The 43,315-nt window shown below is 60.2% G+C and carries 37 protein-coding genes and 6 pseudogenes (1 of these 43 cut by a window edge); 13 read left to right on the top strand and 30 right to left on the bottom strand.

Annotated features, from left to right (window positions below; genetic code table 11):
- From KHO33_RS29490 to KHO33_RS29540, 11 genes and pseudogenes are all read right to left on the bottom strand, one after another.
- Window positions 1-540: the start of an anaerobic sulfatase maturase gene (locus KHO33_RS29490; RefSeq protein ID WP_236074714.1), read on the bottom strand. 735 nt of this gene lie to the left of the window's left edge; 540 of the gene's 1,275 nt are visible here — the first part of the coding sequence; its start codon is at window positions 538-540; the stop codon falls past the left edge of the window.
- A gap of 207 nt (window positions 541-747) precedes the next feature.
- Window positions 748-1,437, bottom strand: a complete 690-nt coding sequence (locus tag KHO33_RS29495; protein WP_200567244.1) for a TetR/AcrR family transcriptional regulator — start codon at window positions 1,435-1,437, stop codon at window positions 748-750.
- Window positions 1,438-1,682: 245 nt separating this feature from the next.
- On the bottom strand, window positions 1,683-2,807 hold the full coding sequence (locus KHO33_RS29500; protein ID WP_200567245.1) for a porin: 1,125 nt from the start codon (window positions 2,805-2,807) through the stop codon (window positions 1,683-1,685).
- 89 nt (window positions 2,808-2,896) lie between these two features.
- A complete protein-coding gene (locus tag KHO33_RS29505) occupies window positions 2,897-4,525 on the bottom strand; it encodes a 3-(methylthio)propionyl-CoA ligase (protein WP_200567206.1) in 1,629 nt (542 codons plus the stop codon).
- A gap of 910 nt (window positions 4,526-5,435) precedes the next feature.
- Window positions 5,436-5,909, bottom strand: a complete 474-nt coding sequence (locus tag KHO33_RS29510) for a 2,4'-dihydroxyacetophenone dioxygenase family protein (RefSeq protein ID WP_200567207.1) — start codon at window positions 5,907-5,909, stop codon at window positions 5,436-5,438.
- A 383-nt stretch (window positions 5,910-6,292) separates the two neighbouring features.
- Window positions 6,293-7,876 (bottom strand): annotated as a pseudogene (locus tag KHO33_RS29515) (PHP domain-containing protein); the annotation flags it as partial.
- Window positions 7,877-7,882: 6 nt separating this feature from the next.
- Window positions 7,883-9,259 (bottom strand): Y-family DNA polymerase, encoded by a 1,377-nt coding sequence (locus KHO33_RS29520; protein ID WP_200567208.1) that lies wholly within the window; start codon window positions 9,257-9,259, stop codon window positions 7,883-7,885.
- Between the two features lie 425 nt (window positions 9,260-9,684).
- Entirely contained in the window at window positions 9,685-11,112 is a 1,428-nt protein-coding gene (locus KHO33_RS29525; RefSeq protein WP_200567209.1) for a hypothetical protein, read from the bottom strand.
- Entirely contained in the window at window positions 11,093-11,920 is an 828-nt protein-coding gene (locus tag KHO33_RS29530; RefSeq protein ID WP_234480770.1) for an ATP-binding protein, read from the bottom strand. The genes KHO33_RS29525 and KHO33_RS29530 overlap by 20 nt, the downstream gene beginning before the upstream one ends.
- Before the next feature lie 122 nt (window positions 11,921-12,042).
- Window positions 12,043-13,983 (bottom strand): integrase, encoded by a 1,941-nt coding sequence (locus tag KHO33_RS29535; RefSeq protein ID WP_200567210.1) that lies wholly within the window; start codon window positions 13,981-13,983, stop codon window positions 12,043-12,045.
- On the bottom strand, window positions 13,980-14,642 hold the full coding sequence (locus tag KHO33_RS29540) for a hypothetical protein (protein WP_234480771.1): 663 nt from the start codon (window positions 14,640-14,642) through the stop codon (window positions 13,980-13,982). Before KHO33_RS29540 ends, KHO33_RS29535 begins: the two co-directional genes overlap by 4 nt.
- A gap of 154 nt (window positions 14,643-14,796) precedes the next feature.
- Between KHO33_RS29540 and KHO33_RS29545 the strand changes: the two are divergent.
- From KHO33_RS29545 to KHO33_RS29555, 3 genes and pseudogenes are all read left to right on the top strand, one after another.
- Window positions 14,797-14,991, top strand: a pseudogene (locus KHO33_RS29545) (tyrosine-type recombinase/integrase); the annotation flags it as partial.
- Between the two features lie 169 nt (window positions 14,992-15,160).
- Window positions 15,161-15,715: a patatin-like phospholipase family protein gene (locus KHO33_RS29550; RefSeq protein WP_234480772.1), complete on the top strand. Its 555-nt coding sequence runs from the start codon at window positions 15,161-15,163 to the stop codon at window positions 15,713-15,715.
- Window positions 15,716-15,921: 206 nt separating this feature from the next.
- Window positions 15,922-16,329: a hypothetical protein gene (locus tag KHO33_RS29555; protein WP_200567211.1), complete on the top strand. Its 408-nt coding sequence runs from the start codon at window positions 15,922-15,924 to the stop codon at window positions 16,327-16,329.
- 181 nt (window positions 16,330-16,510) lie between these two features.
- Here KHO33_RS29555 and KHO33_RS29560 read toward each other — a convergent pair whose 3' ends face one another.
- From KHO33_RS29560 to KHO33_RS29580, 5 genes are all read right to left on the bottom strand, one after another.
- A complete protein-coding gene (locus KHO33_RS29560; RefSeq protein ID WP_200567212.1) occupies window positions 16,511-18,253 on the bottom strand; it encodes a hypothetical protein in 1,743 nt (580 codons plus the stop codon).
- Between the two features lie 725 nt (window positions 18,254-18,978).
- Window positions 18,979-19,827, bottom strand: coding sequence for a hypothetical protein (locus KHO33_RS29565; protein ID WP_200567213.1), 849 nt, complete (start codon window positions 19,825-19,827; stop codon window positions 18,979-18,981).
- A complete protein-coding gene (locus KHO33_RS29570) occupies window positions 19,824-20,438 on the bottom strand; it encodes a hypothetical protein (RefSeq protein WP_200567214.1) in 615 nt (204 codons plus the stop codon). Before KHO33_RS29570 ends, KHO33_RS29565 begins: the two co-directional genes overlap by 4 nt.
- Window positions 20,439-21,296: 858 nt before the next feature.
- On the bottom strand, window positions 21,297-21,614 hold the full coding sequence (locus tag KHO33_RS29575) for a hypothetical protein (RefSeq protein ID WP_200567215.1): 318 nt from the start codon (window positions 21,612-21,614) through the stop codon (window positions 21,297-21,299).
- Between the two features lie 166 nt (window positions 21,615-21,780).
- Complete coding sequence (locus KHO33_RS29580) at window positions 21,781-21,939, bottom strand: hypothetical protein (protein WP_200567216.1); 159 nt, start codon at window positions 21,937-21,939, stop codon at window positions 21,781-21,783.
- A 168-nt stretch (window positions 21,940-22,107) separates the two neighbouring features.
- Here KHO33_RS29580 and KHO33_RS29585 point away from each other — a divergent pair.
- Window positions 22,108-22,335 (top strand): annotated as a pseudogene (locus KHO33_RS29585) (hypothetical protein); the annotation flags it as partial.
- Between the two features lie 319 nt (window positions 22,336-22,654).
- Here the strand turns inward: KHO33_RS29585 and cysM are convergent.
- Both cysM and KHO33_RS29595 read right to left on the bottom strand, forming a co-directional pair.
- Window positions 22,655-23,557, bottom strand: a complete 903-nt coding sequence (gene cysM, locus KHO33_RS29590) for a cysteine synthase CysM (protein ID WP_200567217.1) — start codon at window positions 23,555-23,557, stop codon at window positions 22,655-22,657.
- Window positions 23,558-23,629: 72 nt separating this feature from the next.
- Window positions 23,630-24,112, bottom strand: a complete 483-nt coding sequence (locus tag KHO33_RS29595; RefSeq protein WP_200567218.1) for a universal stress protein — start codon at window positions 24,110-24,112, stop codon at window positions 23,630-23,632.
- A 357-nt stretch (window positions 24,113-24,469) separates the two neighbouring features.
- On the opposite strand from KHO33_RS29595, the gene KHO33_RS29600 reads away from it, so the two are divergent.
- Window positions 24,470-25,525 (top strand): NAD(P)H-dependent flavin oxidoreductase, encoded by a 1,056-nt coding sequence (locus KHO33_RS29600; protein WP_200567219.1) that lies wholly within the window; start codon window positions 24,470-24,472, stop codon window positions 25,523-25,525.
- A gap of 384 nt (window positions 25,526-25,909) precedes the next feature.
- On the opposite strand, the gene KHO33_RS29605 is transcribed toward KHO33_RS29600, so the two are convergent.
- From KHO33_RS29605 to KHO33_RS29630, 6 genes and pseudogenes are all read right to left on the bottom strand, one after another.
- The gene (locus tag KHO33_RS29605; RefSeq protein WP_200567220.1) at window positions 25,910-26,626 is read right to left on the bottom strand and encodes an RNA polymerase sigma factor; all 717 of its coding nucleotides are present in this window, start codon (window positions 26,624-26,626) and stop codon (window positions 25,910-25,912) included.
- 39 nt (window positions 26,627-26,665) lie between these two features.
- Entirely contained in the window at window positions 26,666-27,043 is a 378-nt protein-coding gene (locus KHO33_RS29610; protein WP_321207343.1) for a cupredoxin domain-containing protein, read from the bottom strand.
- A complete protein-coding gene (locus KHO33_RS29615; protein WP_200567222.1) occupies window positions 27,036-27,569 on the bottom strand; it encodes a DUF4142 domain-containing protein in 534 nt (177 codons plus the stop codon). Before KHO33_RS29615 ends, KHO33_RS29610 begins: the two co-directional genes overlap by 8 nt.
- 313 nt (window positions 27,570-27,882) lie before the next feature.
- Window positions 27,883-29,673 carry a chloride channel protein gene (locus KHO33_RS29620; protein ID WP_200567223.1) on the bottom strand — a complete coding sequence of 597 codons (1,791 nt, stop codon included), beginning with the start codon at window positions 29,671-29,673 and terminating at the stop codon, window positions 27,883-27,885.
- Between the two features lie 6 nt (window positions 29,674-29,679).
- Window positions 29,680-30,093 carry a MarR family winged helix-turn-helix transcriptional regulator gene (locus tag KHO33_RS29625; RefSeq protein WP_200567224.1) on the bottom strand — a complete coding sequence of 138 codons (414 nt, stop codon included), beginning with the start codon at window positions 30,091-30,093 and terminating at the stop codon, window positions 29,680-29,682.
- Between the two features lie 90 nt (window positions 30,094-30,183).
- A pseudogene (locus tag KHO33_RS29630) lies at window positions 30,184-31,345 on the bottom strand (HPP family protein).
- Between the two features lie 524 nt (window positions 31,346-31,869).
- On the opposite strand from KHO33_RS29630, the gene KHO33_RS29635 reads away from it, so the two are divergent.
- The 4 genes and pseudogenes from KHO33_RS29635 (at window position 31,870) to KHO33_RS29650 (ending at window position 35,307) form a co-directional block, all read left to right on the top strand.
- A complete protein-coding gene (locus KHO33_RS29635) occupies window positions 31,870-32,187 on the top strand; it encodes a DUF1840 domain-containing protein (protein ID WP_200567225.1) in 318 nt (105 codons plus the stop codon).
- Window positions 32,188-32,251: 64 nt separating this feature from the next.
- Entirely contained in the window at window positions 32,252-32,641 is a 390-nt protein-coding gene (locus KHO33_RS29640) for a hypothetical protein (protein ID WP_200567226.1), read from the top strand.
- A gap of 196 nt (window positions 32,642-32,837) precedes the next feature.
- Window positions 32,838-33,888: pseudogene (locus KHO33_RS29645) on the top strand (IS630 family transposase).
- Between the two features lie 72 nt (window positions 33,889-33,960).
- Window positions 33,961-35,307 (top strand): IS4 family transposase, encoded by a 1,347-nt coding sequence (locus KHO33_RS29650; RefSeq protein ID WP_200567227.1) that lies wholly within the window; start codon window positions 33,961-33,963, stop codon window positions 35,305-35,307.
- Window positions 35,308-35,402: 95 nt separating this feature from the next.
- On the opposite strand, the gene KHO33_RS29655 is transcribed toward KHO33_RS29650, so the two are convergent.
- The 3 genes from KHO33_RS29655 to KHO33_RS29665 all read right to left on the bottom strand — a co-directional run bounded on the left by KHO33_RS29655 (window position 35,403) and on the right by KHO33_RS29665 (window position 36,326).
- Window positions 35,403-35,564 carry a hypothetical protein gene (locus KHO33_RS29655; RefSeq protein ID WP_200567228.1) on the bottom strand — a complete coding sequence of 54 codons (162 nt, stop codon included), beginning with the start codon at window positions 35,562-35,564 and terminating at the stop codon, window positions 35,403-35,405.
- Between the two features lie 71 nt (window positions 35,565-35,635).
- The gene (locus KHO33_RS29660) at window positions 35,636-36,070 is read right to left on the bottom strand and encodes a universal stress protein (RefSeq protein ID WP_200567229.1); all 435 of its coding nucleotides are present in this window, start codon (window positions 36,068-36,070) and stop codon (window positions 35,636-35,638) included.
- A 70-nt stretch (window positions 36,071-36,140) separates the two neighbouring features.
- Entirely contained in the window at window positions 36,141-36,326 is a 186-nt protein-coding gene (locus tag KHO33_RS29665) for a hypothetical protein (protein WP_200567230.1), read from the bottom strand.
- Window positions 36,327-36,825: 499 nt separating this feature from the next.
- On the opposite strand from KHO33_RS29665, the gene KHO33_RS29670 reads away from it, so the two are divergent.
- From KHO33_RS29670 to acs, 3 genes are all read left to right on the top strand, one after another.
- The gene (locus KHO33_RS29670; protein WP_200567231.1) at window positions 36,826-36,966 is read left to right on the top strand and encodes a hypothetical protein; all 141 of its coding nucleotides are present in this window, start codon (window positions 36,826-36,828) and stop codon (window positions 36,964-36,966) included.
- Window positions 36,967-38,025: 1,059 nt separating this feature from the next.
- A complete protein-coding gene (locus KHO33_RS29675; protein ID WP_200567232.1) occupies window positions 38,026-38,607 on the top strand; it encodes an acetate uptake transporter in 582 nt (193 codons plus the stop codon).
- Window positions 38,608-38,692: 85 nt separating this feature from the next.
- Window positions 38,693-40,633 (top strand): acetate--CoA ligase, encoded by a 1,941-nt coding sequence (gene acs / locus KHO33_RS29680; protein ID WP_200567250.1) that lies wholly within the window; start codon window positions 38,693-38,695, stop codon window positions 40,631-40,633.
- A 183-nt stretch (window positions 40,634-40,816) separates the two neighbouring features.
- Here acs and KHO33_RS43020 read toward each other — a convergent pair.
- From KHO33_RS43020 to KHO33_RS29695, 3 genes and pseudogenes are all read right to left on the bottom strand, one after another.
- Window positions 40,817-40,975: pseudogene (locus tag KHO33_RS43020) on the bottom strand (hypothetical protein); the annotation flags it as partial.
- Between the two features lie 17 nt (window positions 40,976-40,992).
- Window positions 40,993-41,685 (bottom strand): SLAC1 family transporter, encoded by a 693-nt coding sequence (locus tag KHO33_RS42660; protein WP_267915698.1) that lies wholly within the window; start codon window positions 41,683-41,685, stop codon window positions 40,993-40,995.
- A gap of 35 nt (window positions 41,686-41,720) precedes the next feature.
- On the bottom strand, window positions 41,721-42,032 hold the full coding sequence (locus KHO33_RS29695) for a high-potential iron-sulfur protein (RefSeq protein WP_200567234.1): 312 nt from the start codon (window positions 42,030-42,032) through the stop codon (window positions 41,721-41,723).
- A gap of 588 nt (window positions 42,033-42,620) precedes the next feature.
- Between KHO33_RS29695 and KHO33_RS42270 the strand changes: the two genes are divergently transcribed.
- Entirely contained in the window at window positions 42,621-43,031 is a 411-nt protein-coding gene (locus tag KHO33_RS42270) for a hypothetical protein (RefSeq protein ID WP_234480775.1), read from the top strand.
- Window positions 43,032-43,315 lie beyond the last annotated feature (284 nt).

The following is a 43,315-nucleotide window of genomic DNA, read 5'->3' on the forward strand; positions in this document are numbered from 1 at the left end:
ATACCTGGCCGTCTCCTTCGCGACCGTCACGAGGATATTGACGGGAACGTTGTACCGCCGGAGCAGGTGCAGTCCGCGGACGACGTCGTCGAAGCTGGAGCGCCCCTGTTTGTCGGGCCGGTACAGATCGTGCACTTCGCGGGGGCCATCAAGACTGAGTCCTACCGTAAAGTTTTCGCGGCGCAGGAATTCGCACCACGCTTCGTCCAGGAGCGTTCCGTTGGTCTGCAACGTATTCCGGATTGTCTTGTCGCCAGCATATTCGCGCTGCAACGTCACAGCACGCTCAAAGAATTCGAGACCCATCAGCAGCGGTTCACCACCTTGCCACGTGAACTCGACCTCTGGGGTGTGCTGTGCTGCTATATAGCGCGCGACATACGCGCGCAGCACCTCGTCGGACATGCGGAAGCGCTGACGATCGGGGTAGAACTGCTCTTTCTCCAGATAGAAGCAGTAAGAGCAGTCGAGGTTGCACAGCGGCCCGACCGGCTTTGCCATCAGGTGCATGCCCTGCGACTGCGTGGAAGTATCCGACATCGAAATTCTCCTTGTCGCCTTCACAGGTGACGGTGTTGATGATCGGGCACGTGATCTATCGCGCGCCCGATGGGTTCAGGGCAGAGAATGCACATGCACGTCGTTAATCTGACGGTCGAACGCAAATGTGTCAAACGTAATCCCAGTTGATACAGCACCGCCATGCAGAAAGCGGGGCGAAGTAGCGCATGATCGAATCATGCGGTGTCAGATGGCATTGCGGCGATCTGGACGAACGCGGCTCTGCAAAACGTCTGAATCTGCCTGGCACCCGTTTACAGTGGCGTCACGCCCGAACACGGCCCGCCCCAGGAACGCCGCCATGACTGATTCCGCCAGTCCGGTCGGGACGCTTTCCGGATCGATCATATTGAAAAGATGCAACCCGTCGCGCAACCCCATCAAGCCGATTGCAAGCGCTTCAGCGGGTAACGGCAGCGGCGTACCGGCCCGCACCGAAAATTCACGGATATGGTCTGTCAACTGTTCGAGTTTTTCGCGCTGGAAGGCGTTGTGACGCGCCTGGAACTGCGGATCGCGCGCGGCGAGCAGCCTGGCTTCGATCCATAGCAGAGCGAATCTGTTGTCGCGGCGCAGACGGCTGAAATGGCGCAGTGCCCGCTCCGCACCATTCCCGCACGCGCTGGCGATATGGAGGATCCCTTGCAGGTCTGTCTGCATCGCTTCATGCTCCCGGCGGAGCAACTCGAAAAGCAGCTCTGTTTTACTGCAGAAGTTCGAGTAGAACGCACCACGCGTGTAGCCGGCGGCTTCCGTGACGTTTTCCACGCTCGTCGCGTTAAATCCTTTCTTCAGGAAAACCGTTTGCGCTGCATCGAGCAGGCGCTGCCGCGTCAGGTTTTTGCTCTGCTCCCGGGTGATCCGTATGCGTTTCATCGTGTCGTGCAGGTGATCGTGTTTCTGTTTGACGTAGCCCATGACCGTGGGATCAGGCCACGTTTTTTATCGTCCAGTCCAGCGGGATGGGCGTTATCGGCGGGCTAGCCAGGGTCAGTTCATCTGCATGGGGAGCGCCCGCGTGTATTGCACGAAGAGCAGACGGCAAGGCCAACTCTTCGTGCCATATCGCTCATCGGGAACGCGCTGCCGCGTCCCCGGCCCGGACGGTGCCTGTGCTGGTATCAGAACAGGTGCCGCATGCCGATATTCACGGCCGTGGTTGATTCGCCCGGTGCCACAGGCGTGCCGTACGTGATCATCTGGGTCATATTCCCCTTATTGTTCACGTGACCCACCTGCGCATAAAGCGTCGTCGCTTTGGACAGACTGTATTCGGCGCCGGCCGCGACCTCCGTGGATTTGTTGGCCGAGTTGTTCCGGTCTTTCAGATAGTAGATGCCGGTCGTGACCTGAAAGTCTGGCGCGAAGCGATAGCCGACACCACCCGTATAGAGATCGAGATTGACCTGGTTCGAATGTGCAGGATTCCTGCCGTTGGAATAGGATGCGGACACGGAAAAATCATGAATTGTGTACAGTGCGCCAAGGTAGGCAAACCGGTTGTTGTTCAGACCGGTGGCGACCGTCGTCGGACCGGGATTGGTGTCATGGCCGTTGTAATAGACTGCGGACAGCCGCAGTCCGTAGTTCGAATACTTGAGCACGGCAGATTCACGTGTGCCGCCCTGGAAGCTGCCAGGCACGCCTCCCGGCGCGTATTCGAGCGCGGCAGATACGCCAGCGAACGCCGGCGAGTTGTAGACGATCGCATTGCTGTCGTACAGGGCGCCGATCGGTCCGTTGGTGTTGAGGCCGTTCCAGCCCGCTGCCTGATTCATGCCAATCCACGCGGTCAGGATGCTGCCGAAGTAATGTCCTCCACGAACGTCGGTGTCCGCCATCGCCAGAGCCATCGGTGCAAACTGCCGGCCCGCCGTCACGGTGCCGAAAGGTCCGGACAGACCAACAACGGAAGCGATGTTAAAGATCGCATTGGTGCCTGTCGTATCGCTCAGACCGAACCCGCCGTTACTGCTCTTGAATGCGCCCTGCAGGCGGAAGATGGCGGCATAACCTCCGCCCAGATCCTCAGTTCCCTTCAGGCCCCAGAAGCTTGAGTAGATGCCACCGTCCTTGAAGGCATAGACCTTGCCGAGATTAGGTGCTTTCGGGTTGAACGACGCGGCCGATGTGCTTTGATACAACAGCCCCGAATCAATTGCGCCAAACAACGTCACCGAGGACTGCGCGTGCACAACGCCCGTAAAGGCCAGCAGCGCGGCAGCGCCTGTCAGTTTCAGTTTCATTCTGTCTCCTCCCTTTGATGGTGCCTGTCGGACCAGGTCCGCAGGCTCTTGTCCGGCGACAATGACTCCAGGTGCGGCGCCGGTTGTTTTCATGCAGCAAGGAAATGGTCCAGGAACTGCTCCCGCAACCTGTTCTTCAACACTTTCCCGGTCGCGCCGAGCGGCACTGCATCGATAAATACGACCGCGTCCGGCTTCCACCACCTGGCAAGCTTGCCGTCCAGGAACGCCAGCAGTTCGTCGGCCGTGACCGTGTAACCGGCTCGCTTAACAACCAGGAGCAGCGGGCGTTCGCCCCACTTGTGGTGCCTGGCGGCGATGCACACGGCACTGGCCACCCCCGGGTGCTGGCTGGCGACATTCTCGATGCCGAGCGAACTGATCCACTCGCCTCCCGACTTGATGACATCCTTCGCGCGATCGGTGATCTGCATGAAGCCGTCCGGGTCGATCCTGGCAATGTCCCCTGTCGGGAACCAGCCGTCGCGGTGAGGGCGGGCGTCGGCGGACCGGAAATAGGCATCTGCGACCCACGGACCGCGTACGAGGAGCTCGCCGGTCGACACGCCATCCCACGGCAATTCGCTGCCGTGGTCATCGACGATCCTCATGTCGATGCCGTAGACGGACCGTCCCTGCGTCGCCTGCAGCGCCCGGCGCTCAGTGGACGACATCGTGACGTGATGAGACTTCAATGAGCAGACCGTGCCCAACGGACTCAACTCGGTCATGCCCCAGGCATGGAGCACATCGACGCCGTAAGCTTCCTCGAACTCCGCAATCATGGCCGGTGGGCATGGGGCACCACCGATCACGGTCCGCGTCATGGTCGAAAAACCGTGCCCGCGCTGCTTCATATGGGCGAGCAGCCCCTGCCAGACTGTCGGCACGCCGGCCGAGAATGTCACGCCTTCCGTCTCGATCAGTTCGTGCAGGGCACCGCCATTCAGCCAGGGCCCGGGAAACACCAGCTTTGCGCCAACCATACAGGCGATATACGGCAAGCCCCAGGCGTTGACATGGAACATCGGCACGACCGGAAGGATCGCATCGCGTGCTGAACAGTTTAGCGAGTCAGGCAACGCGGCTGCGAGCGTATGCAGAACGGTCGAGCGATGGCTATAGAGCACGCCTTTCGGATTGCCCGTTGTGCCGGATGTGTAGCAGAGCGACGCCGCCGTGTTTTCGTCAAGGCATGGCCACTCGAAACCGTCGCCATGCGTATCGATCAGATCCTCATAGCACAGCACGGTCGCTGGCAGCGCGTGGGTTGCCGGCATGTGCGCACGGTCCGTCATCACCACGTAGACCTTCGGGCTCGCAACCCGTGCCGCGACCGCCTCCACGACGGGCAGCAGATCCAGATCGAGGAACAGGACCTGATCCTCCGCGTGCTCGATCATGTAAACCAGCTGATCGGGATGCAGTCGCGGGTTGAGCGTATGCAACACTGCGCCCGACCCCGACACGGCGTAGTACAGCTCCATGTGCCGATAGCCATTCCACGCCAGCGTCCCCACCCGGTCACCTGGAACGACACCAAGTGCAACCAGTGCATTCGCCATGCGTCGTGCGCGTTGCGCAAGGTCACGAAAACGATAGCGGTGGATATCCCCTTCGACGCGCCTTGAGACAATTTCCTGATTACCGTGATGTCGCCCGGCGTGCGCAAGCAACGACGAGACAAGCAGCGGCTGCTGCATCATCAAACCGTTCATCCAGCTCTCCCCACCCTTTGGACTACGTTATAGGTTGTAATTCAGATGCACATTCCAAATCGATCAGCGTATACATATACGATACGTACTCCTGATTTAATCACCTGCCGCCCGGTACGATTTCATGAATTCACTTTCGCTCAATTCAACCCGTCAATATCCGCCATTCCCTGACGTACTGGTCCAGGGGTCGTCCCCGCCATACGAACATGCGAACGCAGTTGTGTAGATTTAATGCTGTCGCCCTGACGTCGTGGGTCATTACTTCGTTGAATCATCCATTGCTCGTGTCCCTCATAACGTAACCGCCACCTGATATGCCGGTTGGCGGCGCTGCCTTGATGCTTGCAGCAAAAACACTCCTGGCTGGCCTGTTCGCTGCCATACGCCCAGTAGACGACCCTGTCACACGACATTCGCGCAGGCACGTATCGTCGGGCGAGCGGTCCCTGGTGGGAATACTCGCCACCCCCCGTCATCGTGCTGGAAGAAAAAGAGTACAACCGGGCCCTCCGGTCGCGGCGCCTCCACACGCACATAGCGCCTGCGCTCAGGGCGCGTTTGAGTGAACCGCGTTACACGGATCGGCCTTGCGATAGTTGGCCCGAGCCATTTCTCAACCAGAAAACGCAAGGATCTTTCTGTGAGGTACATCCACGTCTCCTTCGACTTCGTTTCCATGAGCTTAGCGAAACAACGGTGGCTACCAGCGTACCGTCCCCCTGCAAATTTCGAACTCAATACGCCAGGTATCCCGTTGCTTTAACGCAGATCCGGGTTGTCCTGTCGCCGGTCACGCGGCTCCAGAACCGGGATGCCGGGAATATCCGTGGGGATATGCACGCGGCAATTGGCCCCGGGCTGGAACCTGCCCCCTTTGCTGTCAGCAAGGTGCTAAGACCGGGCGCAATCAGCCGCCAAATGCCGTCAGATCCTTTGGCACGATACGGTGCTTTTCGCAGTACGCCAGATAGCGATCCATGCCAGTTTTCCAGTTCTCCATTGCAATGACCTGGTCCTGGTCATCCAGGTACAGCAGATCGCCCTGGACAATGTTAAAGGCGATGATCTCCTCGTCTCCCGACACTGCCTGTGGCGTGTGGCTCGACCCTGCAGTTTCGAATACAACGCTGCCCGGACCCGCGACCCAGTCGTGCTCCGCATATTTCCACCGCCCCTTGAGCGTGTACACGATCACTGTTCCGGTGTGGTGGTGCTTCGGCATCTGCGCGCCAGCAGGTGCCTTCAGAAGCGTAATAGTTTCGCCGCGCGTAGGGTCCAGCTTGAAGTACTTCACCAGGACGTCCGTTGAGTACGGTGCGAACGGCATCCACGGAACGGATGAGTCATCAATGCATTCGGTTGCCACTTTTTCGTAAAACATCCTGTCGTCTCCTGATCACGGTTGTCAGCGCAGCGTGCCAGACACCGTTGTTCGTATGACGATGTCTGTAGCGCTTGCGTAACCAGATGATCGGACGTCAATAACCGGAAGGCGTTAACATAATGAGACAATTGATTGATAGTTTGGGACAGTCGGCAGGTTTGGAGATTACATACGTGCCGCTTGCGTTGAAGTGGCGCGGATGCTCCGGCCGATTGACCACTTGAAAGGCACGTAGAGCGCCGTGCCCAAGGGGCAGAAACTCCAGGCGAAGGCCTACGCTGGCAACGCCGACGGGATGATTCCGTTAAAAAACATGGTCCAGGGACTGATGCCGGCGCCGGCATTGGTAGCCTCCGAGGCGATCATGGCATCTGGACGCTGATCGAGCGGTCGACCATCGCGGCGTTCTCGATCGGCACCAGCCTCGACAGCTTGCCGCGGCTGATCACGAAGCCGCCGCTGTGCTGCGATAGATGTCGCGGAAAACCCACCAGCAGTGCGGCGAACGTCGCCCACTGTACGATCAGTGGCGACCCGGGATCGAGCCCAGCTTCGGCGAAGCGGTTCAGCAGATCGCCGCTCGAATCGAACCACTGATGGGCCTTCGCCACGCGATCAACGATCGCCGGATCCACGCCGAGTGCCTTGCCCGACTCGCGCAGCGCGCTGCGCGGGCGGTATGTTGTCACCGCAGCCGTCAGCGCGGCGCGATCGCGCCCGTACTTGCGGTAGATGTACTGGACGACTTCCTCGCGGCGCTGGTGCTCGAAGTCCACATCGATATCAGGCGGCTCGCCGCGCTCTTTCGAGATGAACCGCTCGAACAGCATCGAGGAGCGTGCGGGATCCACTTCGGTCACCCCCAGGGCGAAGCAGACGGCCGAGTTGGCCGCCGACCCGCGCCCCTGGCAAAGGATGCCCTCGCTGCGCGCGAACTGGACGATGTCGTGGACCGTCAGAAAGTACGGCTCGTAGCGCAGATCTCCGATCAGCGCGAGCTCGTGTTCGATCTGCTGCTGTACCTGATGCGGGATGCCCGCTGGCCAGCGGCGATGCGCACCAATGTAGGTCTCCTGCCGCAGGTAGCTCGCCGGCGTATGGCCGGCCGGCACCAGCTCGTCGGGATACTCATAGCGCAGCTCGTCGAGTGAAAACGTGCACAGGCGAGCGATTCGCAGCGTCTCCTCGAGCGTGCGCTGCGAATACAGGTTGGCGAGCCGCAGACGCGATCGCAGGTGCTGTTCAGCGTTGGGCGCGAGATCATAGCCGCATTCGGCGACCGGTCTGCCGACCCGGATCGCCGTCAGCACGTCCTGCAGCGGTTTGCGCGAACGCACGTGCATGACGGGCGCGCCGGTCGCGACGACAGGAACGCCGTGACGCGCCGCGACGTGTTCGACGGTGCCGCGGTGAATATCGTCCATTGCACGCGCGTGCAATGTCAGTGCAACCCATGCGCGATCGCCGAAGGTCTGGACGAACCACTCGACCTGCGTATCCAGTCGCTCTTCATCGGCGGGGTAGTCCGGTGACAGGATCGCGACGCAGTCCGGCAGTCCCCGCAGGTGTCCAGAGGGCTTCTCCGGGTGCGCAAGATCCAGGGGAGCAATCCGGTAGCTGCCCTTGTGTGCGCGCATGCGGCCGAGCGTGATCAGCTCGGACAGGTTGCCATAGCCTTCGCGCGTCATCGCCAGTGCGGTGAATGACAGGGCCGGCGAGCCGTCGGCACTGGTCAGGTGGAAGTGCGACCCGACGATGAACGGCAGCCCGGCCTTCTTCGCCTCGACGTGCGCGCGCACGACGCCGGCCAGCGAGCATTCGTCCGTGACGGCCAGCGCGGCATAGCCCAGCTGCGCCGCACGTGCAGCGAGATCTTCGGCGTGGGATGCGCCGTGCAGAAAGGAGAAGTTGGACGCGCACTGAAGCTCCGCATAGTCGGGCAGTGCGCCGTAGGTCGGCGCCATGGACGATCACCCGAACAGGCCGTGCAGGAACCAGCGCGGCTCGCGATCGTCGCGCGCGCCCGTGCGTTCACGGAACACCCAGTAGTGCACCGCATCGCCGGATTCGGCGACAAAGTAATCCCGCGTCACCAGGTGTCCGTCCTGCCAGCCGCCCTCGATACGTTCGGCCGGCGACACCATACGCAGCGGGGTGCCGTAGAACGGACGGTGGCCGCGCATGATGAGCTGCACCGGACTGTCGAGCAGCCAAGTCGGCCGCGGAAGGCTGGCCGGTGGCGGCAGGGACCTGACGGTCTCACCGATGGGTATCCAGCGCGCGGCGACCTCGGGGCGGTGGTCGGCGACGGGCGCCGCCCGGGTGACATTCTGGGCGCCGAGCCGGGCGACGAGCAGTTCCATCAGTCGCGCATGATCCTGTGGCGAACCGCCGGGCTCAGGAAACAGCGACTCGCTGGGTGCGTCCGCTTCGCGCACGTCCTTCGCGTCGAGACGAACGGCGATGACCGGCGCGGCCAGCTCGACGCGGCCCAGCCGTTCTTTCAGAAGACGCACGAGGTGGTCCTCGCGCGACGTCGGTTCCGCGAGGGCAACTTCGATTGCCGTCGGCGGCACCGCCGCGCGGCCGCGTTCATGCTCGAGCTCAAGTACAAACCGCGCGATCGCCAGCTGTCGCGCCGACAGCCAGCCGGTCATCTGCAGGATCAGCCGCCGCGCCGCGAACAGCACGGCTTCCGCATGCTCGATCCGGTCGGGCAGCTCGAGCCGCGCACTGAAGGCGGGAGGCATCTCGAGCCATTCATACACTTCCGGTGCCGCGCCCGTCGCGCGATCGAGCGCATCCAGCAGCGCCGTGCCGCAGCGCTTCCTGAGGCCTGCACGGGGTAGTCGCCGGACGTCGTCGACCGTTTCGCATCCCAGTCCGTCGAACCATTCGGCGTAGGGGCGCGCAGGCGGCAGGGCAGGTAACGGCACGCGACGCAGCGTACGGTTGACGGAGCGCAACGTGAGCGCGATGCCAGCCGATGACCGGGCGAAGAGCCACGCGGCCTGCCCCGTAGGGGCAACGGCAAGTGTCGCGGTCACGCCGAACGCGATCACCGTTTCGCGCGCGAGTCGGCGCAGCGGGCGAATGCCGCCAAAGAGCCGCAGGCTTGCCGAGACGTCGGCCAGCACGACCGATTCCTCCGCCAGCACCACGTGGGGGGTGAAATGCAGCAGGGCGAACGCCACGCCGCGAACCAGCTCCGCTTCACGGGTGAGATCACGCTCCCGGATGACCGCGTCGGGCGCGAGCGTCAGCACGCCACCGCGGCGCATGCCGGCCACGATCCCGGCCGAATGCGCCGCGCGGTCGAGCGCGACAACGCGGTCCTTCTCCAGCACGACGAATCCGGCCTCATGGCGTGGCGTCGACCAGCGCGGGAGAAACGACTCGAGGGCGAGGTGCGGCAGACGTCCGCCGAAGTAAAGTTAAGACAATTTGCGAAGTAAAACTAGGACTTTGCCGGAATTTGATTGATTTGCCGTATACGTGGCGATCTATTTTCCATATAAATCAACGAATTGCCGCTGTTGGCGAAGCAAAGATGAGACTATTTCGGCCTTGTGACCGACATTTGGAAGGAAACGAGAGAGGAAACGGCTGAGACTGACTCGTTTTCAGGGTAGCCACTTAGGCGTCTCGATGCAGATGGCAAGATAATAATTGTTATCTTGTCAGCACGTATCTGAAATCCGGATTCAGCTACACCATTACCTTCCGGTGGGGATCTCGTGCCGGTTGCTCCGCGATCGAGCGATTGAGAGATTCATGTCGCGGTTTGACGTGGCGCGACAAACGAACCGAAGTGCTCGGGTACATCGAACCAGAAAGTGCGCGTGGGTAAAAGCATCGGCGAGAGAACATAGCGGCCGTTTTCCTGCATGCCGGATGCGATCGTACACCAGGCGTTCCAGGTCTGCCGAAGTGCATGGGTAAAGTGCCGAATGAGCCAATCGTTGCGATCGCCGGGACCTGGGGGCGGCAAGCAGACAGGCATGAACGCCAGCCATTCGAACAGACCGAACGGCGGAAAGGTTTTCGGACACCGCGTGAGCGTCTGCACACTGAAGCGCCGTTCCCATGACATGCGCCAACCGAGCAAAGCAACCGATATCATGGGAGCCGTTCCGTCGATCAGGAACAGGCCATAGTCGGGCAGGCAGATCATGGCGTTGGCATCGAGTTGCACCGGCCCGATCGAACGTGTCAGGCGCCGGGCATGATTTCGGCGTGTGTTTCGGTAAATGGCGTTCAGTGCAATGCATGAGGGGTCAACGTGTGGCCAGTTGCGCGACCAGGCACAGCGGCCTTCCTTGAGTGCGGAAGTGCGTCGTAATCGCGGTCGATCTTCCGAAGAGGGTGCTGGCGCAGGTTCAAGGCGCGGTATGAAAGGTGGGCGGCGCAGGTATTTTGGCAATTCGCCGATGAAGGCGAGGCGTTGCCGAATCTTCGAAAGCTCTCGGATCGCCTCATCGGAAAGATATTGTCCCGAGTCAGCGTCGCGCTGCTGCCGTTTCTGGATGTTGAGCTGGCATGCGTGCCAGGAGAAATAGACTTGCCAGCGCCGCAGGCGATCAAGCTCCTCTGTGCACAAGGCTGGATGTCGCAAGCGATGTAGCGCGGTTGCCAGCAGCGATATGCCGCATGCCGGACAAGCGTAAGGGTGTCGAATCAATGCGGCATCTAGGCGATAGGCCATCGGCTGTCCACATTGGCTGCAGCCGTCGTGCAGTGCGCATCCATGAATGGGGCAGTGTTCAAACGTCGTGAACTGAAAAAGCGTGGCATGAAATCCTGCGGCAGCGCATATTGGACAGTATCGCAACGATGAGCTTGCCGCATCGAGCATGGTTTCGTGTCGGTTCACGACGCAGAATGCGTCTTCCAGTTCATGTGACTCGACATGCAACGTTCCGGCCAGAGCCCCGATGTCGAACGCATCGGCGCCCCGCAGATCAATGCCCGCGTTGGCGGTGGTAGCTGAGAGGATCGCCAGGGCCTCGCTGAGTTGCTGCCAGTTCAGGCAGTTCAACATCTGGAATTTCGAAATGCGCGACCATGCAGATTCGAGCTTGCAGGTCCAGGCTGGGCGTGTTGTATAAGTTGGCGGTGGAAGAACGACGCCAGCCTGGTTGCGCTGCCACGGCAATGACCACGTGCTCGGCTGGAGGCCGTTACTTTCTGGCACGTGCATAGCCGGACTCGTCAACGCCATCGTCCCAGATCGTTTTGGAAAAGGCGAAGTTCGCGCAGTCATGTTGCGCGTGCTCGCGCATGATGTGCTGGACTGTGCGGGCGAAGAATTCCATGGGTATCTCGAGCTCCCCCACCAGCTGCGCACGTTTGTGAGCGTCGTCAAAGGCGTCCCACAGCGCGTTGCCTTCCCGGGCCAGGCGCAAACCGGCTTCGTAGGCACGGGGAAAGAAAAACCGCGTGTGGTTCCAGCCGGAGTTCTCGAGATATTCGCCTTGATCGTATCCCTGCAGGCAAGCTGAACACTCCTGGGCCGAGCGTACGCCGTGAAATGGCAATTCTTCGGTCATGAAGCGGGCGACGATCTGTTCTTCGCCATCGCGCTGAAAGATGCTTTTCTTGGATCGCAATGAAGGTTGCCCAACAAACACGGTCACGGCGCACACGCCCTCGAGCTCGAGTTCATCGTGAATGTCGCGCAGCCACTCGAATTCGGAATAGGTCAGGTGCTGGGCTTCGTCGAGAAAAACGAGGATGACATTGCTGTGCGCCTGATCGGCGATTTCGAGCAGGCGTTGCGTGAGCCGCTGCCGCAACTGCGTTGGATCGCGGCCGGAACTGGCCTTGTGGCGCGCCATGGTGAGCAAGGCGCTGAAGAAGGCTGTCTCCGTGGGAATGCGCTTATGCTGGCAACGCATGCGCAGGATCGGCAAGGAGGGGCGTTGCGAAGCGAGGAGCGACTCCAGAAACAAGGTTGCATAGGTTTTGCCGACGCGTGATCGGGCATACACCGTTGCTCCGGTGCGCAAGGTCAGACAGCGTAGCAGCAACGTGTAGAATTCCGCGATCGATGGCGTCGGAATGCGGTACTTGCATAGCACGACCGGATGCTGGTCGATCGGCAGAGGGCGCAACGAGTCGGTCGCCATGGTCAACGAAAGATCTGTCCTTTCCCGAGCTCGAGCAGACTCACTGCGGGGATGTCATCCGGTTTGAGCGGTGCCGCAGGGCTCGCGGCAGCATGATTCGTGTCGCGTTGCTCGATCGCGCGAGCGGCTTCTGCGACGCGAAGCGACACACGCTTGCGTTTCGAGCGGGACTTGCGTTGTTGATATTTGAGGTAGACCTCGACCGGATCGGACGACTCGTCGTACTGGATTTCCCCGAGGCGTTTCAGTCGCAGGATCTCCTGCCGAAGCCGCAGCGAATGAGGCGTCTGGTCCCAGGGTCTGGCTGCCCGGAGTGGGCCGATTTCTTCGCCGTTTTCAAGGAAGGCGCTCACGACACGCATGTCATCAGGATCGAAATAGACGCGTAGCGGTTTGCCGATCTGGCGGGAGGCTTCGCCGAGTACGCTGCTGGAATAACGCACGCCGTACAGATTGATATAAGGGCGCACGCCACGGCGCAGGTTGCCGCAGACGGCGGCATGATGGACCGGCTGAAGCAGCATCAGGTTTTGCCGATAGGGCTGGGCAAGCGTGCGCCATACCAGTCCTTTTTGCGCAAAATGCTGCATCGCCTCGATGGGCGAACGTCCTCCCAGACCGTCATGAGGGGCGCCGTTGTAATTGGCAAAGCTGACCTCGAGCAATTCGGCAAGCTCCTCGCTGCTCACGAGCAGGCTGAGGTCGCCATCCGGGTCCGACAAGCTCCGCCGCACATCCTGGGCGCTGGTGCCGGTGGTGCCGGGTAGCCGGTGCGACAGCGTGCCGCCGATCGTACCGAAGAATCGTTCGATATATGGCCGCTCGTTGGGCTCCGCATATGGCCCCGCGTCGATGTGGCTGCCGATCATGTCGCACACGGCGGCGAGCGTCTCGCCGGCGAGGTGACAGCGCGCATTGTCATAGCGCAACCAGTCCCACGTCGCGTACTCGGTCTGACGAACAGCATCGCTGACGAATTCTGCGCGCGTCTCGTATCGCAGACCGGCGATGGAAAAGGAGGCTCGCTTGCGACGAGGCTGCAGCGCATTTTGTATCGCCTTGATGACGTCGTGCCGGTTGTATTCGGCAGAAAGTGCGAGGTGCCAGCCGAGCACCGCACGCGTGCATACATCGAGGACAACCAGCAGCCATACCCGCTCGAGCTCGAAATCGCGCTCCATCCCGATGGGATCGACCATGCGGATGCGCAAACGCACATTCAGTTTGTGTCCGTCAAATTCGACGATTTCGAACGGGCGCGTCACCGCACGTCGTGGCGTTTGATCTTGCGGTGGACGAAGGGGCTGAACGTGTTGTGCGCCTGCGGCGCGCGCGGCCTGGGCGAACGTCTGGCTTGCCACCAGGCGGCGGATAGCTGCGGCCAGGCTGCGAATGCCCTGTAAATTCTGATTGAACGGGTAGTGCTTGCCTGTCAGATTCAGCTCGCGACAACGGTTGAGAAATTCCCGGTGTGTCGCACGCAGCCCTCGCAGTTCGCCGCGTGCGCCGAAGTAAAGCCTATGCAGCTCTATTTGTCGTTGCAGGAACTCTCCGAGCACTTCATACCGCTCGAGTAGTTGCGCCATCGCTCCAGCAGCCCCGCCACGTTTGCCGGGGGTGCTCGGTTGGGTGGGCTTGGTGCGGATATAGTTTCGCGTGTGAACGTGAGGCACCAGCGCACGGAAACCATAGATGCGACCGTCCGCATGCGTTGCAACGCAACGCGCAAGCAACTGGTAAAGTTGCCCGCGCCGAATGCCGGTTGCGCTTTCAATCAGCGCCAGGCTTTGGCCCTCGATGTAGCGGCGGATCGCCTGCTCGCGCCGCGAAAACGGTGCGCGACGTGACTCCGGCAATGCAGAAGCGTCGACGGTTGGCCAACAGTGCAGGTCACGCAGCTCAGGCGCAAGCGTCTCCCGTGTGACGGACGTAGTGCTTTTCACCGCGCGCCCTCGGTTGTGGCGACTTGCACGAAGCGGGTATGCATGCTGAGCGCATCAGTGCGCAGATCCGGGCTCGTAAGCCGACCACGGCGCGTCAAATCGAAGACGGCGGAGCGGGTCAGAATGGGATCGGCCGGAAGCGCATCGCGCTCGATGGCGTACAGCGGCTTCGGGGAGGCAAGACGCTGTTCGATGCGATCAAGGAGCTCATGCGTGAGGAACCGTACGTTGCTCGTGACATACGGCAACATGCGCAGCCAGTTATCGATCCACTGGCGATGAGATTTCAACGCTTCCGCAGTCACGGCCGTGACCGGTAATGGATCAAGGATCTCATACACGCTCTCGTCGACGGCACCCAGGGGAGTCGCGTTCAGGACCACAAACTCGTTCTTCCCATCCTTATCCAGAACGAAATCCGCGATGCGCGGTTTCTGATCAACAAGAATGAAGCCCGGGTACTCGCAGAACGTAAGAATCGCAGCATGCGATTCGATCATGGCCCAGAAGTCGATGGCGCTGTCGGAGTATAGGGAAAGGCGTCGGGAAAGTTTTGGGCTCCAGACCTGGAAGTGATGCATCCACTTCGAGCGCTGAATGGCGATCGGGCGGAAAGCAAACTGCTGTACGGGATCGAGCGACCGGCTGTTCTCCACCATCTCCTCGCGAAGTCACGGTTTTACTTTTCTTCATTCATAAGATTGAAGTTTAGTTCGCATTGGTGGAAAGTAAAGTCCGGTGCAACGACAAGACGAATTACCGAATTACGGGCCTATAAATTAGGGCGCGATGTCCCAACTTCACTTCGTGGGACGGCTCGCGAACACCTCCGCGCACGCGTTCCGGCACACCTTCGGCACCCGCGCGGTCGCACGCGACATGCCGGTCGACGTGGTACAGGCGATTCTCGGCCACGCGTCGCTGCAGACGACCTCGATCTATGTGCGCGCCGAGCAGCAGCGCATGCTCGAGGCGGCCGCGCAGTATTACGCCGCGGATGACGAGTGACGGCGGAGGGTACGAAAAAGGTGCCGGTTGCCTGCCAGCAACGGCCTTCGCCGCATCGACGTGGCCGGCAAACGCGCGCAGGGCGTGCGGTCGCCCCACGACCGCACGAGGCCCAGGAACCAGGGGTGCGGCTGAGCGGCTGAACGTCTATCCTTCAGGGAGTTTGCTGATGTCCCGAACAACGTCGGCGAAGCAGGACAGCCAGTCGGGGGAACCGAAAATGCCGGATACCGGACCGAAACGGACGATAGGCCTGGCCCTTCAGGGTGGCGGAGCCCACGCCGCTTTCACGTGGGGCGTACTGGATCGCCTGCTGGATGAAGTGGGGAAAGGCCGGTTGTTTATCAGGGCGATCAGCGGCACCAGCGGAGGTGCGTTGAACGGCGCGGCCTGCGCCTATGGTTTGCGTGACAATGCGGCACAGGCGAAGCGATTGCTCGGGCAACTCTGGAACGCCGTCGGCGCCCGGTCGTCCTGGTTCCCGTCCCTTTTCAACTCGCCGGCCGCAGAGCTGGACGTGCCGCGGCGATGGAACGTTGACGCCAACCTGTTCGTGATCGCACAAGGTGTGCTTCAACAGATCAGCTCGCCGTACCTGACCCCCTGGCTACAGGATCCCATCGGCTCGATCATGGAGCAGGTCATTCCTGATTTCGGCCGGCTCAACCAGCAATCGCGGCCGGAGTGGCCTTGTAAGTTGCTGGAGCACAGGTCATCTTTTTAGTAGCAACCTTCAGGCTCGTCTCGTTCAGGCAGCCACCTTAGTGCGGCCAGCTCCTGCGGAAACACGCCATGCTCACAGCACCAGGAATTCCGGGCCGTCTCGTCCATCGCCGCCGTGCTCAACACCGCGTCGAACGGGGCGGCATGCTGTCCATGCCCCCTCGCGAGCGGGCAACTATGCAAACCTCGCCGACCGGGAGATCCGCCATGACTGACCGGGCTCCCATGACCGCCGCTGAGCCGCTCCCGAAAGAGCTCATTTGCCGTATCGACATGGCCGCGGGCCTGTTTGCCAGCGCTGCTCAGTCGTTTTCTGACCTGTCTGCGGTGTTTGAGGCGATCCGAGCAGCGGCGCCCGCCGGCTCCCTTGCCGCGCGGCTCGCCCAGCTCGGTATCAACAACTGCGAAACGGGCGACAGCGATTTCACCGAGTACAGCACGGATTTCAGCGCCCATACCGAGAGCTACTCGGCCCCACTGCATAACCTTCAGATTCGGGGCACCGTCGCGCCGAATGCGGTGAGCGCAGCCGGATCGATCGTGGCACCGCCTATCACCACTTGGGCAGCGCCAAACAAACCTGCATGGGATCGTTTCGATTTCCCCCCGATCTGAAACAAAAACGCCTCATAATGAGGCGTTTTGTTCGTAACAATCCATGCGTCGTGGGTCAACCGTCGTTGTTAGGCCAAGTGAGGGTCATGAGAGGGCTCCTTTGTTGTTGGTGGGTGTATGGATTGCATTTAATAATCGAACGCTCTGCGCGTCAAGCAGAAAACGCACATTATTACAATAATTACAGCGTTTTGCCGGTCATCAGGACTTTGAGCACTCGCTCTTGAATCACGCGCGCTATTGTGTCTGCCACGTCTGTGGCCGCTGCCAGAGCGCTGACCACGCGGGGCGCGAGTGCCAAAGCTTCGTCCTTCTTCTCGCTGAAAATGTAGAGCTGCAACAGCGTGTCGAGTAGCATTGCGTCCGCGTTGGGCGACGCCGCGGCCTGCTCGATTGGCGCAAGGTATGTCGGCAGCGCCGCTCGCAGTGCCCCAGCGAATCCGTCCTCATTTTCTATAGCTAGATACTCTACGGCGTAGAACGCCAGATTGTTCGCTAGGTCCGCGTTATCCGGGCTGAGGTCGTAAGCAGCCAGCGTGATTTCATACGCTTTCCGGTAGAGCGTCAGCTTCTCGTGAACGTTGCTCGGATCGGTCCGGAACGCCCCTTTCTCCCAGTATTGGTATCCGAGAAGTTTCGGGAGAACTCTGGAGATGTGCGTATAGTCAGGCAGCGGCAGATTGTCTTCCCAGCTTTGTCGACCCCGGCTCTTTTCAGCGAACCGTTCGACTTCCTGCAAAACGTCTTCGAAAAGTCGAATCGAATCATCGACCTTGCCGAGCTTTGAATACGCCTGTCCGAGCCGGAATTTTACCAGCGGATAGGTGGGATATTTTTCGGCAAGATCCAGATAAATTCCCACTGCGCTCTCAATGCTTGCGGTCAGATTTGTCGAGAGGAGGCAAAACGCAGAGTTCAACGTTACGTAATACCAGTAGAGCCCCAGACCGTCGCCAGTCAAGTCGGTTTCGCTTTGCTGGGCGATCGACGCGAAATGTTGATAGGCATCGAGATAGCACTGCGCGCGCTCCTGTTTGCTTTGGCTCCCGGATCCGCACTTATCCCTGAGAGTTCTTCCCGCCGCATATCGCTCGATATATTCCTTAGCGACGCCCAACTGCTCAAACCGGCGCAACACGTCTTCGTCCGACTCGACAGAAAGAATCTTGCCAGCCTTCGTGCTCACGCTCGGGTACTCGGAACACATTTCCTTGATAGTGTCGGCATACGAAGCACAGGCGTCGGTGAACTGCTTGAGAACCCGGAGATGCGGCCCGACGTGCGCTTGATTTTCCGCGAGCGTCAATTCTTTGCCGGAACGCGCGAGGTAGCCATACTTGTGGTCGATCTCGCCCCAAGCATCCTCGAAAACGGTCCGGATTTGGATCTCGATGGGTAAGTGATAGCTCGGACTGATCTCTTGACAATTGGAGACGTTCGGCGACACACGGCAGACAATGTGGATACTCGAGTAGCCTTCTTTCGAAGATTGCATTGAGAACTGGACTTGTCTCTGATCCAGCGTTTCCTTGAGAAGCAAATTAAACGGTGAACTGTCGATCTCGTTGCTGTAAACGATGACCTCCTCAAGGCTGCCCTTCTTTACGGGGTTCGGCATGATTTCGGCATCGTGGCTAATGATGTCGAGCACCATGGTCATGATTTTCGGCAAGTCCATGCGGAAAAGGGCTATTAGTCGGATACCGATGACATCAGTAATCGACTCCAGCCGGTAGTCAGTTTTAGTCTCGCGTTTTCTTCCTACTTTCTCCACCAGCCGGTTCTCAGGTTTTACGCGCGCGCGAACGGCGTAACACTCACGCTCGATGCCCGTATCGGCGATGGCTCCCCTTATACGGCCAAGCACTTCTCTGGCCCTATTTTCTATCCGTAGTGCTTTGGTCTCAAGAGCTTCGTTATTCATTTGAATGTCGTTTTTGCCTCGCGTACTGCGCTCATTTATAAAGTGTCATGCAATGTACTCGGAACCACACTCCACCGCCACGGAGGATGTGGGCGTTATTCTACCGGCGAGGACACAATAAATCGTTTCCCGCTCGCGGGGTGGCACCGATTGCCCAGCAAGCTGCAGCCGCAACGCTTCACCCGGTCTTCCGCAAAACAACCACAGATAATTGTCGGCGCGCGCTTGGGTAATCACCGAAGAATGTTACCCAAATCTGTTACCCGGGCGATAGGGTAACAAGCCGGGTAACAGTGCCGAACCGTAGCGGACAATGCTCTGGCCTAATCTGTTACCTGTTACCCAAATTGGAAAAGTCCACGCGCGCTGGAAATTCAAGGGACTTCATCTCCGCCTCGATGCGCCATCGATTCTAGGACCCACTAGGATCCGCGCAGCACGACCACGTTCTCGCTAGCCCATCGCCAGAACGTCGAATGGCATAGGTCGCCAATCTGATCGACCGACATTGAACCGCGGCGGATCGTTTCCCCGTTCACGGTGACACTATCGAAAAGTACGTTCGGCTCGATGTTTTGGCAGTCAGCCTTGCTAATCCCGTGCACGGTAGTCTTATAGCCGGCACCGGGCGCACCGTTGACGTCGTCGGGAGCAAATGACAGTTTTGAACGATCGAGCGAACCCGTAAATGTCAAAGAGAGTGAACCAAACCGTGGGTGGTCAATTCACGCCGCTCGGCGCGCACTTGGCGAGTTTGCAGCTGCAGAAGTCCTGGTCAACACGGCAAGTTTCTTAACCGAGAGTTCTTCGTTGAGAACAGCAACTCTGACCTGTGCCAGACAGTGCGCTCCCTCGTCCGTCCATCGCATTTGTTGCTTCTTCGCCATGCGATGGCTGACCACCAGGTTCACCGCGGACTCGGCAATGCTGCTGCTGATCGGTAGCCCCTTGTGATAGCGCATGCCATAGTTCGCGAGCGTACCGGCGTTGTTATCGATGTAGAAGTACAGGCGGCGCAGGTTCCAGTATAACGTCGAGTGCTCATAGCCTTCCTTCGCCAACAGCGTGGCATCCAATGCCTTGATGCGGGACACCGATTGTCGGCCCTTTCCATGCCAAACCCGCCACTTGGCGTGATCGATCTCTGTCTCTACAGCGATTCGCTCGTGGGGCTCCATCGTCTGGCTTCCTGACACCGAGTTCCTGGCAGCCTTGAACTTCATCGCGATGTGAAACCAGTCAAGGATCCTTCCCCTGGCGAGCTGGCTGCCGTCCACAGCCTTGCCGAATTCGCCAGCGTCATCGCTGATCACGGTGACCCGCTCGTCTGGAGCCACGCCGCTTGCAAAGAGAAATTGGTCCAACCGCGCGGCCGCCGATGGCACCTGCTTATGCACGTACGCGTAGAGACGCGGGGTGCGATCAGCAAGAGTTGCACGGCCCGCAACGATGTTGACATGTCGGTCCCGCGTCAACTTCTGCGCCCAAGGCGATTTCAGCTCCGCAAGGTCGCGCGCCGCCTTGCGGCTCTTTGGGCTGCTGTTAAAGCCCAGCCACGCCGAGTCGACGCTCACGCAGCCGACGGTGGTCGATTCGCGAGCCTGCTCTGCGCTGACCGCTTTGGTCCAGACGCGATATCGCGCTCGATCTGCGCGTCCGAAGCGCTACCGACGGCGAGGATCCGACGGCGAGTACTACCGAAGGAAATCCCTTTGTCCAGCGGAAGGACCTCTCGAAGCAGCTCAGTGGCCTGACGGTAGGGTAGATGGGCGGCCCACCTGGCCTGCAGGTACTCCAATTCCGGCGTCACACGCTGGTCAACGGCCTTGCACAGCGGACTCACGGAGCGGCGCGGTTGCCCTTGCTTTGCCGCGCAGCTGCACGCCCACAGCCTCGGACTCGGCACGTCGATCTTGCCAAACACGGTTCGCAGCACGATCGACCGGGCGTCCTTGTGCGCCAGCATCGAGCCACAACGGTGGCAAGCCAATTGGCTCTCCATCCACCCGGCAGTCTGCTCTGACACCAGTAACGATTGAACCTCGGCGAGCAAGGCGCGGCCTTCGGCAAGTGTGAGTCCCAGGTCAGCGACGCTCCGGTCCTTTCGTTCCACAACAGCAACGGTCGTCGCTTCAGTCTCACTCGTTTCCCCACCCTCCAGGCGGGCCTCGATGATCAGTCGCATAGCAACTCCGATCGGTTGGCAACGTCGCCAGCGTAGCTGATACAGCGAGCGTGCCGGGCGGGCTTGCTGGGCCCTCTTCGTTAGAAACTTCGCAGATTCCGAGCGCCGCATCCCATCGGGTCAGGCGCCGTCGCGCCGTCTATGACGGCGGTCAAGTCAACGGAAATGGCCTCCCACGGTTTGGTTCACTCTCATAAGAATTGACGCAAAGTTGACCAGCGCTGCGCGCTGCGCCTTATAAAATGGTCTTTGGAGGGGGACGACTTTGTGTCATTTGACAACAGCCCGCGGGGAAAACGAGCCAACGTGACGGCATCGCGAGCGCAAGATTCGGCCTCGCGAAGGCACTTTATAAGGTCGGCACCGCCGAACCCGTTGAACCGGCGAGTTCCCTTCAGGACCAGCTTCATCAACGAAGCGCCAAAACACCGGCATGTGAGTACGCAGGCCCGCAGCGCAGTTCAGCCGCTTGCTTTCGAAGCCGATGACGCTGCCAGGCACCGCAGTGAGGACCAGTCGCGACAATAGCTCGAGGTCGCTGATCATCGCTGCACCCCTTTCCCTCAAGCCGCTGGCCCGGCCAACGTCACAGCAACAGGTCGCCGTGCTCTTTCTCGAAATTTTAACCGTCCACGTCGCTAACTATCGGCCGTCAGGAGCATGCGGAGTTTCCTCGGCATGGCTCACGGCGTCATGATAAAACGTCGATGCAATGCCGCGCGCAATCACTGATCTGCTCCAGTCCTGTCGATACAGCGGGCGACATCTCCAATGGACCGATCGGGCGCAGATCGGCTGCACCGCGTGAAGTCCGTCACGAGGATCACGTCAGTCCAGGGCGGCGGTTGATGCAATCGCTCACGCCCCGGGATCAGCCTCACCGCTCACGTTGGGAAGCGGTGCCTGTGCAGCGTGGAACGAAGCCGCCACAACCCACGGAAGGATACTCAGTCGCCTGGCAATTTTGGCCAGGTCTTCGGGTGACACCGACTCGAACGTGACCGTCATTTCGTCGATGTTGTGTTTCTCGTTGTGGCGAAGTCGGGTCCGTTTCCCCTGCGAGGCGTGCTGTCCCAAAGCCTGCCAGACCGGAACGATCCTCAGTTGACCCGCGGCAGCCCGCACCGTGATGCTCGACGGGTTGGCATCAGTTGGATGCTTGTCTGGATATGTCATTGCAGTGATCATTAGGTCGACGGTTGCCCGTTGCCTTGTTGCAGTGGTTGCCCGCGCATGGCGCCGGCAATTTGTGGATCGCTTGTCACGTCTGCTGCGGGGCGACATCGGCCTGGATCATCGTTTCTTGCAGACACGAACGCGCGCCGGCAGACGGGCGACGCTGTCAACGCCGACGCCGCATCACGTCCCAGCAGTGACGATGATCCATCCGCCTGAGCAGTCGCTCCCGCAGATGTTCGCGGCGATAGTGGCCCATGACCAGCATCGCTGCGATTGCGAGCACAAACGAACCGACAATTACGCCCATCCAGGATTCGATCATGGCGAACTCCTTTCTGCCTGCGACTGTCCATTAAAAGTTCAGAGTAGGCGGCGACAACCGGCAATCGAGATACATCATCGCGCATTCTTCAGTGCATCGACAATGCCGTCCAGTTTCGTCAACAACACCGTATGCTCCTAAAGGCGCACGTACGGTTCAAGGGGGCCGTACCGCAGCAATGCGGTACGGCTACCCGACCAGGACCATCGTGCCGTCAAGCGCATCATCAACCCCATGATGGGCTTCAAGGATTTCCGGTGCGCCCGCATCATTCTGTCCGGCATCGAAGTGATGAATATGATCAGAAAAGGGCAAATGAAGGACGCCACCATCGTGCGAACAGCGGCTGCCCAGTTCTATTCTCTGATGGTGCAAGGAATCCTTGCCACAGAATAAATTTTCGTCTGGTCGACCTTATCGCGACTCAATCGATTTGAGCGCTGTCAGTCCACATCTCCGTTGATTCAAAGCGGGATATCGATTGAGCATGCTCTCCCCGCCTCCCTGAATGGTGAAGACAGGGAGCCGGCCGTACGACATCCGAGCGAATTGCCCGGCATCGGCGCCCGCGATCGATAGACGTAATTCATGCGGAGTCACATTCCGCGTTGGCAACTGCATTCACACGTTGAATGGATCGCTCGTGCTGTCGTTTCCCTCCTGCGCCAGACGCAACAGGTTGCAGGAAACACCAGATCAGCCCTCGTGATGTCCATCACGCTGGAAATGCGCCTGTCGACAGGTAACGATCGCCCCGATCACAAATAACGAACACTATCGTAGCGTTCTCAACTTCCCGAGCAATGCGCAATGCCACAGCGCATGCGCCACCCGCCGAAATTCCGCAGAAAATCCCCTCGATCGCCGCAAGACGGCGGGCTGCGGCTTCAGCCGTCGTCTGACCTACCGACTCGGTCCGATCGATCCGCGTTGGCTCAAAGAATGCCGGCAAATATCCGTCAGCCCATTTGCGTATGCCAGCAATCCGCGAGCCCTCTTCAGGTTGCACTCCAACGATCTGAACGGTGGAATTCTGTTCCTTCAGAAACCGGCTTACGCCCATGATGGTGCCGGTAGTCCCCATGGCCGAAACGAAATGAGTGACGCGTCCCCGCGTTTCACGCCAGATCTCGGGACCGGTATCTTTGTAATGTGCGAGTGGGTTGTCGGGGTTGGAGAACTGATCGAGAACGATGCCCCGGCCTTCCCGTTCCATCTGCGCAGCGATGTCTCGCGCGCACTCCATACCGCCCCTGGCCGGCGTCAGAATGATTTCGGCGCCATACGCTGCCATGCTGCGGCACCGTTCCACGGAGACATCCTCTGGCATGAGCAGTACCATCCGGTAGCCGCGCAGCGCGGCCACCATGGCGAGCGCGATGCCAGTGTTGCCACTGGTCGCTTCGATCAGCACGTCGCCGGGCTGTATGCGTCCGCGATGTTCGGCTCCCCTGATCATGGACAGCGCCGCTCGATCCTTGACCGAACCCGCGGGGTTGTTACCCTCCAGCTTGCCGAGGATGATGTTGTTGCGCGCCCGGATCGTTTCATCTGGAAGACGAACGAGTTCGACTAGCGAGGTGTTGCCAATGACGGCTTCAATGGATCTGTAGGTCATGTTCCAGAGTATTGGCACGGTGTGAAAACCACGGCTGTCGGATCGTTTGGCTACGAGCTTTTCTCGATGCCCTTATGCACGTACGGACAGTCTCTCTACCTGCTCTTGAGCATCCGCGTTCTCCGGGTCCATAGCGACCAGTACTGCGCAGGAAACCCTGTCCAGCAGCAATCCGTCGTTCTTGCCGCTCCACCATCGCCGGACGAGGCCGCTCCGGCGATGCCCCACGACAATCAGATCGGCTTTCAACTCACGGGCAAAAAACGGGATATGGTCCAGCGGGTCGCCAATCGCGAAATGGGGCGCTGCGATGACTCCGCGCGCAGCGAGTGTCTCGATTCCGTCGCGGAGTATTTCCCTCGCAGACTGCTCCAACGCATCGAACGGGACGGCAGACGCAATGTCGGCCCCCTGCGTCCACGCCAGGCTATTCAGAACGGCAAGCAGGTGCGTTTCCGCCTTGAGCTGTTCCGCTAATGAGGCGCCATGACGCAACGCCCGCCGCCCTTCACGGGTTGCGTCATAACACAAAAGGATGCGCCCGAATGCAGACATATCGTCACTTGCTCCGATTCGAGAAGCCCCCGCTATCCAGCAGCCGGACGGTGGATGCGCAACCGTTCGAATGGCCGTCGCTCACGAGCGCAGCAGCACAACGATGGAGATCACATCGCGTCGAAATCATTATATATCACTTTGTGATGTATTTGCACCTTACTCAGACTGCCTGGCTGGTTCGAGCAGGAGCGGGATAGGTCCATTTCCCGAAATAATCATGTCATGATATGAAGCGACGGAAGCTGTTCCAGGATTACACGGATGGCCGTGCCCGTCACCGGACTGGTGAGCGTTTGCGTAAGTAAATGCGTCGATTTCCTGGGCGGTTCCATCCGCAATTGAAGAGGTAATCCGATGGCTATCGATATGACGTCGTTTGCTACGCCGCTGACCCGGCTGCTGGGGTGCCGGTATCCCGTCATCTCGGCGGGAATGGGCGGTCCAGCGCGTGCCGGGCTTGCAGCGGCCGTTTCCCATGCCGGCGGATTTGGCCTGCTGGGTATGGTGCGCGAGTCGCCTGAGTTGATCTCCCGCGAGATTGCTGCGGTGCGAGCCGCCACGGATCAGCCGTTCGGCGTCAATCTGATTCCATCCGCCACGGACTCAAGCCTCCTCGCGGCAGAACTCGATGTCTGTCTGGCCGCCCGTGTTCCCGCGATATGTTTCTTCTGGGACGTCGTACCCGACGTGGTCGCGCGAGCGAAAGATGCCGGCGTGCTGGTGCTCTATCAGGTCGGTTCACTCGAGGGCGCACTCGCGGCTGAACAGGCGGGGGCCGATGTCGTGATTGCACAGGGTATTGAAGCAGGCGGCCATGTGCGGGGGCGTACGGGGATCCTGACTTTACTTCCAGAAATTGTAAGGCACGTGCGTATCCCGGTTGTCGCGTCGGGCGGGTTCGCGACAGGCGCAGGCCTCGTGGCGGCGCTCGCGCTCGGTGCGGCAGGAATTCACTGCGGTACGCTTTTTCTCGCAACGCATGAGTCTTTCGCGCATGACTATCACAAGCAGCGCATTCTCGCCGCCCAGGCTGGGGATACGGTCTATACCGATCTGTTCGCGATCAACTGGCCGCCTCACTCGCCCGTGCGCGTTCTGGCAAACAGCGTGACCGGGAAAGCTGGAAATAACCTGTTCGGACACCACCCGGACAGGCTGCCGCGCGATGTGATCGCCTGCGACGACGGGCGACCGATTTACCGGTTTAGCACCGATTCGCCATTGCGCAGCACGGCGGGAGATCTTGAGCAGATGGCGCTCTATGCCGGCGAATCGGCGGCGCTCGTCGATCAGGTCTCCAGCGCCGCCGAGGTCATCGAGCGACTGTTGAATGAGGCCATAGATGCCTCATCGCGGATCGCGCCGTTATGTGAGCATGGACCGTCTCAGTCGAAGACGATCGCCGAATAGCGCCCGTGTGGCGACGTTTATCTGCCAGGGCCGGTCTCTTCGACGCAACTCAGCACGAGTCGACTGCCCGGCCCTGCTTCAGCGCTGAGCGTGGCGGTGTGGAATTCGGTATCGGTGCATCGCCATTCGACACGAAAGTCCTTGCGACAGTCTTTGGATGGCGCACCCGTGGGAGCCTTGCGCAGGATGTACGGGCAGGTCTGCAGTCCATCACACTGACGCGCGAGGTCATGCGTCGCGTCGCCTCGCGGCATTCGGCAGTTCGTGCCATAGGTCCCCGCCAGGATCCTGATCGCCCGCGTTTCCGCGCTCGAGTTTGCTGCCATGGCGAGGATGCCTGCTATCGCCCAGACACTGCAAAAGGCGCGGACGACGAGGGGCGGTCTAACTCGACGGTGCGCAACTGTCCTGGTCATCCGCGCCCGCTATCCGCGACAGTACGTTGGCGACCACCCGGTCGCAGTGAGTGCCGCCGAATTCAAATACGTCGCGCTCGGCGAGATCGATCTCGTGCGCCAATGACTCGCGCAACAGGCTCCTGGCGCGGAAATGCCGGCTGCGCACGGTCGCTTCCGGGATGTCGAGACATTGTGCGGTCTCCTCGACGCTCAATTCCTCGACCGAACGCAGCACAAATACAACGCGAAAGACTTCCGGTAGTTCATCCAGCTTGCGCTCGAGCAAAGCTCGCAGTTCGGTGCGTGCCAACGTCTTGTCTGGGGAATCGGAATCTCGCGCGGTCATGGCATCGATATCGACGTGCATGTTCGCGTCTACCATCGGAATCACGTTCTGACGGCGTGCTTCCCGGCGCAGGCGTCCATAGCATTCGTTGAGTACCAGTCGAGTCAGCCAGGTGAGAAGCGTGGCCTCGCCACGAAACCGTGCGATCGATCGGTAGGCTGACAGATACGCCGCCTGCAATGCATCTTCTGCTTCCGCTCCATCACGCAACGTGGCGCGCGCCAGACGATACAGCCGCCGGTTGTGCCGGCGCATCAGCAATTCGAATGCCGATCGGTCTCCTGCGACGATGCGGCGGACTACCTCGCGTTTGTCGTCTGCGGCAAACGTTGCATGTGCTTCAGCGATGTCCGTCATGACTGCCTCGCCAGGTCACCCTCACTCATGGCCCATCTTTCATTGCACGACCAGTGTGCCACGCATCGTGGTGTGGAGGGTGCACAGATACGGGTAGCGGCCGGTCTGGCGCGCCACGTAGCTCCACGATGTGTTCGGCGAGATTTCGCGTGAATCGAACGCTTTCGACGGTGCAGTCGCCGTATGGGGAAACAGATCCTTGTTCACCCACGTCACGCGATCTCCACGGTGCACCGTGAGCACCGGCGGATTGAAGCGCATCTGCGCGATGACGATCACGTACGTTCTGTCCGCAGCCTCGGAGACGCTGACCAGCGACGTCGCCATGATCGCAACGAAAGCGCAGGCAAGGACCCAGCCGCCGGTGCATGGCGTGCCTCGGCGCTGCCCGCCTGCGCAAAGTGTCGGATTACCCACCGCTGTTGCCCAGTTCCGCCTGCAGATGCTTCGCGTGCTCAAGATGCGCGACAAACGCCGGACGCACCTTGACGAGAAGTGCCTTCAGTTCGGCGTTCTGCGCATCGGGAATCAGCGTTTTGTCCAGCGCGCCGAGAACGCTCTCGTGATAGGTCACTTCGTGGTCGATATACGCCCGGTCGAACGCCGCGCCCTTGAGCGTTTTAAGGTTGGCGAGGTTCGCATCGCCGCCTTGCTTGAGGCTCTGGCTCGTCGGATTGTCTTCCGGCGTCACGCCCAGCTTGTGAACCAGATCGGTTGCCGCCTTGTTGACGCCGCTGTGATCGGTGACCATGCGCTGTGCGAATGCTTTAACGTCCTTCGACTTCGTTTTCGATTCCGCGAGCTTGCCGGCGTCGATGTCCACCTGATTGGCGGTCACGACGATGGCGGCGATCTGAGGGTCGGTGGGGGCGGCACTCTGTGCCCAGCAAGGGAGGCTGGCACACGTGAGTGCGCCGAACAGTGCTGCGGTGATCATTTTCATGTTGCGTCTCCTGAATAATGATGGTCAGTCCGAATTTGTCCGTGCGCGATCTGCCGGCAATTCGATCTTGAATGCGGAGTTGGATGTCACGTGTGCGAATCACGTTCCCGGGCATGGCCGGCGAGGCGCGTTTCCTTGACACGGTGGCGCGGCAGCCATGAGGAGCGCGACATGGCTGCGCAGCGTTGGGACGATATTGTCTGGGGAATGGATGCTGAATCAGCGGGGAAAGCAGGAGGGGCGTGCCCCCGAAGGGGCACGGAAAACGCGCGAATCTGCTGCGGCCACTGACTAGCCGCTGACTGACCCTGACTTACGGAACCGGCGGGAAGTGCCGCTTGCCGGTGTTGACCCGCAAGCGCCGGAAGCGTTCTTTCTTGTGCTCTTCGTCGAAGTGGGCAAGAGACGGCTTGACCAGATCGCTGCGCGATACGATGCCGACCAGTTGCAACGTTTCGGCATCGGCAACTACGGGCAACCGTTCGAGTCCATGCACCGCCAGCCGCGTCGCGACGAGCCGGCAGGTTTCACTGGGCAATGCAAAAGCAGGGGAGCGGTGGCGCAATACGTCGTGGAGGCGCGAGTCGAGAGTAAGCCCTGTCTCGTCCGCACGAACTTTTTCCAGCACCGCGCGATCGACGACACCCGCCAGCGCGCCCCGACGCACGACCGGATAGGCGCGATGTGTCTGCGTCGTGCCGAAGTAGGTAGCCAGCGCTTCGCCCACGGACAAGTCGCCGTCGATTGTCTCGACCGTACGCGACATCACCTCATCGACGTGGTGGCGCTCGAGCGGATCGACCCCGTATTCCCGGTAAATGTGATAACCGCGCCGGGCAATCTTCTCGGTCATGATGGAACGCTTCATCACGACCGTTGCAAACCCGTGCGCAATCAGCGTTGCGGCGAGCAGCGGCAGCAAGGCATTGCTGTCGTGCGTCAGGCCGAAGGCGAACACGATGGCAGTCAACGGCGCACCTAACGTGGCGCCGAGCGTGGCCGCCATGCAGACGAGCGGCCACAGGGCGGGTTCGCCACCCGGCAGCACGTGGCCGAACACGACACCAAGCCCCGCACCGAGCATGAGCAACGGCGCAAGGACGCCGCCTGAGGTGCCCGAGCCCAGTGCCACGACCCAGATGACCGCCTTCACGATCAGGATCGCCAGCGCGATCTGGATGGCAATGTGCTGGTGCAACAGGTCGCCGATCACGTCGTAGCCGACACCCAGCGCGCGAGGTTCGATGAAGCCGCCGATGCCGACGACGAGGCCGCCGATCGCGGGCCACCACATCCAGTGCATGGTCAGCTTGCCGAACAGGTCTTCGGTCTTGTAGAGCGCGGCCGACAGACCCGATGCGAGCGCGCCGGACATCAGCCCCGCGATGACGCAGGACACCAGCGACAGCGCGCCAGGAGGCGCGGTCTCAAGCGGAAACAGCGGCCCCGTACCGAAGAATGCCGCGCGCGCGAACCCCGCGACTGCGCACGCAAGGGCAACCGGCAGAAAACTGCGTGGGCGCCATTCGAACAGCAGCAGTTCGACCGCCAGCAATACGGCAGCCACCGGCGTACCGAAGACCGCGGTCATACCCGCCGCCGCGCCGGCAACCAGCAGTGTCTTGCGTTCTGCTGAGGTGACCTTCACGCATTGCGCGATCAGCGACCCCAGTGCGCCGCCTGTCATGATGATCGGGCCTTCCGCGCCGAACGGCCCGCCACTGCCGATCACAATGCCGGACGACAGGGGCTTGAGAATCGCCACTTTCGGCGACATGCGGCTCTTGCCGAACAGAATCGCTTCAATCGCTTCGGGAATGCCATGCCCGCGAATCTTCTCGGAACCGTAACGGGCCATCAGACCGACGATGAGGCCGCCGATCACAGGGATGATCACCACCCAGATCCCCAGCGTGTTGAGGGCCGGTGAGCGGTCCGCAAACGAAAATTGCTGGAAGAAAAACAGATTGGTGAACAGGTGAATCAGGTTTAGCAGCACGAACGCCGCGAGCGTGCTGAGGGCGCCGATTCCCGCAGCGAGTGCGGAAATACCGGGAAGCCGTGTGTTGGTGGAAAAATCGCGCTTATGGGTATCAAGACTCATGGGGACTCAAAAATCAATCTGGGGGACGTTAAACGTGCCTTTCTGCGACTTCAGTTCGACATGGTGCATCTCGGCGAGACGGGCAAGCACCTGCTCGCCAGCGTTCAACAGATGAACCTCGACCTGGCGGCGGTCGGTCTCACTGACCTTTCTGCGGACCAGGTCCAGCGCCTCGCAGCGGGACACGAGCGCGACCACGCCGTGATGCTGCGCCTGCAGTCGTTCCGCAAGCTCGCCGACGGTCGCCCAGTCGCGCTCCGGATAACCCTTGATATGCAGAAGCAGCAGATACTGCAGAGGTGTAATGCCTTCGCCCTGGGCGGCCTGCTCGGAAAAACGCTCGAAGCGACGCATCTGGTAGCGAAACTCGGACAGCTGCGCGAAGTCCGTCTTGGTCAAGCCGCGCGCGAGTGTTTTCATCGCAGTGCCGTGGAGAAATAGCTAATGCGCACATTATATCATAGCGTGATATTAATTGCCTATGTTCAACACCGTGACGGGTAACAGTGACTATGCCGCGTGTTGCTGCTGGGCGTAAGGCTGGCGATGCAGCCCTGCGATGGGGTCGGCCTGCGTGATCATTCCGGCAAGCCGCCGATTCGCGTCCAGAACCGGGATATGGTGGTGCCCGTAGTTCGCGAACACCGGAACCAGTTCGACGATCGGCGTCGTCGCGTCGACCGTATGAACGTCGACGTTCATCAGGGCGCCGACCAGCGGCGCGGGGGTGATGCTGCGCCGAAACCAGTGTTGTACGGGAGACGACAGACCGGACACTTTGCTGAACGCCCGTTTGTCGACAAGGTCGGCGCGGGTCACGATGCCGGTCACGTGCTGCTTCTCGTCAGTGACTGGGAGTGTCTTGATACGGCGCTGTTTCAGCAGGCTCCATGCGGCGGAAGCTCGTGTGACGGCCGACACGGCGACGAGCGAGCGCGACATGATGTCCGCGCAGGTCAGTTCATAGAAGGTGCGGGCGTAGGCCTGCAACTGAATATCGCGCAGCAGGGATTCCAGATCATCCGTGTCGATATCGAGCAGTTTCCCGCGCCGGTTCAGTACCGACTCGAGGTCCGCGCGCGTGAAACCTTCGTTCGACGTCGCTGCCGATGCTGCCCTGCCTTTACCCGAACTCTGGGCGACGCGCGGGTATCGATGCCCCGTAGCGGCGTGATAAGCGATGGCCGCGCACTAGCGCCGCTGACTGGATCGCAATCGGTTCGCCACGAAGCGGTTGCCCAAGGCATGCACGGCCGGATCGCCACGGACCGCGGTCAGGGCGAGCGCGCCCGACGGGGGGTGAACACACCGCAGCGCAAACATCGCACAGATCGCCAGCGCGACGGCAAGGGCGGCGGCGCCCACCGGATCGGCGATCCAACTTGCACAGGCCACGTCGACTACTGCAGAAACGAGATTGCCGCCGTTGATGGACCATGCCTGCGCAAGCGGACTGGCAGGGACCCCGAACAGCTGCACGGCCGAAGCACACATTGGCGCAACCAGGAGCGGAATGTTTGCCGCCGGTCCGAGAAGAACGTGCATTGTCACCGCCGGTGAACGCAATCCCAGGCAATGCGCCGAGACACGATCTGAAGCGTTCCGGCCACCGGACGGCAATGGGATGGGGGGCAAAGCTGGAAAACCAGCGAATAAGAGTGTAGCGGGACAAGGTTCGAGTAGGAAAGCGGGAGGTATCACCTGGGACGGCATGACGCCTTAAGGCCAAATCCTCACGAAGCGACAGAACGTGTCGTCATGATTATATTTCATTGTGATATAAAAGTCCGTTGCGAGTCGCCGTCATCCGACAGAACCGCACTGATCACGGCGTCAGACTAATTCTGCGTCTGGTGCAGAAAAGGCTCCATTGAGGGTATCTTCAGCTTGAATAGATCACAATGTGATATAAAATGAAGGCAGGCCTTCTCGTGACTGGTTCTTGAGCAGGAGCAGTCCGGGTGAAACTACAAGGATGATTTGCCCGGATGGCACGCGCCCATGGGGATGCCGTGCTTCTCCGACGTGCAAAGCCGGTCATCGTGGAGGCCCCGGCTGCCGTCACAGGAGACGATCACCAGCTGCCCGGGTCGTGCTGCGTCACAGTGCGAAAGACGCGTTGCATTAGTCCTCCGGGGTGAGTCCGAATGGCTTTCCGGTGCGATCGTGCAATACAGATCGAAACAAGGAGCCATTATGCTGATCACGTTTCAATCGCCCGCTACTCCCGATGTCGTGATGCTCAGGGATCTCGCCCAGTATCTGCTGGGTCTCGTGGGCAAGCGGCTCGATACGCGTGGGGTTATCCTCCACGACGAGCTGCCTCGTGCAATCAGCCGTCTCGAAGCAGCGATTTCGGACGATGAAAAAGCGGAGATTGCCCTCGAATCACTGCAGTATTCCCGCGAACGCCGTCAGGAATCCAGCAGTGGGCTGTCGCAGCGGGCCTGGCCATTTCTCGACATGCTGCGTGAAGCCAGCAAACATAATGCCGACATCATCTGGGGGCTGTAGGTGCCGTGTCGCAGCGCGAGTTCATGCCGGTTGCGCGCCGCACCGCCTGCTGAAGGACGCCGTGATGAAACGATGGATTGCGCGGCGGCTGTTTGCGGCGGCTCTCGCTACGTGCGGCATCTGCGCGTCGGCGTGGGCAGGCGCGCATCCCCGCGCCCAATCACAATATGATGGCTTGAGGTCGTACGAAAACCGGCATGGCGGCGAGCCAGTCGGAACGTGGGGCGCTACGCCGGCCAACGAAATGGCTACGCCTTATTTCGCTGATATTCCGATGACGGTTGTCGGCACGTACGGCCGTACGACGCTCGATATGCTATCGAGCGGACCGTTCATGTTGGTGAAGTGGCCAGATGGCTGCTGTCCGGAAAGTAAACGATGGCGCACGGACGATACGCGTCAAAGCCATGGTGGCGACAACCAGCATGTGATCTTTCTCTGGCCCGCACTGTAGACGATCCGTCGGCGGGACGAACAATCCGAATGATGCATTACCGAGCCACCGACACTTGTCGCATCGGTGGCCAGGACCTCGGAAAGCGCTGGGGAACTTGCCGCAGCCGGGCCGATGCCGCCACTAGTGTGGTGCGTCACAAATAACGCAAATTAACCGCGATTTGTGAGTCTCCATGTACATGGAGGGACAACTCATGAGAATCGCCGCGAAAGTTGAGCTGAGCGAAGCACAGAGCAAACAGTTGGAGACGTGGGCTACCGGCCGGACGATTCCGGTTCGACTGGCCGAGCGCGCCAAGATGATTTTGCTCGCAGCGCAAGGCAAGACGGACAAAGAAATCGGTGCGGACCTTGGTATCTGGCGAGGCACGCTGGCGCGGTCGCTTTTTAGCTGATGGTGTGACGGGGATCGAGCGCGATGAGACCCGACGCGGTCGCAAGCCGAAGATCTCCGCGCGCAAGGTCAAGAGCATCGTGGCACTGACGACGCAGCAGCGGCCAGATAACGCGACGCACTGGAGTACGCGCAGCATGGCAGCAGTGGCTGGCGTCAGTGAAGCGAGCGTGCGGCGCATCTGGCAGGCGCACGGGCTCAAGCCGCATCGGGTCGCGAGCTTCAAGGTGTCGAACGACAAGCGCTTCACGGAGAAGCTGGAAGACATCGTCGGGCTGTATCTCGATCCCCCGGAGCACGCCCTGGTCTTCTGTTGCGACGAGAAGTCCCAGATCCAGGCGTTGGATCGGACGCAGCCGGGTTTGCCACTGAAGCGAAGTCGCGCTCAAACGATGGCCCACGACTACAAGCGTCATGGTGTGACGACGTTGTTTGTCGCGATGAACACGCTCGATGGGAGTGTCATTGGCCAGTGCCAAACGCAACATCGTCACCAGGAATGGCTGAGCTTCTTGCGCAGGATCGATCGCAACACGCCCAGGAACAAGGAGCCGCATTTGGCCGCTGACAACTATGCAACCCACAAGCACCCCGAGGTGAAAGCACGGCTGGCCAAGCACCCGCGATTTCACATGCATTTCACACCGACCAGTGCATCCTGGCTCAACATGGTCGAGCGCTTCATTCGCGACCTGTCAGAGACCCAGTTGCGGCGCGCGGCCTTCCGCTCGGTCTCCGATTTGGTGAGCACGATCGAGCAGTACATCGTGAAGCACAATCGTGATCCGAAACCATTCATCTGGACCGCTAAGGCCATCTCCTTATACACAAATCGACGTGACTGGAAATGATGTTGGATAGCAAATCAGCCAGGAGGGGGTTGTTAACAATGCGGATTTCGCGTTTACTCTCGGATTTTCGGCATGAAGATTCGAGACGACGCGGGAGCATGGGTGGACGAGGAATTTGAGACGCTGGATTTGGGTGATCCACGGCGAGACCGACGCGCGAAGGAACTGGTCAAGCGGTTCGCCAGTCGACCCACGGCCAGCATTCCGGGCGCGTGCGAAGGCTGGGCCGAGACGATGGCGGCATATCGCTTTCTGGGCAATGAGCGCATCGACTGGCGCGACATGATGCAACCGCATTGGGACCGTACCACGACGCGCATGGGGCAGTTGCCGGTGGTGCTTTGCATTGCCGATACGACAGAGCTGAACTTTAACGGCCAGGACATCGATGGGGCCGGCCCGCTCAGTTTTGAAGCGCAGGTGGGCATGTATCTTCACGCGACCTATGCGGTGACACCGGATCGGGAGCCGCTGGGTGTGATGAACGCATGGATGTGGGCGCGCGAGCCACGCGATGCAAACGGCAGGCGTGGCGGTGTCAGGGAAAGTGTGCGGTGGATCGAAAGCTATGAGATCGTGGCCGAACAGGCACGGGCCCTGCCTGACACGCGACTGGTGTATGTGGCCGATCGTGAGGGCGACATCGCCGCGCTCATGCAGCGTGCGCAGGAACTGGGTGAACCGGCGGACTGGCTGATGCGCTCGCAGCACAATCGTGCCCTGAAGGGCGAAGCGAGTTTGTGGGAGACGGTGCACGCCAGTGAGGTGGTCGGCCACATCAGCTTCGTGCTGCCCGGACGCAGCGGCCAGAAGGCGCGTGAAGTGAGGCAGGAACTGCGTAGCCAGCGCATCACGCTGCCCGGGCGTGCCGGTGTCACGCTCACCTGCGTCGAGGCATATGAAGTGGATGCGCCAGCGGGTGTGAAGCCCGTCATCTGGCGTCTTGTGACCAACCGCGAAGCGGGCGATGCGCATGCGCTCATCGAACTCGTTGACTGGTACCGCGCGAGGTGGGAAATAGAAATGTTCTTCAACGTCCTGAAGAACGCCTGCCGGGTTGAGGCGTTGCAACTCTCGCAGATGGAGCGCGTGGAGAAGGCGCTCGCGCTGTACATGGTCGTATCGTGGCGTATCGCACGGCTCATGCGTGTCGGCAGAACCTGTCCGGAGATGGACGCGTCGTTGTTCTTCGCGGCTGACGAGATACACGGCGCTCACGTGCTCTGTAAGAAGGCGCGTCCGAAAAAACCACCGACGCTCAACCAGGTGATACGGATGATCGCGTCACTGGGCGGATTCCTCGGGCGCAAGAGCGACGGCGAACCAGGCGCGAAGACGCTGTGGATTGGCATGCAGCGAGTCATGGACGCTGTGATCACCATTCAGATTTTACGCGACGGCTACGACACTTCTGTATAACGAAATGCGCTAAGGCTTCCGACATCCTGGCAAAGGTCACACGCGCCCGGGCCAAGCTGAATAAGATGCAATCCGTTTGACGCAGACCACTAGCGTCAACGTCCGTGACGCGTGCGGTTCCACCAGTGCCTGCCGGTTGCATGCCGGAGAATCCGTTCACGAGGATCGGGCCGGGTATCCTGGGCGACGACGAAAAGAATCACCATCACGAGCACTGCGGCCGCAACAGCAATCTGTACCAGAAGATCCATTATCATCTTCGCCTCCGTCATGGTTGCACGTTCAACAAAGCGGTCCTGGCCGCCCCGATTCGAATTCACGCAGGCCGTCAGGCGGCCACCTTGAACAGGACGCCGCAGGATACCCGGTCGAGCAGCAATGCGTGATTCTCTCCGCTCCACCAGCGCGCAAAAAAACCGTGTGGGTGATGTCCGATGACGATCAGGTCGACCTTCAATGATTCCGCGAGGCGGGAAATCTGGTCAATCGCATTTCCGACCGAATAATGTCCCGTTGCAGTCACACCCCATGCCCGCAACCAGTCGATACCCTCGCGCAGGGTCTCTTGTGCCGCCTGCTCATCGACCTCGAATTTCATCGACGACAAAACGTCGAACCCGCTTGACCAGTATGTGTAGTCGAAAATGGAGAGTAGATGGGTTTCAGCTTGCAACTGCTGCGCAAGGGCCGCACCGAAGCGCAGCGCGAGCCGCCCTTCGGATGTGGCGTCGTAGCAGAGAAGGATCCGGTTGAATGGGGCCATGGTGGATTCCTTTGCCAACTTTCGCGGTGTCGTCCATTCGAACGATCGAATCGGTTCGCCGCGAAACCGTTCAGGTGAACATCGGCACGGCCTCGATCAGCACGAAGCCCAGTAGCGCGCCCACTACTGCACCCAGCAGCTTGGGATGCCAGCGTTGCAACTGCAGCGTGCTGAGCAGGTCGCCAACCAGGATCGTGCCGAGCAGCGCAAATGCAATCAGCAGGTAGCTGATCTCAAAGTCGTTATTGATGATCATTGCGCCTCCTTTATGTAGCAGTGAGACTGCGTCATCCAAGCCCTGAATGAAGCTTTTTGCCGGCAAACCGTGGCCGCTTTCGCGGGTTCAGGTTCCCTGGCGCCAGTTGCATTTTCAATGCACGCCGGATTCTGATGCGGGCTTTTGATTTAATTATATATCACGCTGTGACATATGTGGTCATCTGACCCGCTATCCGCGAGGTCATCGAGGTTGCTGTTGGTAAACGCGCCGTGAAATGAGGATGAAGGGGCTCGCTTAACCCGCTCCGTTTCTTGCAGCAAAACCGGTCAGCGGCCCTCTTGACGACCCTGACAGATCGGCCGAACATCAAAACGTCAGATATTTCGGGGTCCGGTAATGACCTCGATCGCGGCTCTGATTCAGGGACGCGAAGTAGTCGATGCCCGTGAAGCCGCAGTCGCGTGATTTTTCCCGCATTGCAGTGCAGGCCCCGTGATCGTCGCAGGCCGATCAGCAGAGCCGAGGGAGGAAAGCCATGACTGACGTCGACGAAAAAATCAGGCATCCCCAACCGGTGAAGCACAGCGATAACGAGAAAAGCAAGATGCCGCGACGTGACAGCGCGCGAGACAGGCCAATCAAGACGGCTGGCGAAGGCGAACCGCCTGTCGAGTGATACGTCGGGGCGCGGCATGCCGACGCGCAACGCAGGGGCTTATCGTCCTCGGAGCATTGGACTGGCTCCTCGCACGCCACGTCACGATGCGCGCGGGCATTTGCGTGCACGAAGGGTGCGCGATGCAAAGCGCGAAGGTACACGGCTGAAGCGGCATACATGAGCGAATCGCACAGGCTTTGTCGAGCGTTGAAGAATGTGCATGGGTCGTCCTCGATTGTGTCGACTGACACGCAAACAGCCGGATCAACCCTCTCCCCGATCGCGTTGCCAACCAGTATCACTGCTGGGCTGCCGAGGCCAGCAGTCGCTACAGCGACAGCAAGCCGGTCGAGCCGGCTGAGCAGTCGCCGCCAGCCGTCGCGGCGCCGAAGGGCTGGCACGGGTATCGGCCGCGAGATCAGTTCCGGAAGTAGTGCCGCAGATCGATCATCGTGTAGGCGAGCGTCTTTAACGCATAGTTTAACTTACTGATTCGCTCGAAACGAAGCAGCAGGCGCCAGAACCTGTCTTCCCAGGCAAAGACGCGCTCAATGGTCCGGAAGCGCTCCTCGATGATGGCCGGATCGAAGCGCAGCGTGCGACCACGCTTTGGCGTTTTACGTCCACGCGGGTTTTCGGGGATATTGGATTTCCATGAGGAGATCGGTCGATCTCCTCATACATATCTGTCTGCGCAGTCGCAGTGAATCGTTGCCTTATGCCTCTCGGCCTGGTCAGCAATGCGGCCGCGAGCCAGTCAATCCGGCCAGTGACTCTCGCATGAATAAGCCATGGAAAAGTATATCACAATGTGATGTAGATGGTATAATGAACATGGGATTCTTCACTGTTCCTACGGGAAGAAACGCGAGGCGCAACGGTACCTTGGTTGTGCCTCGCTCGCAGGCGCATTTCCGATGAGTGGCCAGAATCAGCCTGCGGACGAGGACCTCGAAACAGATGTCCGTGTCGTGGCCGCGCGTGCGGTTTGAGTACGTCGGCGACAGGAGTGCTCGTAGCGCCGCCGCAGATGGCTCGACATATGGCAATCGGAAACAATGACCACGGAGGCAAATTATGGGTGGCAAACTTTCCAATCCGGCGCCCCTCGGACTCGCCGGGTTTGCATTCACGACGTGGATGCTCAGCATGGTTAACGCAGGCTGGTTCAATTCCGACGCATTGGGCCTGGTCCTGGCACTGGCGTTCGCTTTCGGCGGCACGGCGCAGATGATCGCGGGTGTGCTCGAATTTCCGCGCGGCAATACGCTCGGGACGGTGGCATTCCTCAGTTATGGCGCGTTCTGGTGGTCCTTCGCCCTGTTTGTCGCGTTCCTGGGTACGAAGGTGCCTGCAGCGTTCGTGGGCTGGTATCTGCTGGTGTGGGGCGTGTTCACGTTTTATATGTGGATCGGCTCCATGCACACCAGTACGTCCGTGCAGCTCGTGTTCCTTGCCCTCTGGATCACCTATCTGCTTCTGGCGATCGGAGAGTGGACGGGGTCCGCTCTCGCCACGCATCTGGGTGGCTATACGGGCCTGATTACAGCCGTGCTGGCGTTCTACGCGTCGGCGGCGATGGTGATCAATGAAAGCTTCGGGCGTACCGTGCTGCCCACACACCCCTACGCAGAACAACCCCATCCACAAGCAGCGTAGCGGTTCGTTCGGCGCCGGCGGGGCCGCGTGCCCAAGGGCGCCTCCTCCGCCGGCATGGCAGCGCAAGGTCCTCAAGGAGGAAGCCATGTCTGAGCATCAAATCTTTCCTGTGCCGGCGGAGTGGGCCAAGCATGCATGGGCCGATAAGGCCCGTTACGAGGCGATGTACCGCCATTCGACAGAAGACCCGGAGGGCTTTTGGGGCGAGCAGGGCAAACGTCTCGACTGGATCAGGCCATATACCCATGTGAAAGACGTTTCATTTGCCAGCGATGACCTGCACATTCGATGGTTCTACGACGGCACGCTGAACGTCTGCAGCAATTGCCTCGATCGCCATCTGCCGACGCGTGGCGATCAGGTGGCCATCATCTGGGAGGGCGACGATCCCGCCGTCAGCCGGACTCTGACCTACCGCGAACTGCACGCGGAGGTCTGTAAATTCTCCAATGTGCTGAAATCGCATGGCGTCAAGCGGGGCGACCGTGTGACCATCTACATGCCGATGATCCCCGAGGCGGCCGTTGCGATGCTCGCGTGCGCGCGCATCGGCGCCATGCACTCCGTGGTGTTCGGCGGTTTCTCCCCTGATGCGCTCGCAAACCGCCTCCAGGACTGTGCTTCCACCATTCTCATTACGGCCGACGAAGGCGTGCGAGGCGGTCGAGCGATAGCGATGAAGGAGAATGCCGATGCGGCGATGGAAAAATGCCCCCGGGTCGAAACGTGCATCGTGGTCAAGCGTACAGGCGGCAAGGTCGGATGGCGCGAAGGCCGCGATCATTGGTACGAAGATCTGATGAATCAGAGTTCCTCGGATTGTCCGTCAGAAGAAATGAATGCCGAGGATCCGCTTTATATCCTCTACACCTCGGGCTCCACGGGCAAGCCCAAAGGGGTCGTGCACACCACGGGCGGCTATCTGACGTACGTCGCCCTGACGCACCAGTACGTTTTCGACTATCACGATGGTGACGTCTACTGGTGCACTGCCGACGTTGGCTGGGTGACGGGACACAGCTATATCATCTACGGCCCACTCGCCAATGGCGCGACCACGGTGATGTTCGAAGGAGTACCGAACTATCCGGACAGCTCACGGTTCTGGCAGGTCTGCGACAAGCATCAGGTGCAAATCATCTACACGGCGCCAACCGCGATCCGCGCCCTGATGCGCGACGGAGATGGGCCGGTCAGGAAGACCTCGCGCAAGTCGCTGCGTCTGCTGGGTACGGTAGGTGAGCCGATCAATCCAGCAGCGTGGTTATGGTATTACGAAGTCGTCGGCGACAAGCGCTGCCCTGTGGTCGACACCTGGTGGCAAACGGAAACCGGCGGCATTCTGATCACGGCGCTGCCGGGCGCCATGACGCTCAAACCCGGAGCCGCCACGCGGCCTTTCTTCGGCGTACAGCCCGCGCTCGTCGGCGAGAAGGGTGAGGTGATCGAGGGGGCGGGTGCCGGCAGCCTGTGCATGCTCGACTCCTGGCCCGGACAGATGCGCTATGTGTACGGTGACCCGAATCGCATGCGACAGCAATACTTCAGCCAGTTCGAAGGCAGGTACTACACCGGGGACGGTTGCTATCGCGACGCAGACGGCGACTACTGGATCACCGGACGGATCGACGATGTCGTCAACGTCTCGGGGCATCGGCTCGGCACCGCCGAAGTGGAAAGCGCACTGGTGACGTATCCCGACGTTGCCGAGGCGGCAGTGGTCGGCTACCCCCATGCGCTCAAGGGGCAGGGCATCTACGCCTATGTGACGCTCAAGGTCGGCGTCGAGCCGACGGAGGCGTTGCGCGAGGCGCTGGTGGCAATGGTGCGCAAGGAAATTGGCCCGATCGCGAGCCCCGACTTCATTCAGTGGGCACCTGTCCTGCCGAAGACCCGCTCCGGCAAGATCATGCGCCGCATCCTGCGGAAGATCGCCGACGGGGATTACGACAACCTTGGCGATGTCTCCACGCTGGCAGATCCACGTGTCGTCAAGGAGCTGATCGATCATCGGATAGCGCATTGAAGCGGGGAAAAGCAACGAAGGCCTCGGACACGCAGGACGGCACAATCTACCGTGATGGTCCTGATACGGTCCGTCATTTCCCATTGACCGATCTGAGCGCCGAGCGCAGCAGTCCGATCGAAGCCAGACCCACGTCGCGAAGGCGATCAGAACGGTGATCAGGGCCACGTTGGCGAGAAAGGGACGGTGGGCGGCGTCGGCGTAAGTGTAGGTGGCGGCAGAGTGCATCCCCAGTGGAAAGACGAAGGAACATTCAGCCGCCGTGTAGCGAATCGGATCGCCGACAATGGCGTGCTTCTCGATGAAGAGGGCCGCGAGCAGAGGAATCCAGGGTGTCGCCATGCCCAAGCACGCGGTAGTCAGGACCTGCGGAATGAGTTGGTCGTCGCGAGGACCGCAGTGGACTCGGTGGTGACGACCAACAGCAGCCACGTTCCGTTGAGCCCGGTGTGCAGACCGGGCTTCCTTTGTTCGATGATCATGGCGGCCAGGAACGTATACGCGACGACGAGCCAGAACCCGTCCGCGAGGCCCAGCAGCCACGGCAACGCTTGTGGCAGCACATGATATGTCGAAAGCTGGCTACCGAGCACCGCAGTCGCTGCGACGAGAGTGGGAATGCCCGGCCCGCGGCCGTGCGACGCTATGGGCGCGCACCGCATGCGGATAGCGCAGAAGGCGGCATGGCGTAGCGGCAAGCAGGGCGGGATAGGCCACACGGCATTGATGCCGAGAAGGATCCGCCCAACGATGTCGTAGCTAAGGAGATGCGCCGCGACCGGGACGATGCCCGTCGCCATGATCATGGCGAAGGCCGTTGATGGAAATGCCCACAGCCAGGATTGACCAGGATTGAACGTCGGCGTTCGTTGCGCCGTGACGCCTACTCGCACCTCGACTCTTCGCTGGTATTCGATATGGACCGCAGCCGAGTTGACCTCAGGCCAAACAGGAGAAAAAACTTCCAGACATCGATCGGTCCGCCGCGACGCCTGATGGACATCGACACACGCTGCCGACGGGGGCCGTTCCGCTCGACACCGTTTACTCATGCGATTACATGTGAATGAGCACCCGCGCGCCAGATTCAGGCCTTTTTCACGTAAGCGTTACACCATCCCTTTGCATAAACCAGCTTGCCGCCGTAGGTTGGGCAGGGGCCCGTCGCCGAGCCGGGCTTGCCCTGATACAGCTGGCAATTGGCGCAGGTCTGCCCAGTCTGATACCGGGGAAACTTTGTCTTGTCCACTTTCGCGGCGTCCGTCTTGTAGCCAAGTGCCTGTGCGGTCGGATCGTTTTCGGCAAGCAACGGGGTGTCGGCTCGCGACTCAGTGGAAAGAACTGTCGTCGATGCGACGGATGCGGCAAGTATCATGAAACGTCGGCGCGAGAGTGGCATGGTATGGACTTCTATAGAAAATGGGGCCGACGGATGCAAGGCGTGTCGGCCTTTGTCTGGTCACGTTGACCGGTTCCTGTCGGTCCGCGGAAGAACGGTCAGCAAACACCATACCTACCGATGAGATAGCCGGATTGCTGGCGCTTCGCGTGCCTCGAAATCAGCATGTTTTGCGATTTCGTTGACATCGACTGGAGAACGCTGATGCTTGGGCTATTATATCACAATGCGATACATATATCTGCGCGTGGTGCTGTTGTGAAGCACGCGGATCCGTGCATCTCTCGGCCAGTTGATATGAAAATTTCCGTCAGCCGTGATAGGGTGTTACGTGATCGATCCCGCGAGCATCCCCGTCGAACGCCACCGGCGACATGCCAAGACCGACCGGCTCGATGCGATCAAGCTGGTCACCAATCGGCGCGCATGTCCGATGCGTGATTCCGATTACTTGTGCGGGCCACCCCCGCGCGATCCGCTCGCGCCCGACGGCTGAAAGTCACTGCCGAAACCACTTGAGCCGTGCCCGCCGCCGTGGCCTTCGGCGCGCGCTTCGCTGCGTCCACCGCCTGCCATGGCGCCGCCGTGATGAAAGTCACGATCATGGCCGCGATGAAAATCGAAGTCATGGTCATGGTCATGGTCATGGTCATGGTCGTGGTGGTGATGGTGAAAGTGGTCGATATCGACAAAGCCGAGAAAGCCTCCCTCGTACAAGGGATATCCATAGCCTGGGCCGCAGTAATATTCGGCGCCCGCGGGATTGGTCATCATGTATTCCTGATCACAGGAATTCATCGATGTGTCATAAGGCGCCGCGGCACAGCCGCCCAGCACCGCGGCTGCAAACACGCCTGTCAAAGGCCGCAAAATCATGTGCTGCACGGTAAGACCTCATCTAATGCGGCGGAACGACTCCGCTATAGATTTAGACCGCGGCGAGGCATGCATGTCCGGGGGCTGTGCTGGGGAAATTCGTTACCGCGTGTGACAAAATGAGGTAGCCAATCCCCTCATGACGAACCCGCGGAGAGCGAGCTTACGCCGACCAGGACGCCACTTTGTGGGAAAGCCTCGCTCCATCGGTCGTCATCCACTGCAGCGCGGCATTCCCCGGCGGTCGGTCAAATTCCTCCGGGTATGGTCACTTCAAACTCCCCCACCTGACGACTGTCGGCTGAGCCACTAAAGCCGCCGGGAGAGGTGTTGCAGGACGTCTATCTTCGTCTCCTTCGAACAAGAAGGAGTTCAGGGAGTGAACGTCTTGAAGCCGCACCTGCAAA

This window comes from Paraburkholderia nemoris (assembly GCF_905221015.1).
GTDB lineage: Bacteria > Pseudomonadota > Gammaproteobacteria > Burkholderiales > Burkholderiaceae > Paraburkholderia > Paraburkholderia nemoris.

Excerpts from the sequence above, each read along its gene's own strand:
- KHO33_RS29495 (WP_200567244.1), bottom strand. The coding sequence starts at position 1,437 with ATGAAACGCATACGGATCACCCGGGAGCAGAGCAAAAACCTGACGCGG.
- KHO33_RS29500 (WP_200567245.1), bottom strand. The coding sequence starts at position 2,807 with ATGAAACTGAAACTGACAGGCGCTGCCGCGCTGCTGGCCTTTACGGGC.
- KHO33_RS29505 (WP_200567206.1), bottom strand. The coding sequence starts at position 4,525 with ATGAACGGTTTGATGATGCAGCAGCCGCTGCTTGTCTCGTCGTTGCTT.
- KHO33_RS29510 (WP_200567207.1), bottom strand. The coding sequence starts at position 5,909 with ATGTTTTACGAAAAAGTGGCAACCGAATGCATTGATGACTCATCCGTT.
- KHO33_RS29525 (WP_200567209.1), bottom strand. The coding sequence starts at position 11,112 with ATGCACGTGCCAGAAAGTAACGGCCTCCAGCCGAGCACGTGGTCATTG.
- KHO33_RS29540 (WP_234480771.1), bottom strand. The coding sequence starts at position 14,642 with ATGGTGGAGAACAGCCGGTCGCTCGATCCCGTACAGCAGTTTGCTTTC.
- KHO33_RS29550 (WP_234480772.1), top strand. The coding sequence starts at position 15,161 with ATGTCCCGAACAACGTCGGCGAAGCAGGACAGCCAGTCGGGGGAACCG.
- KHO33_RS29555 (WP_200567211.1), top strand. The coding sequence starts at position 15,922 with ATGACTGACCGGGCTCCCATGACCGCCGCTGAGCCGCTCCCGAAAGAG.
- KHO33_RS29560 (WP_200567212.1), bottom strand. The coding sequence starts at position 18,253 with ATGAATAACGAAGCTCTTGAGACCAAAGCACTACGGATAGAAAATAGG.
- KHO33_RS29570 (WP_200567214.1), bottom strand. The coding sequence starts at position 20,438 with ATGCGACTGATCATCGAGGCCCGCCTGGAGGGTGGGGAAACGAGTGAG.
- KHO33_RS29575 (WP_200567215.1), bottom strand. The coding sequence starts at position 21,614 with ATGACATATCCAGACAAGCATCCAACTGATGCCAACCCGTCGAGCATC.
- KHO33_RS29580 (WP_200567216.1), bottom strand. The coding sequence starts at position 21,939 with ATGATCGAATCCTGGATGGGCGTAATTGTCGGTTCGTTTGTGCTCGCA.
- cysM (WP_200567217.1), bottom strand. The coding sequence starts at position 23,557 with ATGACCTACAGATCCATTGAAGCCGTCATTGGCAACACCTCGCTAGTC.
- KHO33_RS29595 (WP_200567218.1), bottom strand. The coding sequence starts at position 24,112 with ATGTCTGCATTCGGGCGCATCCTTTTGTGTTATGACGCAACCCGTGAA.
- KHO33_RS29600 (WP_200567219.1), top strand. The coding sequence starts at position 24,470 with ATGGCTATCGATATGACGTCGTTTGCTACGCCGCTGACCCGGCTGCTG.
- KHO33_RS29605 (WP_200567220.1), bottom strand. The coding sequence starts at position 26,626 with ATGACGGACATCGCTGAAGCACATGCAACGTTTGCCGCAGACGACAAA.
- KHO33_RS29615 (WP_200567222.1), bottom strand. The coding sequence starts at position 27,569 with ATGAAAATGATCACCGCAGCACTGTTCGGCGCACTCACGTGTGCCAGC.
- KHO33_RS29620 (WP_200567223.1), bottom strand. The coding sequence starts at position 29,673 with ATGAGTCTTGATACCCATAAGCGCGATTTTTCCACCAACACACGGCTT.
- KHO33_RS29625 (WP_200567224.1), bottom strand. The coding sequence starts at position 30,093 with ATGAAAACACTCGCGCGCGGCTTGACCAAGACGGACTTCGCGCAGCTG.
- KHO33_RS29635 (WP_200567225.1), top strand. The coding sequence starts at position 31,870 with ATGCTGATCACGTTTCAATCGCCCGCTACTCCCGATGTCGTGATGCTC.
- KHO33_RS29640 (WP_200567226.1), top strand. The coding sequence starts at position 32,252 with ATGAAACGATGGATTGCGCGGCGGCTGTTTGCGGCGGCTCTCGCTACG.
- KHO33_RS29650 (WP_200567227.1), top strand. The coding sequence starts at position 33,961 with ATGAAGATTCGAGACGACGCGGGAGCATGGGTGGACGAGGAATTTGAG.
- KHO33_RS29655 (WP_200567228.1), bottom strand. The coding sequence starts at position 35,564 with ATGATAATGGATCTTCTGGTACAGATTGCTGTTGCGGCCGCAGTGCTC.
- KHO33_RS29660 (WP_200567229.1), bottom strand. The coding sequence starts at position 36,070 with ATGGCCCCATTCAACCGGATCCTTCTCTGCTACGACGCCACATCCGAA.
- KHO33_RS29665 (WP_200567230.1), bottom strand. The coding sequence starts at position 36,326 with ATGATCATCAATAACGACTTTGAGATCAGCTACCTGCTGATTGCATTT.
- KHO33_RS29670 (WP_200567231.1), top strand. The coding sequence starts at position 36,826 with ATGACTGACGTCGACGAAAAAATCAGGCATCCCCAACCGGTGAAGCAC.
- KHO33_RS29675 (WP_200567232.1), top strand. The coding sequence starts at position 38,026 with ATGGGTGGCAAACTTTCCAATCCGGCGCCCCTCGGACTCGCCGGGTTT.
- acs (WP_200567250.1), top strand. The coding sequence starts at position 38,693 with ATGTCTGAGCATCAAATCTTTCCTGTGCCGGCGGAGTGGGCCAAGCAT.
- KHO33_RS42660 (WP_267915698.1), bottom strand. The coding sequence starts at position 41,685 with ATGAGTAAACGGTGTCGAGCGGAACGGCCCCCGTCGGCAGCGTGTGTC.
- KHO33_RS29695 (WP_200567234.1), bottom strand. The coding sequence starts at position 42,032 with ATGCCACTCTCGCGCCGACGTTTCATGATACTTGCCGCATCCGTCGCA.
- KHO33_RS42270 (WP_234480775.1), top strand. The coding sequence starts at position 42,621 with ATGAAAGTCACGATCATGGCCGCGATGAAAATCGAAGTCATGGTCATG.